The following is a 54,554-nucleotide window of genomic DNA, read 5'->3' as shown; positions in this document are numbered from 1 at the left end:
CGCGGCGGCGGCGGCGAACATGATCTTCATCCAAGGATCTCCATGTTTCGCGGTCGGCCGGGAATGCGGCCCCCCGCGAAACCGTTCCCGGATTTTCCTCGCCCGGTATTCGTCTCGGCCGAGCGAGAAACGGCTTGGCCGCTTTCGCGTCGTGACCGCGGCTGACCTTGCATGGCGGCCACAAAATCTGTTCAGACCGGGTTCAAGAGGCCAGGACGATGCCTTGTCCGATCCGGGATAAATCGCGCATAAGGCCGGAGATGGGTTCAGGACGCGGGCATAGCCGCAGGTGGGCGGCACGGGGATGGTGGGCGTTCGCCGCACGCCTGCTCGCGCTCGCCCTCGCCCTGTCCCTCGTCGCGCCCGCCGCCGGCCTCGCCGCCGACGTCGCGTACCACGATGGCGGCGGCAGGCACGTCACGGAGATCGCGAGCATTGAGGCCGCGCCCGACACCGGCGCGACCGACCCCGGCATGGCCTGCCACCTCCATTGTGGCTGCCACCAGGCGGCACCCGCCGTGGCGGACTTCTCGGAGCCGGTCTTCGGGGTCGCCCGGCTGGCCTATGCGCATTTGAGCCAGACGGTTTCCTCCGTCTCGCCGGACCGCCTGCCGAGGCCCCCCCGCGCCTGAGGTGACGCCGCAGAGGCGCGTCCCGAACCCGGAGCCCGCGCTCCGGGCCACTCCTCACGCCACAGAAGCGGGACTGCCGCGTCCGTCCGAACGGCGCCCGATCCCGGCCGAGCAGGTCTCATGCGCATCCTCATCACCGCGGTCCTCGTGGCCGCCGGCATCGTCGTCGGCGCCGCCGTCCCCGCCATATCCGCGTTCGTCCGCGGCCTCCTGACATCGGCCGGGCTGCCGCCGGCCATCCTCACCTTCGCCGCCGGCCCGCCCCCTGGCGGGAAGGCGCCGAAGGACGAGGCCGACCATGCCGAAGGCGACGGCCACGACCACGGCAAGGCCGCCGCGCCGAAGGCCGAGGGAGCCCACGCTCACGGCGAGCACGAGCATTCCGAGGCGGAGGGCGAGGAAGGCCACGTCAAGATGACGGCCGAGCAGGTCGAGGGGCAGGACATCGGCGTCGCCAAGGCCGAGGGCGGGACGCTCTCGCGACACGTCCTGGTGCCCGGCACCATCACGCCCGATACCGACCGGATCGCCCGCGTCCCCGCCCGCGTCGTCGGCACGGTGTCCGAGATGCGCAAGCGCCTGGGCGACGACGTCAGGAAGGGCGAGGTGGTCGCCCTCCTCGACAGCCGGGAAGTCGCCGACGCCAAGAGCGAGTACCTCACCGCGATGGTCCAGTCCGACCTCCAGAAGATCAACTTCGAGCGCCAGCAGAAACTCTTGGCGTCGGCGGCGGCATCCCAGGCGGCGTTCGACAACGCCAAGGCCGTGTTCCAGGAGAACCAGCTGCGCGTCGACCTCGCCCGCCAGAAGCTCTCGGCGCTGGGCCTGAACGCCGCCGAGGTCGCCGCCGCGCAGAAACGCGACGAGGCGACGCCGAACGCCTCGACGCTGCGCCAGTACGAGCTGCGGGCGCCCATCGCCGGCCGCATCGTGGAGCGCAAGGTCGATGTCGGCACGGCGGTGGGCAAGGAGGGCGACCCTGCCGACGTCTACACCGTCGCCGACCTCTCGACCGTCTGGATCGAGCTCGCGGTCCCCACCTCCGACCTCGCCGAGGTCCGGGAGGGCGCGCGGGTCACCGTGAACCGCGGCGGCCGCAGCGAGCAGGGCAAGGTGGTGTTCGTCAGCCCGCTGCTGAACGCCGACACCCGGTCCGCCCGGGTCGTGGTCTCGCTGCCCAACAAGGACATGGCCTGGAGGCCCGGCACCTACGTCACCGCCGAGGTCGAGACCGCGACGGACCAAGTGCCGGTGCGGGTCGCCAAGTCGGCGCTCCAGACCGTCGAGGGCAAGCGCGTCGTCTTCGTGCGCACGGACGAGGGCTTCGAAAAGCGCGAGGTCGAGCTCGGGCGCTCCGACGACGACGGCTTCGAGGTCGTCTCGGGCCTCAAGCCCGGCGAGACCATCGCGGTGGCCAACACCTTCCTCCTCAAGGCCGAGCTCGGGAAGAGCGAAGCCGACCACGACCATTGAGGAAGCCCGACATGATCAGCCGCATCCTCGACTTCTCCGTGCACCAGCGCTGGCTGGTTCTGCTCCTGTCGCTGCTGGCCGCCGGCTTCGGCGGCTACTCGGTCACCAAGCTGCCGATAGACGCGGTGCCCGACATCACCAACAACCAGGTGCAGATCAACACGACGGCGCCGTCGCTCTCGCCCGTCGACATCGAGAAGCAGGTCACCTACCCGGTCGAGACCGCGCTCGCGGGCATCAAGGGGCTCGAATACACCCGCTCGCTCTCGCGCAACGGCTTCTCGCAGGTCACCGCGGTCTTCGCGGAGAAGCTCGACATCTACTTCGCCCGCCAGCAGGTCGCCGAGCGCCTCGCGCAGGTGAGGCGGGACCTGCCGCCCGGCACCGAGCCCAGCATGGGGCCGATCTCGACCGGGCTGGGCGAGATCTACATGTGGTCGATCCATTACGCGAAGCCCGGCGAGCGCACGGTCTCGAAGGCGGGCAAGCCCGGCTGGCAGCCCGATGGCAGCTACCTGACCCCCGAGGGCCAGCGCCTGAAGACCGAGCTGGAGCAGACCGCCTACCTGCGCACCGTCCAGGACTGGATCATCCGCCCCCTAGTCAAGACCGTGTCCGGCGTGGCCGGGGTCGACGGCATCGGCGGCTTCGAGAAGCAGTACCACGTCCAGCCCGACCCGACGCGGCTCGCGTCCCTCGACCTGTCCTTCTCGGACGTCGCCCGGGCGCTGGAGGCCAACAACGCCAACCAGGGCGCCCGCTACCTGGAGGACAACGGCGAGGGCTACGTCGTGCGCGCCGCCGGCCGCCTGGAGAGCATGGACGAGATCGGCGACGTGGTCGTCGCCACCCGGGGCGGCGTGCCGGTGCGGATCAAGGACATCGCCGAGGTCCGCATCGGGCGCGACCTGCGCACGGGCTCGGGCAGCGAGGACGGCCAGGAGGTCGTCGTCGGCACCGCCCTGATGCTGATCGGCGAGAACAGCCGCACGGTGGCTGCCGCGGTCGACGCGCGCATGGAACAGATCCGCAAGAGCCTGCCGCCCGGCGTCGAGGTCCAGACCGTCCTCGACCGGACCCGGCTCGTCGAGGCGACCGTGAAGACGGTGGTGAAGAACCTGTCCGAGGGCGCGGCTCTCGTCATCGTCATCCTGTTCCTGCTGCTCGGCAACATCCGGGCCGCCATCATCACGGCCCTGGTCATCCCGGTCGCCATGCTGATGACCATGACCGGCATGGTCGAGGCGAAGATCTCGGCCAACTTGATGAGCCTCGGCGCCCTCGATTTCGGGCTGATCGTCGACGGGGCGGTGATCATCACCGAGAACGCCCTGCGCCACCTCGCAGAGAAGCAGCAGGAGCTGGGCAGGGGGCTCGACACCGAGGAGCGCCTCCAGACGGTCCGCGCCTCAGCCGAGGAGATGATCAAGCCGTCGCTCTACGGGCAGGCGATCATCATCTTGGTCTACGTCCCGCTCCTGACCTTCACGGGGGTCGAGGGCAAGATGTTCGAGCCGATGGCGCTGACCGTGATCATCGCGCTCGTGGCGGCCTTCGTGCTGTCGCTGACCTTCGTGCCGGCGCTCATCGCCATCGTCATCACCGGCAAGGTCACGGAGAAGGACAACCTCATCATCCGGGCGCTCAAGGCCGCTTACCGCCCGGTGCTCGGCGCGGCGGTCCGGGCGCCGTTCGTCTTCGTCGGCGCGGCGCTCCTGCTGCTCGTCGGGGCGGGCATCCTGTTCACCCGCCTCGGGACCGAGTTCATCCCGCAGCTCGACGAGAAGAGCATCGCCCTCAACGCCACCCGAATCCCATCGACCTCCCTCACCCAGTCGCAGGCGATGCAGCTCAAGGTCGAGAAGGTGGTCTCGAAATTCCCGCAGGTGGCCTACGTCTTCTCGAAGACCGGCACCGCCGAGGTCGCCTCCGACCCGATGCCGCCGAACTCCTCAGACACCTTCGTCATCCTGAAACCCCAGGAGGAGTGGCCCGAGCCGAGCCTGTCCAAGGCCGAGTTGCAGGAGCAGATCGAGAAGGCGGTCGGGGCGCTCGCCGGCAACGTCTACGAGTTCTCCCAGCCGATCCAGCTGCGCTTCAACGAGCTGCTCGCCGGCACCCGGGGCGACCTCGCCGTGAAGGTGTTCGGCGACGAGTTCGAGCCGATGCTGAAGGCGGCCAACCAGGTCGCGGCGGTCCTGAAGGGCATCGACGGCGCCGAGGACGTCAAGGTCGAGCAGACGGCGGGCCTGCCGTTCCTGGAGATCAAGATCAACAAGGCCGAGGCGGCGCGCTACGGCCTGAGCACCGGGGCGATCCAGGAGGTCATCGGCGCGGCCATCGGGGGACGGGACGCCGGCGTCGTGTTCGAGGGCGACCGTCGCTTCCCCATCGTCGTGCGCCTGACCGACAAGGTCCGCGAGGACCGGGAGGCCCTGGAGAACATCCCGGTGCCGCTGCCGGCGGGCCCGAACGGCCGGGCGAGCTCGGTCCTGCTCAAGCAGGTGGCGAGCTTTTCGGTCACCGAGGGACCGAACCAGATCTCGCGCGAGAACGGCAAGCGGCGGGTCGTGGTCACGGCCAACGTGCGCGGGCGGGACATCGGCTCGCTCGTCGCGGAGGCGCAGGCGAAGGTTGGAAGCCAGGTGCAGCTGCCGCCAGGTTCCTACCTCACCTGGGGCGGGCAGTTCGAGAACCTCGCCTCGGCCAAGCGGCGGCTGATGGTGGTGGTACCGGTCTGCTTCTTCCTGATCTTCCTGTTGCTGTACTCGGCCCTGGGCTCGCCGCGGGACGCGCTGCTGGTGTTCAGCGCGGTGCCGCTTGCCCTCACCGGGGGCATCTTCGCGCTTTGGCTGCGCGGCATGCCGGTCTCGGTACCGGCGGCGGTCGGGTTCATCGCGCTCTCGGGCGTTGCGGTCCTCAACGGCCTCGTCATGCTGACCTTCATCAAGCAGCTCGTGGCGGAGGGCCGGCCGAAGCGCGAGGCCATCCTGGAGGGCGCCATGACCCGGTTGCGGCCGGTGGCGATGACGGCGCTGGTCGCCTCGCTCGGCTTCGTGCCCATGGCCATCGCCACCGAGACCGGCGCCGAGATCCAGCGGCCGCTCGCCACCGTGGTCATCGGTGGCCTGATCAGCGCCACCCTGCTGACCCTGATCGTGCTGCCGGCCCTGTACGCCCGGTTCGGCAAGGTTGTCGTCCCGAAGGTCGCGGAGCGGCCGCGGGAGCCGGGGCCACGACACCTCAAGGCGGCGGAGTAGACGAGATGCGACGCGTCCCAACCTGGTTGGCGGCTCCTTTCGCCTTCCTCGCGCTGACGGGTGCGGCTCCGGGCGCGGACGGAGGCGTCGGCGAGGCTCCGTTCGGCCTCGCGTGGGGGCCCGTCGCCGACGTGCCGCGCCCGCTCAAGGCCGACCGCGAGGCCAACCTGACCGCGCTGTACTACCCGCGTGGCTGGCGGCCGGCCGTCGGGTCGGCAACGGCCGAGGTCGTGCTGGTGGTCTGCCGCGAGGAGGGTCTGCAGGAGGTCGTCTGGGTGGGGCTCCCCCTGGCGGGCGAGGAACTCGCGCGCGTGCGCCGCGCCATCCACGACGAAGGGGTGCGCCGCTACGGCGAGCCGACACCGGGGCCATCGGCCGATTCCGAGCTCTGGCCCGGCGGTCGGGCTCTCCTGGCCAGCCGCGAGGCTCCGGACGGGCGGCACGAGCTCGTCATGGCGGCGTTCGGTCCCGGCTACGCGGCCTGCTCGGCCGCCCACCTCGCCGCGACCGGACACCCCGCCGGCGCGCACGTGGCCGAGCTCATCGGCTCCTCCGGCCCCTGAGGCGGCCGGTCCGGGACGGCAACGAAAGACTGGGAGCGACATGGGACACGGACACGCGCACGGCGGCGGCCACGGGCATTCGCACGGCGGCGGCATACCCGCGGGCTCGGCGGCGGGCAGGAACAAGGGGCGCCTAGCCTGGGCGCTCGCCCTGACGCTGACCTACATGGCCGCGGAGGTCGTCGGCGGCCTGCTCACCGGCAGCCTCGCGCTGCTGGCCGATGCCGCCCACATGGTCACGGATGCCGGCGGCCTCGCGCTGTCGCTGCTCGCCATCCACTACGCGGCCAAGGCGCCGTCGCCGGGCAAGAGCTTCGGCTACATGCGCTTCGAGATCCTGGCGGCCCTCGCCAACGCCGTCGTGCTGCTCGGGGTGACGGCCTACATCCTGTACGAGGCCTACCGGCGCTTCTTCGAGCCGACCGAGATCCTCGGCTGGCCGATGATGCTGGTCGCGTTCGTCGGCCTCGGGGTGAACCTCGCCAGCATGAGGCTCCTCGCGGGCGGATCGTCGGAAAGCCTCAACGTCAAGGGCGCCTACTTCGAGGTCTTCTCCGACATGCTGGGTTCGGTCGGCGTCATCGCTGCGGCCCTCGTGGTGATGGCGACGGGCTGGCGATGGGTCGATCCGCTGGTCGGCGCCGGCATCGGCCTGTTCATCGTGCCGCGCACCTGGCGCCTGTTGAGCGAGGCGCTTCACATCCTGCTGGAGGGAACGCCTCTGGGTGTCGATCTTGCCGCGCTACGAACGGAGATCGAGGCGATGCCTGGCGTGCGGCGCGCCTACGACCTTCATGCCTGGACGCTGACCTCCGGCTTCGACGCGATGAGCGGCCACGTGGTCATGGACGACGTCGCCGCCGGACCCGACCTCATCCGCGCGGTCCGGCGTCTGGTGAAGGAGCGACACGGCATCGAGCACGTCACCGTCCAGGTCGAGGACGAGGCGCTTTCGGCCGAGGCCGCGCGCCTGCCCGTGTGACGGCGAGCATCCGGCATGAGTAAGAAATCGGCGCGGCTGCAGACCGAGTGGGCGCCAAATCCTCGGCGCAAGCGACGGGTCAGGCCATACGTCCGCAAAGCCGCGGATCGAATGATGATAGCGATCTGTATCGGATTGCCTCTGGCCGTATTGTTTCTCCAATACTTCAAGCACCTCAGGAAGTGATGCCTGAGTAATGATGCTTGACTATGCAAGGTGTTTTCAATGAATGATCTACAAACGCACCATTTTGCCGTGACGACAACGGCGATGCTTGCGGTTGTGAGAACATCGACCATCGCCATGATGACCCTTCTCATGCAAAAACTTTCAGCACCTGAACGGGAAGAGGTTTTCGCAGAGATCGCGGCGACAATCGGTGAGTTGCCCCCGGATTATTCCCAGGCAGGCCCCGTGGGGACCAAGTTCTACGAAGAGGTGGTGGCCGAGGCGCCGGCGCTCGCGAAGGCATTCGTCCAAGATTTGCGTAGATCTCTTGGTTGAAATCCGATGAGACCATTTATCAGTTATCGAGTGTTGGTGACGGAGAGCAGAGGTCCCGCGGACCTGACGCGCCTGTCGCCTTTTCTGTGCTCGGTGCCCGGCCCGTCACTGAGGCTTAGGCGTCTCCGTATCGAGTGCCAACTGGGCATGGCGGATCTTCCTGGCGACACCGCGCCTGCGCGGGTTGCTCGCCCTGAATTTCGCCGTCGCGGCGGCCGGCGCCATGGTCATCGTCAATACCGTGGTAATCGTCCAGGCCCTGCTCGGACGCCCCCAGCACGACGTCGCCCTTGCCCTTGGACCCTTCGGCGCGGGCTCGATGGCCGCCGCCCTGGTCCTACCGCGGGTCCTGGACCGCCTGTCCGACAGGGGTGTGATGCTGCCGTCCGCGGCCTTCCTCGGAGTCGTCCTCGTCGGGGTCGCTGCCCTGACCTGGTGCGGGGCCATCGGCTGGCCCGTACTGCTCGGGACCTGGCTCGTCCTTGGGATCGGCTACTCCGCCGCCCAGTTCGCGCTCTCGCACGCGTCGTGGCTCCTCACTTACCCGCTGGCGGGCTGCCTCGGCGCTGCCGTCGGGATGCCCGCGACCCTGGCGGCACTCGGCGCCCTGACCGTCGCGGGCGTCGCGGCGGCGGCCATGCTTTGGCCTGCATCCGACCCGGACGTCGTCGCACATGCCCACGCGGACCTCGACCCGTCCCACCCCCACGTGCGGGGGATCGGTCAGGGCCGGCACGAGCATGCTTTCGTCATCGACGACCTGCATCGGCAATGGCCGTCCAGGGCGAATTAGGAACCACACGGCGAGCGTTGGAACGGCGACGCTCAGGGGGGGGCGTCGGGTGCCGGACATCCCTCATCCGATGGTCTGTCGGGGGCCGTGAGGATTGCGTCGCGGCAGGTCCGCATCGAGGGGAACACGGCATGAGGACGTTGCTCGGATCCTGGCAGCTGTGGGCGCTGCTTTCTGCCGCCTTCGCGGCGTTGACCGCGATCTTCGCCAAGGTCGGCATCGAGAACGTCAATTCCGACTTCGCCACCTTCATCCGCACGGTCGTCATACTCTGCGCCCTCGGCGCCATCCTGGTCGGCACGGGCCAGTGGGTACCGGTCGGGTCGGTCTCGGCCAGGACCTACGTGTTCCTGGTGCTCTCGGGCCTCGCCACCGGCGGCTCATGGATCTGCTACTTCCGCGCCCTCAAGCTCGGCGAGGCCAGCCGCGTGGCCCCGGTCGACAAGCTCAGCGTCGTGCTGGTGGCCGTCTTCGGGGTCGTCTTCCTCGGCGAACGTCTATCTCCACCGAATTGGCTCGGCGTCGCCCTCATCGCCGCCGGGGCCGTGCTCGTCGCCTATCGAGGATGAAGCCGGCGGGAAGGGATGCGTCGCGGCGCAGTCCAGGGCGAGGGCTCGAAACCGGACGGACCGACCGATGCGCGTGCTGTTGATCGAGGACGACCGGATGATCGGCGAAGGGCTGTCGAACGGCCTCTCGGCCGAGGGCTATTCCGTCGATTGGGTCCGCGACGGCGGCGAGGCCGAGACGGCCCTGCTCAACGGCAGCCACGCGCTCGCGCTGCTCGACCTCGGCCTGCCGGGCGGGGACGGACTTCGGGTGCTTCGATCCGCCCGGGCGGCCGGGATCGACACGTCGGTGCTCATCATCACGGCGCGGGACGGCCTCGAAAGCCGCGTCGCAGGCCTCGACCTCGGGGCGGACGATTACCTGGTCAAGCCGTTCGAGATGCGCGAGCTGCTCGCCAGGATGCGGGCCATCCTGCGCCGTCGGGCCGGGCGGGCGAGCGCGCGGCTCGTGGCCGCCGAGACCGAACTCGACACGGAAAGCCACGTCCTGTCCCACGCCGGGACCGTCGCGGTCCTGTCGGCGCGCGAATACGCCCTCATGCACGCCCTGATGGAGCGACCGGGGCGCATCCTCTCTCGTGCGCAGATCGAGGAACGCATCTACGGGTGGGGCGAGGAGGTCGAGAGCAACGCGGTGGACGCCCTGATCCTCACGGTCCGTCGAAAGGTCGGCAAGGGCGTGATCCTGAATGTCCGCGGCGCGGGCTGGATGGTACCCAAGCCATGAGGGCCGCCTCCCTGCGCCGCACGACGCTCGTCTGGATGACCGCCCTGCTCGCCGGAATCGGCTTGGCCGCGATGGTCGCGGCCTATGCCCTCGCGCGGATCGAGGCGGCCGATTTCCTCGACGGGCAGTTGCGGCAAGTCGCCCTCAACGCCGGTCCCGGGCTAACGGACGCGGACGCGCCGCCCGCCGCCGACCAGGACCCGGAGGACCAACTCGCCGTCACCATCTGGAAGGACGGGCAGGTCCTGCGCGACGACCGCGGCGTCGACGTCCGCCACCCCGGCCGCACGGGATATGCGAACGTCGTCATGGGCGGCGAGCTCTGGCGCACATACACGACCGCCAACGGCACAACGACGGTCCGGGTCGCCCAGCGCGACGTCGTGAGGGCGGAGTTCGCACGCAATGCGGCGCTCGGTGCCGTGGCCCCCCTGCTGCTCCTCGTCCCGCTGTCGTGGATCGTCGTCGGCTGGGCGATGAACCGGGCGCTCGGGCGGCTCGACGGCTTGGTGCATGACCTCGCCGGGCGCGGCGCCGCCGCCCAAGGCCCCTTGCCGACGCGCGGCGTGCCGACGGAGGTGGCGCCCCTCGTCGAGGCCATGAACGGGCTCATCCTTCGCCTGCAGGCCGCTCTGGCCGCCCAGAAGCGGTTCGTCGCCGACGCGGCGCACGAACTGCGTACGCCGCTCGCCGCGATGCAGATCCAACTCGACTCCCTCGGCGGGCCTGCCGGTGGCGGGAGCGACGCGCGGCGTACGGCGCTGGCGGACGGCCTCCGGAGGGCGAACCGGCTGGTGGATCAACTGCTCCGTCTCGCCCGGCTCGACGACGGTGCCGAGGCGCGTCCTGCATCCGTCGACCTCGGCCAGCTCCTGCTCGACTGCGTCGCCGACCACGTCGTGCTCGCCGAGCGCAAGGACATCGACCTGGGCGTGCATATCGAGACACCCGCGACGCTTCACGCGTCGGAGGACGAGGTCCGCGTCCTGTTCGCCAACCTCGTCGACAACGCCCTGCGCTACACGCCGTCCGGAGGCCAGGTCGACGTCCGTCTGCTGAACCGGGACGGTGCGTGCGTCGTCACGGTTCGGGACACCGGCTGCGGGCTGCCGCCGGGAAGCGAGGGCCGCCTGTTCGACCGCTTCTTCCGGGCCGCGCCACCGGAAGTCGAAGGCACAGGGCTCGGGCTCGCCATCGCCCGCCGCATCGCGGAGCGCAACGACCTCGGCCTGACGGTCGAAAACCGACGTGACGGGCAGGGGACCCTCGCAACCGTCAGACTGCCGGCCTGAGGCCGAGCCTGCGGCTCCTTTGGACGAAGCTCATTCTGCCCTCATTCTGGCTCGCTATCACCGTGCCCGACCATGACGGACGGGAGACGGGGATGAGCGAGATCCAGCGCCAGGTCTTGAACAAGGTACCGGAGGTCTCCGCGGCCTTCTGGGTCATCAAGATCCTGTCCACGACCGTCGGCGAGACCGGCGCGGACTACCTCGCGGTGAACGTCGGCCTGGGTGCCGCCGTCACCGCCACCGTCACGGCCGGCCTCCTCGCGGCCGTCCTCGCCCTGCAGGTGCGCGAGCGGCGCTACGTGCCCTGGACCTATTGGTCGACCGTCGTCCTCGTCAGCGTGGTCGGCACGCAGGTCACCGACATCCTGACCGACAAGCTCGGCGTGAGCCTCTTCGTCAGCACCGGCGTGTTCGCGACCGCCCTCGCCGCCGTGTTCGCCCTCTGGTACGCGACCGAGCGGACGCTCTCGATCCACGCCATCGTGACCCGACGCCGCGAGGCGTTCTACTGGCTCGCCATCCTCCTGACCTTCGCGCTCGGCACGGCCGCGGGCGACCTGGCCACGGAGGCGCTGGGGCTCGGCTTCAATCTCGGCGTCGTCATCTTCGGCACGATCCTGGCCGCCCTCGCCCTCGCCTGGCGCCTCGGCGCGAACCCGGTGACGACCTTCTGGCTCGCCTACATCGTCACGCGCCCCCTCGGCGCATCGCTGGGCGATCTGCTGTCGCAGGCACGGGAATACGGCGGCCTCGGCTTCGGCACGGCCTCCACCAGCCTCGCCTTCTTCGCCGTCATCGTCGCCCTGGTGACGTCCCTGAGCCTCGTCTCCGGACGCCCTGGCGAGCCGGCCGGACAGCGGCGGGCCTGACCGTCCGCCGCCTCCCGCATCCCCATCCTCCAGTCCTTCCAACGCCGCACGACACGGAGCGAACGACCATGCGAAACATCCTCCTCGCCGCCATCGCCGCGACGGTCATCGGTGCCACGGCCGCCCCCCTGGGCCTGCTGGCGATGCAGGACGCCGCTGTCGGAGCGACGCCCAAGGCGATGGCGGCCTCGAAGCTTGGCGACCTCTCCAAGTTCCGGTCCATCGTCGTCGACGTGAAGGCGATGACCGACCGGGGCGACCTCGCCGCCGCCAAGACGCACATTAAGGACCTGGAATTGTCCTGGGACGCGTCCGAGGCCGGCCTGAAGCCGCGAGCCGCCGCCGACTGGCACGTCGTGGACAAGGCCATCGACCGCGCCCTCGACGCGCTGCGGGCGTCGAACCCCGATCCGGCCGCCTGCCGTCGCGCGGTCGACGACCTGCTCGCCATCATCGACCAGACCCACACCGCCTGAGCCGGCACTCGCTTTCCCACGGCAGCCCGATGCAACCGACCGAGCGACCCGGACACGTCGAACCCGCCAAGGTGCCTGAAGCCACCGCCGGGTTCTGGGCCATCAAGATCGTGGCCACGACCCTGGGCGAGGTCGGCGGCAACGCCGTCACGTTGACGCTCGGCCTCGGCTATCTCGCCGGCACGGCGATCTTCGGGGCCGCCCTGGCGGTGCTGCTCGCCGCACAGGTCCGGGCGGACCGCTTCCAGCCGCTCCTGTACTGGGCCGTGGTCACCGCGACGACGCTCGCAGGCACGACCCTCGCCGACTTCTGCGACCGGTCCCTCGGCATCGGCTACGCGGGCGGGTCCCTGGTGCTGCTCGGATCGGTCGTCGCGACCCTGATCCTGTGGAAGCGCACGCTCGGCACGGTCGCCGTGGAGACGGTGCGGTCCCCGCGGGCCGAAGGTTTCTATTGGGCCACGGTCATGTTCTCCCAGACGCTCGGCACCGCGTTGGGCGACTGGATGGCCGACAGCAGCGGGCTCGGGTACAACGGGAGCGCGCTCCTCATCCTCGTCGCGCTGGCCGTGGTCACGGCCCTCCATCTGCGTACGCGCGTTTCCAGGCCGATGCTGTTCTGGACGGCGTTCGTCCTGACGCGGCCGCTCGGCGCCACCCTCGCCAACTCGCTCGACAAGCCGGTCGCTTCCGGCGGCCTGGGCATCGACGACATCACGATCTCCGGCGTCCTCGCGATCGTCATGGTCGGGCTCGTCCTCCTCATCCCGCAGCGTGCCGGTCGCCGGGCGGCCTGCGCCGACGCGCCGTCAGGTTTCCCCTCGAAGAAGGAGCAGGTCCGATGGACGACCGTTACGAACGCGCCCTGAGCAAGGTACCCGAGGTCACGCTGGGCTTCTGGATCGTCAAGATCCTGGCCACCACGCTCGGGGAGACCGGCGGCGACACCGTCACCATGACCCTCGATTGGGGCTATCTCGCCGGCACCGCCCTGTTCGCCGTGCTGCTGGTCGGGCTCGTGGTCGCCCAGATCATGTCGAAGCGGTTCCACCCGGTCCTGTACTGGTCCACGATCGTCGCCTCGACCACCTTCGGTACGACGATGGCGGACTTCGCCGACCGCTCGCTCGGCATCGGATACACCGGCGGATCGACCCTGCTCCTCGCCTGCCTCGCGGCCGTGCTCGGGCTCTGGTATGCGACCGAGGGCACCGTGTCGGTGGACACGGTTTCGACCCCGCGGGTCGAGGCGTTCTATTGGGGGGCGATCACCTTCTCGCAGACGTTGGGCACCGCGCTCGGCGACTGGCTCGCGGACACCGGCGGCCTCGGCTACGAGGGTGGCGCCCTCGTCTTCGCGGCGGCGCTCGCGGTCGTCATCGCCCTGTACTACCGGACCTCCGTTTCACGGGTCACGCTCTTCTGGGCGGCGTTCATCCTGACCCGCCCGCTCGGGGCCACGGTGGGCGATTTCCTCGACAAGCCGGTCGCCGACGGCGGGCTGAACCTGAGCCGGCCGCTCGCCTCCGCCGTGATCGGGGCCTTCATCGTCGCGCTCATCGTCCTCCTCCCGCAAAGGGCCGGTCGGCATCCGACAGAGGGAGCGCAGGCGTCGCGGTGACCCGGACGTTCCCGTGCGAGCGCCGAACGGCCACCGTGCCTTGCCCGCAGCTTCCGGATCGCCACGTCCAAGCGTATGAGGAGGGGGAACCTCTAGGGCCATAGCATGCCCGCTGCGTTACGCGACGACTTCATCGGGCTGGATGAGTACGAACGCCTTTGCGAAGCGGCGGAGGAAGGGGAGCGGCTGGAGTACATCGACGGGCAGGTAATCCGCATGCTGGTCGGCGGCTCCATCGCCCACGATGCCTTGACCCGGCCCCTCGATGACCTGACGGTACGACCGCGGCGGGAAATGGCTCGAATACCAGACGCTGCCGGACCTCATGCATTTCGTCCTTGTCGCGCAGGACCAGCGCCGGGTTGATTTCTTTCACCGTCAGGGAGACGGATGGCACTACGAAGTCCAACAAGGACCAACGCCGTCCTCCGGCTAGCGGCCATCGGGGTCGAGTTGAGGCTCGACGATCTCTACTCGTCCATCCCGATGCTCGCCCTGGAGGACGGCGACCTTGCTACCCAAGCCACGTTCGCCCCCGCTCAGGTATCGGGCATCGCGGGGATGAAGGGTCTTCCACGCTCGCCGGACATCTACGCCAAGGTTACGGAGATGGACGCCGGCGAGTGTGAGGCGGCCGTAGCTGCCATCGTCGGCTTGGTCGGTACGCCCGCGATGGTGGACTGAGAGTCCGTACTGCCGGAGCGGTTGCAGGACCGGCTGGATGCTGTTCTGAGCGCCAGCACTTACAATGAGGCAGTCCTTTCAGGAGCCGGGCGGCTTAATCATAACCGAAGGGGGGCGGCCCCATGAGGGCTTGGGCCTCCTCCGACGCCCGGTCGACGTTGCGAGGGTGTTTGCCCGCTCTGGCACCCGCCGCGACGACCAACGCCGGATGGAACCCCGTCTTCCTTACCCACTCCGAACCTAAGCGGTCCGTACCCCGACGGCTTCGGCGGCCATGGCGCTCAGCAGGTAACCATCCCCGAAGCGTTGGATCTCGGTCACCAAAGGGCACTGACGAAAGCTCGATGTTGACAGCGGAGAGCATCTCTGAATCAATGCTCTACCGGCCTGAAAACCGGCCGATATGCCGGCGAGGTCAGGCTTCTCAGTAAATCGGTCCACATAACTCGCTTCCCGGGATATGTTTTACTGAGAAATTACACAGCTGGTGATCTACACGTCCAGATTGGCGACACTCAGGGCGTTCTCCTGGATGAACTCGCGCCGCGGCTCCACGACGTCGCCCATCAGCTTCACGAACAGGTCATCGGCGTCGGTGACATCCTTCACCTTGACCTGCAGCAGCGAGCGCACGTCGCGGTCGAGGGTGGTCTCCCAGAGCTGCTGGGCGGTCATCTCGCCGAGGCCCTTGTAGCGCTGGAGCTGGAGGCCCTTGCGGCCGAAGGCCATCACCGCCTCGAACAGGGCGACGGGACCGTGCAGGACCGTCTCGTCGGACTTGCGCATCAGCGTGGCGGGCTCGCCGTAGATCTCCCGGAAAGCATCTGCCCGCTCCGACAGGCGGCGCGCCTCCTGCGAGGTGATCAGGCCGGCGTCGAGCGTCGCCACCTGACGGACGCCGCGGAGCGTCCGGCTGAGGCGATAGCCGCCCTCGAAGGACTCGCCCTGCCAGCCCCGCTCGATCTCATCCGCGATGGCGTCGAGGCGGCGTGCGGTCATGTCGGCCAGGACCTCGGCCTCGCCCGCACGGGACGCCGCCTCGGCGTCGAAAGCTCCAGCCAGCACAGCCTGCTCGACCACGGCGCGGTCATAGCGCGTATGCAGACCCTGCAGGATGCTGCGGAAGGTTCGAGCCTCCTCGACCAGGCTCTTGAGCTGAGCCCCGGCAAATTCCGCACCCGTGGAGAGACGCAGGACTGCCCCGTCGGTGCCCTGATCGATCAGGTAATCCTCAAGGGCGCGCTCATCCTTCAGGTAGATCGCCTTCCGCCCGCGCTCGGCTTTGTAGAGCGGCGGCTGCGCGATGTAGAGGTGGCCGCGCTCGATCAGCTCCGGCATCTGCCGGAAGAAGAAGGTCAGGAGCAGCGTCCGGATGTGCGAGCCGTCCACGTCCGCATCGGTCATGATGATGATGCGGTGATAGCGCAGCTTCTCCGGGTTGAAGCCCTCCCGGTCGGTGGAGGAGCGGCCGATCCCGGCGCCGAGCGCCGTGATCAGGGTGCCGATCTCGGCCGAGGAGAGCATGCGGTCGGCCCGAACGCGCTCCACGTTCAGGATCTTGCCGCGCAGCGGCAGCACCGCCTGGAAGGTCCTGTCGCGGCCCTGCTTGGCCGAGCCGCCGGCGGAATCGCCCTCCACCAGCAGGATCTCGCACTTGGTCGGATCGCGTTCCTGGCAGTCGGCCAGCTTGCCGGGCAGCGAGGCGATGTCGAGCGCACCCTTGCGGGTCACGGTCTCGCGCGCCTTGCGGGCCGCCTCGCGGGCAGATGCCGCCAGCACGACCTTGCCCATCACCGAGCGCGCCTGGCTCGGATTCTCCTCAAGCCAAGTCGAGAGGCCCTCGTTGAGGACGTTCTCCACCGCCGGGCGCACCTCCGACGAGACGAGCTTGTCCTTGGTCTGCGACGAGAATTTCGGGTCCGGTACTTGGACGGAGATCACCGCGGTCAGACCCTCGCGGCAATCCTCGCCGGTGAGCGAGACCTTCTCCTTCTTGGCGATGCCGGTGGATTCGGCGTAGCCGGTGATCTGCCGGGTCAGCGCAGCGCGGAAGCCCGCCATATGGGTGCCGCCGTCGCGCTGCGGGATGTTGTTGGTGAAGGGGAGCACCGTCTCGTTGAACGAGTCGTTCCACCAGAACGCCACCTCGACGCGGATACCGTCGCGCTCGGAGCGTACCACCACCGGGCTGGTCAGGCCGTCGATCGGCTTCCGGGAGCGGTCAAGATAGCGGACGAACGCCTCGATGCCGCCCTCGTAGTACAGCTCCTCCCGCTTCTTCTCGGGGTGCCGCGCGTCGGTGAGCACGATGCGCACGCCGGAATTGAGGAAGGCGAGCTCGCGCAGGCGCTTCTCCAGCGTCGCGTAGTCGAACTCGATCATCGTGAAGGTCTCGGTGGAGGGCAGGAAGGTGACTTCCGTCCCCCGTCGGCCGTTTCCGGGACCGATGATCTCGAGCGGCGCCACGGCATCGCCGTGGCGGAACTCCATCGCGTGCTCCTTGTCGTTGCGCCAGATGCGCAGCTTGAGCCAGGACGACAGGGCATTCACCACCGAGACGCCGACGCCGTGAAGGCCGCCGGAGACCTTGTAGGAGTTCTGGTCGAACTTACCGCCCGCGTGCAGCTGGGTCATGATGACCTCAGCCGCCGAGACACCCTCCTCCTTGTGGATGTCGACCGGTATGCCGCGTCCGTTATCGGACACCGTGCAGGATCCGTCGGCATTGAGGGTGACGGTCACGAGGTCGGCATGGCCCGCGAGGGCCTCGTCGATGGCGTTGTCCACGACCTCGTACACCATGTGGTGGAGGCCTGAGCCGTCGTCTGTGTCACCGATATACATGCCGGGCCGCTTGCGGACGGCGTCGAGGCCCTTCAGCACGCGGATCGATTCCGCGCCGTAATCGGCGTGCTCGGTCTGGGGGGTGTCGGCCATGAAATTCCTCGGACAGGCGGGCTAGTCGCGACGGAGGGACTCGCGCCGTCGGGCGCCTGCGCCTGCGCTCTCGCTTGATCCGCCTGATATAGGGTTTCCGCGTTGAGATTGCACGATTTTGCGGGCTTGAGGTGGGCCCGGATCCTCGCTTTTCTGACGCTCCCGGATTAACGCGGCGTTAGCCCTCGATACCGCCGGCGCTGGCTTCGTCCAAGCGGGCGATCGCGTCCGCCGACAGGGTCAGGCGGGCGGCCCCGAGGAGTTCGTCGAGCTGCGCCACCGTGGTCGCGCTGGCGATCGGGGCCGTGATCCCCGGGCGGGCGATGATCCAGGCGAGAGCCACCTGCGCGGGTCTGGCATCGTGCGCCTGTGCAACCGAGTCGAGCACCTCGAGGAGGGCGAGGCCGCGCGGATTGATGTACTTGGCGACCCGGTTCTCCCGCGCCCTCCCCGCGGCGTTCTGCGCGGATCGGTACTTTCCGGTGAGGAACCCCGCGGCGAGAGAGAAATAGCCGATCACCCCGATCTGCTCGCTCCGGCAGAGCGGCTCAAGCTCGGCCTCGTAGCCCCTCTCGGCGAGGCTGTAATCCGGCTGGAGGCACTCGTAGCGCGGTAGCCCGGCCGCAGCCGCGACCTTGAGCGCCTCGGCGAGCCGCGGCGCCCCGTAATTCGAGGCGCCGATCACCCGGACCTTGCCGGCCGTGATCAGGCGCTCATAGGCCCGCAGGGTCTCCTCCAGCGGCACGTCGGCGTCGTCGAGATGCGACTGGTAGAGGTCGATCCGGTCGGTCTGGAGCCTGCGCAGGGAGGCCTCGCAGGCCCGCTCGATATGCTGCGTCGACAGGCCCTTGCCGGCCTCGCCCATATCCATGCCGACCTTGGTGGCGAGAACGATCCTGTTTCGCGCACCCGGCCGGGCGGCGAGCCACCGTCCGATCACCGTCTCGGATTCGCCGCCGATATGGCCGGGTGCCCAGCGCGAGTAGACGTCGGCGGTGTCGATGAAGTCGAAGCCACTCTCGACGAAGCGGTCCAGGATGGCGAACGAGGTCGCCTCGTCCGCGGTCCAGCCGAAGACGTTACCGCCGAGGCAGAAGGGCGCGACCGTGAGAGCGGAGCGGCCGATGCGGCGCTTGTCCATGGTCTCAGTCCTGCAGGAAGGGGTTCGAGACACGTTCCTCGCCGAGGGTGCCGGTCGGCCCATGGCCCGGGATGAACGCCACGTCGTCGCCGAGCGGCAGAACTTTCTCCTTGATCGCCCGGATCAGCTGCTCGTGGTTGCCGCCGGGCAGGTCGGTGCGGCCGACCGAGCCCTTGAACACCACGTCCCCGACGAGGGCGAAGCGCGCATCCCGGCTGACGAAGACCACGCTGCCGGGCGAGTGGCCCGGGCAGTGGAGGATATCGAAGCCGAGGCCGCCGACCGTCACGGCGTCGCCGTCGTCGAGCCAGCGGTCAGGCGTCACAGGCCTCGCTTCACCCAGGCCATAATTGGCCGCGGTCTCCGGCAGGGAGTCGAGCAGGAACTTGTCGGCGCGGTGCGGTCCCTCGATCGGCACGCCGAGACGCTCGCGCAACTCGTCGGCGCCGGCGGCATGGTCGACATGCCCGTGCGTCAACAGGATCTTCTCCACCTGGACGCCCTGCTCCCGGATCGCCGCCTCGATCCGGTCGAGATCCCCGCCGGGATCGACGACGGCGCCGACCTTGGTGGCGTCGTCCCAGATCAGCGTGCAGTTCTGCTGAAAGGGCGTGACCGGGATGATCCCGGCGCGGGGCGTTCCTGGCATCGCGCGTGTCGTCCTCAGAGCGCCCGGCGGGCGCGCGTTGCCCTCTAGTAGCCTGAACGATGGCCCGGGCACACCCTCGGGCCGTGTTCAGGCCGGACGGCGCTTCAGCAGGGCGTCGAGGCCGCCCACCCGGAACCAGTGATAGCCGTAGCCCTCCAGGAACACGCAGTGCCGTCCGTCGGATTCAACCTCGCTGCGCGAACCGGTGAGCACATCGACGAGAACGTCATTTTCCGGATCCGGGCTGCCGGACTCGATCGCGATCTCGATCGGCTCCGCCGCAAGATTGTGAACGCACAGGACCGCATTGCCCCGCCATTCGTAGCGCAGCGCCAGGACGGAAGGATTCTCGGTCTGAACCGGAACCACGTCGCCCCAGCCGATCTCGGGCGTCTCCTTGCGGTGACGGATCATGCTCTGCATCCAGTTCAGAAGCGAACCCTGATCGTGGCGTTGGTCGGCGACGTTGACATGCGCGTAGCCGTAGGGGCCATGGTCGATCACCGGCAGCACGGTCTTCTCCGCCTTGGAGAAACCGCCGTGGTGCTCGCCGGACCATTGCATCGGCGTGCGGGCGCAGTCCCGCTCCTTCAGGGAGAGTTCGTCGCCCATGCCGATCTCGTCGCCGTAGCGCAGCACCGGCGTCCCGGGCAGGGTGAACATCAGGGAATAGGCAAGCCGGATGCGCCGCGGATCCCCGGACAGCATCGGCGCAAAGCGGCGCCGGATGCCCCGGTCGTAGAGCTGCATCCGCTTCTCGGGCCCGAACTCCGCGAACACGGCCTCCCGCTGCGTCCCGGTGAGTCGCCCGAGGTCGAGTTCGTCGTGGTTCCTCAGGAAGATGCCCCACTGGCACGAGAGCGGGCGCGGCTTGGTCCGCTCGATCGCCTTCACGAGGGGCCGCGCGTCGTGTGCGGCCAGAGCGTAGAAGGTCGCCTGGTTGACCTGGAAGTTGAACATCATGTGCATGCGGTCGGCGTCGTCGCCGAAATAGTCGAGATCCTGCTCCGGCAGGATGTTGGCCTCGGCCAGGATAATGGCATCGCCCTGGCGCCATTGCAGGAATTCGCGCAGGTCGCGCAGCATGTCGAACTGCTCGCGCGGCTTGCCGCCGATATCGGCGCCTTTCTGGGCGATGACGAACGGTACGGCATCCATGCGGAATCCGGATACGCCCAGCTGGATCCAAAAGCCCATGATCTTGAGGATTTCCGCCAGCACCTCGGGGTTGGCGGTGTTGAGGTCCGGCTGAAAGTCGAAAAACCGATGGAAATAGTAAGCTTTCGCCTTCGCGTCGTAGGTCCAGGTGGTCTCCTGCACGCCGGGGAAGACCATGCCTTCCTCGGCTGTGGCCGGCTTTTCCTCCGACCATACGTACCAGTCCCGAAACGGTGAATCCGGGTCGGCGCGGGCCGACTGGAACCAGGGGTGCTTGTCGGAGGTGTGATTGACCACGAGGTCGATCAGGACCCGCAGGCCGCGCTGCTTGGCCGCATGCGTGAAGGCGACGAAATCGCCGAGGGAGCCGTAATCCGGATCAACGCCGTAATAGTCCGAGATGTCGTAGCCGCCGTCCCTCTTGGGCGAGGGCTGGAACGGCATCAGCCAGATCGCCGTGGCGCCGAGCCCCTGGATGTAGTCGAGCCGTCGCTCGAGCCCGGCGAAGTCGCCGATCCCGTCGCCGTTGGCATCCATGAAGGTGCCGACGGACAGGCAGTAGATGACGGCGTTCTTGTACCACAGGTCGGTGATCATCATGCCCCCCGGCGTTGGCGCGCATGACGAACGTCGGGTCGGGCGAAAGCGTTGCCGTTCGGCTTCTCCTTAAAACAGCCGCGTTGTGCACGCCCTGCTAAGGCGCGCGCCCGGAAGGTCCGCGCCCGCCCCATCGCGCCCCCATATCCGGCCCGCATGAACGCCATTCTGATCAAGCTGTTCGCGACAGCCCTCACCCTGAGTCAGGTCACGACTCGGCCGGACGCAGTGCGGACCCGGTTCGACCCTGCCACGGACGGACCGGAGGTGGTGCGTCTGCTGCGCGACGGTTGCGCCCATATGCGCAAGGCGTTCGACATCGAGGACATCAATCTCGACGAGTTGATCACCACCGCCATGGAGGATCCGTCGTCCGTCGCGGGTCCGGCCGCGCCGAAGATCCTGCATGGGCTGGATCTCAACGAGCTGAACACGAGCTACAAGCAGTTCTGCAAGGGCGAGAACCCGCCGAATTCGCCCTTCGACGCCCGCGCGGTGATTGAGTTCTACGACAACGCAACAAAGGATCTGCCGAGCGCCGAGGCCCTGCGCGACAAGGCGCTGCCCGGCATGACCCGCATCCTCGACGGCGCCGGCAAGCCCTTCGCCGAAGCTTCCGAGCCCAGCGGGCGCCGCATCGTCGTGCCGATCTCGGCGGTCCCCCCGCTCGTCCAGAAGGCCTTCATCGCCGCCGAGGATAAGCGCTTCGAGAGCCACCACGGCATCGATGAGCGCGGGGTCATCCGCGCCTTCATCGGCAACCTTGCCTCGCCGGGCCGGCCCGCCGGCGGATCGACCATCACGCAACAGGTGGTGAAGAACCTCTCGGTGGGCGACGACGTCACCTACGAGCGCAAGATCCGCGAGATGATCGTCGCGTCGCGCCTGGAGCAGATCCTCACCAAGCCGCAGATCCTCGGCCTCTACCTCAACGGCATCTATCTCGGCCGCGGCGCCTACGGCATCGAGATGGCGGCGGAGAGCTATTTCGGGAAGCCGGTGGGGCAGCTCACCCTGCCGGAGGCGGCGCTGCTGGCCGGCATGCCCAAGGGGCCGAACTTCTATAGCCCCGACAAGTACCCGGACCGGGCGCGGGAGCGGCGCGCCTACGTGCTCGCCCGCCTCAAGGAGGAGGGCACGATCACCGAAGCGGAGATGAACGTTGCCATCAAGTCCGATCTCGGCCTCAAGCCGATCGAGACGGCCCGGCGCGATTCCGGCTTCTACGTCGTCGACTTCCTGAACCGGGAGGCACGCACCTTCGCGGGTGTCGATTCGCTGACAGCCGGTTCGTTCACCGTGCGTTCGACGATCAACGCCGGCCTGCAGCGGGCGACGGAGCAGGCGCTTCAGGACGGACTCGCGAACTACGAACGCGCCACGGGGCGCCAGACATTCACGGCCCCCGAGCTCAATCTCGCCGACAGCGTCCGCCGCATTCAGGCGGCAGCGCCCGCTCCGGAAGGCTCGGCGCAGGCCGTCCCGGCCGTCACCGGCGCGCGCGCGGATGCGGTCAAGGCGGACGCCAAGACGCTTCGGGCCGAGAAGGCGGCTCATGCACAACCGCAGCGTAAGCCGGCCTGGCTGCTGGCGCTGGAGAGCGCGCGCCCTGTGCTATACGATGTCCGCTGGCCGATGGCCGTGGTGCTGGAGACCGGACGTGGCGGGGTCAGGGTCGGCTTAGCCGACGGCCGCACCGCGGTTCTCGACCCAGGCATCGCCCGTGGGAAGTTGCAACCCTACGACGTGGTGCGGGTGAAGCTCACCGCCGGGAAAGGCGGCCTGCGCGCGCAGATCCGGGTACGGCCAACCGTCCAGGGTGCCGCCCTGGTGCTGGAGAATCAGTCCGGCCGCATCCTGGCGATGGCCGGCGGCTTCTCGTACCCGCTGAGCCAGCTCAACCGCGTCACCCAGACTGTGCGCCAGCCGGGCTCAACCCTCAAGCCGCTGACCTATCTGGCGGCGCTGAATGCCGGGCTCCAGCCCAATACCCTGGTGCTGGATTCGCCCGTGACCCTGCCGCCGATCAGTGGCACTGGCGACTCCTGGTCGCCGAAGAACTACGAGGGCGGCGGCTCGGGGCCGACGACCCTGCGGCGCGGGCTGGAATTCTCGAAGAACCTCGTCACCGCCCGCCTGCTGCAGGGCGGCATCGCCCCGAAGGCGCCCGCGAGCCTCAAGCGGGTCTGCGATATCGCCCTCGAGGCGCAGATCTACGCTGAGTGCGAGCCCTATTACCCGTTCGTGCTCGGCGCCCAGCCGGTGCGGATGCTCGATCTCGCGGGTTTCTACGCGGCGGTGGCCAACGAGGGCGCGCGCCCCGCGCCCTACGCCCTCGAATCCGTGGAGCGGGACGGCAAGCCGCTCTACACCCATGCGGCCCGCGAGCCGGTTCGCATCGGTTCTGCGGACCGGGTGGCCTTCTATCAGCTCAAGACGATGCTCCAGGGCGTGACGCAGCACGGCACCGCGGCGGCGCTGTCGAGATTCTCGACTTACGTCGCCGGCAAGACTGGCACCTCGGAGAACGAGAACGACGCCTGGTTCGCCGGCCTCACCAACGAGATCACCGTGGTGGTCTGGGTCGGTTACGACAACGCCGACGGCAGCCGCCGTACCCTCGGCCGCGGACAGACCGGCGGGCATGTCTCGGTTCCCATCGCCTCCGCGATTTTCCAGGCGGCCTGGGCGAACGGCATCTCAAAGACGCCGCTGCGGGGCCCCTCCTCCGAGGCGCGGCCTTTCATCGCCGACCTGCCAGTCGATCCGCGCAGTGGCCAGCGCATCGCGGGCGGCGGATTCCTCGAGCATTTTCGTACGAGCGGGGACGGACGCATGGCCGACACGCAGTATCGGCTCGTGCCGCGCGAGACGCTCTACGCGATGCGGCCGGATGCCGAAGACGGCGACCTCGCCGGATCAGAGGACGGCGCGAGCGTGGCGGGTGACTATTATGGCAACATGACCGGCGAGCGCTCGCCCGCGGACCCGCTCGACCCGTTCGGCGAGCGACCGCCTTCGCGCAGCCGCCGCGCACAGGGCGATCTGGATCCCTACGGTCAGGACGCCTACAGGGACCCGTACAAACCTTGGCCGGGCCAGACCGCCCGCACGCCCTTCGGGGATGAGGACGTGCGCCGGCCGCGGCGCCGCGATCCGGACTACCTGTTCGGCGAAGATCCCGGTTACTGACCGCCCTCCCCCGAGAGATGAGATTTCCGTTGCGAACGCAGCTTCCTGCCGCCCTCGCCCTTGCCCTCACGGCTGCCGTCCCGGTCTGCGCGCAGACGCCTGCCGCGAACTCGGCCCCGGTGCCGGGACCCGAGCGGATCAAGGAGGTCCCCTCGGTCGCCGCCATCGACCCCGCGACGATCAAGCCCGGGCAGATCCTGTTCACGGACCACCGGGACAAACCGTCGGCGCCGGAGAACGGTCTGATCCCCTATCTCGAATGGCTGAAGGTGCGTCCCGCCGAGGCTGCGGCTCTGGCGCCCTTCCCCGGCTACAAGGAGCCGGACTACACGATCACGGTGAACGGCGTGACTAAGCCGCGGCACGAGACGCTCAAGGTCTACGTGGCCGAGGGGCGGTTCGTGGTGCCGCGACCGCCGGAGGCGATCGACATCGCGTCCTTCGCCAACCTCGCCTTCGTTCAGAAGATGGACCCGGCAATCAAGCATAAGGCCGTGCCGGCCGCCGACGTGACGCCCAACAAGGATCCGGCCGCGGCTTTCGCCAAGCGCCCGGACCGCCCCTGGTGCGAGGGCGCTGGGGCCTGCATCGAGTCCCGCTACGATCTCGAAGGCAAGTTGCCGCTCGGGGTGAAGCTCGCCAACAAACTGGAGGAGGGCTCGGCCAAGAAGATCGCCGAATACGTCTCCTTTCAGAGCGAGCTGCGGGTGCTCGGCCCCGACCAGGGCGCGCCCCTCAATGCGCTCACGAAGGTCGACACCAGCGTCAGCGGCGGGCTGGAGCAGACGATCTTCTGGGTCAACCAGATCCTGCGGTTCGGCAAGTTCCTGGCCGTGTTCCAGCCGATGCCGAACGACCCCACCAAGACGGTGGTCACGGCCTACATGGCTCTGGCGATCAAGGGCGACGTCCTCGATCGCAAGGCCGAATATGCGCGGGTGCCGGTGCTGAAGAACCTGCTTCCCGCACAGGTGCTGATGGGCAATTCCAGCTTCAACACCGGCAACTCGATCAGCGCCGGCCTGCCGGTCTACGCCCGTAACCGGATCACCACCTTCGCGGACGCTCTCGCGAAGCGCTGACCCGTCCCGCTCACATGCCGCGATTGCCGATCGTCGGCAGCGTCGGCTGGGTGAAGGCGCGGTTCACGTCCCGGCGGGTCTGGGTGCCGTTGGTGTTGCTGGAGGCGCGGTAATTGTCGAGGTTGAAGCTCTCGGCGAGGCCGCTGCGGGAGTCGGGACCGTCGGTGCTGCAGGCGCAGAGACCGCCGATCGTCAGCACGGAGAGGGCGAGAAGGGTGAAGCGCATCGCGAATCCTGACGGTAGCCGGATCGACCGGTGGATCGGTTCCACCGGTCGTTGCCAAACCAAGGGACAGTCGCGGCATGGTCCGCGCTGGAACCGATCCGTCAAGCTCGGTCGCAACTCGTAAATCCGTTCCGCAGCCTCCGATGCGCAGCAGCCACGGAAAATCTACCTTTCCGCCGGTTACCGGCGGATTTCGGCCGGCAATCGTGTTGAGCGGCGGGTGGGCCCCCTGGCGAATCCGGGGGGTTTCGGGCGACAACACTCGCCGATGAGCAACGTCTTGCCCTTCCGTCCGCGCCCGACCGTTACGCGCCTCGCCCGCTGCGAGGTTGTCACCGTGGCCGGTGATCTCCTCGCCCTGCTGGACCAGCTCGAGGATGTGAGCGCCCGCGCCGCCGCGATGGGCCGCCCGGCGCTCGAGGTCGAGCGCACGGTTCAGCACCTCCTCGACGCCGTGAGCGCCGTTGAGCGCGCCCTCGACTGCATCGGCGAGGGTGAGCAATCCGCTCCGGCCTGATCACCCCCGGTCGCGCACGCGCGGTCGGTTTCGCACAATTCATCTTCCGCCGGTCCGTCGAATACCGGACCTTCGTGGCAACAACCGAAGTCCATCTGCAGAGCGCCAATATTCCGGAACCCTCCCGCTCGTCTTGCGGTTGAGGGTCGGACGCTCAAGTCGGGCGTCGTTTCCGGAGGACGCAATGAGGCTTCGCACGGGCAGCACGCTGGCTGTGATCGCCGCCGCCGGGCTTCTCGCCGGGACCGCTTTCAGCGCCCAGGCGGCCGAGCTGGGCTTCTTGGAAATGCTGTTCGGGGCTCGCCCCGCCCCCCAGCAGGCACAGCCGGCCCAATCCCCGGGCCTGAGCGACAGGGCTTTCAATGACAGGGCGTTCGGCCGCAGATCGACGCCGCGGCTCGGTGCTGCCCGTCGACGTTTCCAGACGCGCTACGCGGCGCTGCCGGTGAAGATCCACGTCAAGGCGCAGGAGGTCAGCCCGCGCCAGACGCCGATCGACATGAAGGGCGGCGCGACGGCGGCATTGTTGAAGGATGAGACGCTGCGGCCGGGCGATATCGTGGTCCTGAATTCCGGGGCCCGCGTCTTCACCGGCAATCCGGACAAGCGCCACGCCCTGCGGGACTTCGAGCCGGTGCAGAATTCGACCCGTGTCAGCAAGAAGACCCGGAAGGTGCTGGCCGGACTGTTCACACCAGTCGGCGCATCGCCCGCCAACGAGGCGCGCCGGATGATGGAGCGCGCCGCAAAGGCCACGCCGCCCATCGCGACACCGATTCCCGCGCAAAAGACTGCCATGCGGGTGATCAACCCGTGGCAATCCGGACATTGACGGTGCCGGAACCGCTCAGAAGAACCGTTCCTTGATGACGATCGTGTCGCCCGGGCGGACCGAGTAGGTCATCGGCACGATGCCTGAGACCAGTCCCGCGCCGGTGTCGCGGGTGAGCACCGCATAGTCCCGAGCCGCCCTGGGTCCGAAGCCTGCGGCGATCGCCACCGCGGTCTCGACCGTCATGCCATTCACGAAGGGATATTGCCCGGACGTCGTGACCTCGCCGAGGATGTAGAACGGTCGGTAGGTGTCGACCTCGACCGTGACGTGGGGCTCGCGGACGAAACCGGAAGCCAGCTTGGCCTCGATCGCCCTCGCGGCCTGGCCAGTCGTCGCTCCACCGACCTGCACGGTGCCGATCAGCGGCATCGCGATCCGGCCTGCGCCGTCGACCGCGTAGATGTTCGAGAGATTGTCCTGCCCGAAAACGATCACGCGCAGCTTGTCGCCGGCTGCGAGCGTGTAGCGTGCGGCGATCGAGCCCGTGCCAGTGGCGTCGAGCTGGTCGGTGCGGAAGCTCGGACGCAGGCATCCGCCGAGCGCCAGAGTCGAGCCGAGTGCGAGAAACAGAGCGCGCCGGTTCATCACCATCGCCGTCGTGAATGCGGATGCGGCACGGTCTAGGCCGTTAAGGTTAATGAAACTTGATCACCGCTCCGAACGGCCTCGCGCTCATCGATAAAGCGATACCTTAACTCTTGAGCAACCTTAACGCTCGCTAATGGCCGCCGGACGGCATCCGTGGCCGCCCGGTTCGCCTTCGCGCTCAGAGCGTCTTCATGTCCCGTATTCGTCTGCGCTCGACCCAAGCCGCGTCCGGGCCGGATCGCCGCGCTCCGGAAGGCCTCGGCCTCGCGCAGCTGCCGCAGATCCTGCGTCGCTCGATCGGCTGGATCGTCGGGCCGACCCTGGTGGTGGCGCTGGGGGCGAGCGTTTTCGTCAACGTGGTGAGCCCGCGCTACACCGGTGAGGCGAAGCTGCTGCTGGAGAGCCGCGATCCTGCCTTTGCCCGGACCGCGCAGGAGCGCGCCGACCAGCTCGCGCCGATCGACGAGCAGGCGGTGGCGAGCCAGGTGCAGGTCGTGATGTCCCGCGACCTTGCCCGGGAGGCGATTCGCCGGCTCAAGCTCGTGGGCAATGCGGAGTTCGACCCGGGAGCGGGCAGCATCGGGCCGGCGCAGCGCGTGCTGATGATGCTCGGTATCGGCGCCAATCCCCTCGACCGCCCGGCCGAGGATCGGGTGCTCGACGCCTATTTCGACCACCTGCTGGTCTATCCGGCAGGCAAGTCGCGCATTCTGACGATCGAGTTCCGCTCGAAGGATGCCAAGCTCGCTGCCGAGGGCGCCAACACCATCGCGCAGCTCTACATCTCGTCCCTCGAAGCCGATAAGGTGGATACTGCGCGCTACGCCTCCTCCTGGCTCGGCGGCAATATCGACGGGCTGCGCAAGCGCGTCGCCGAGGCGGAGGCGAAGGTCGAGGCCTTCCGCGCCAAGAACGGGCTCGTGGGAAGCGCGGGAGCGAGCGGACGGCCGCTGACGGCTCAGCAGCTCGGCGAGCTGTCGAGCCAGCTTTCCGCGGCGCGGATCCTCAAGGCCGACCTGGACGGCAAGGTGAAGGCCATCAAGGACTTGATCAAGGACGGCCGTGCCTTCGAGATCCCCGATGTGGCGAACAACGAGGTGATCCGGCGGATCGTCGAGAACCGCATCGCCGTGCGGGCGCAGCTCGCCCTCGAATCGCGCACGCTGCTGCCGGCCCACCCCCGGATCAAGGAACTGCACGCCCAGCTCGAGGATCTCGACACCCAGATCAAGCTCTCCGCCGAGCGTGTCGTCCGCACGATGGAGAACGACTCCAAGATTGCCAGCGCCCGGGTCGAGAGCCTCCAGACCGCGGTGGAAGGCCAGCAGGACGTGGTCGTTCGCGGCAATTCCAGCGAGATCCAGCTTCGCGCCCTGGAGCGTGAGGCCAAGGCGCAGCGCGAGCAGCTCGAATCCTACCTGTCCCGCTACCGCGAGGCGGCAGCGCGGGACGGCGAGAGCGCCACGCCGGCCGATGCCCGCATCGTCTCGCGGGCCGTGACACCGGAGGTCCCGTCCTTCCCCAAGAAGCTGCCGATCATCGGTTTTGCGGCCCTGCTGACGCTCATGCTGTCGGCCGGCGGCGTCATCGCCGGCGCGCTGCTCGCCGAGTCCGGTCGCAATGCGGCCGACCGGGAGGATCCCGAGTCGGCGGACCGCCGGCGTCGGGAGCCGTCCCTGGACCGGCCGTCCTTCGCCTTCCCGGAGGCGATGCCGGCAGCACGCTGGTCCGAAGCCTCGGAGGTCGCTGGACCCGTCACGGCGGCCTCGGTGCCGCCGAAGGCGCCCGCCGCCGTGGAGGCCTTCGACCTCTCGCCGCTGATCGCGCGCTTCGCAGCCGGGCCGCGGCCGGAAGACGCGCGTTCCGGCCGGCGGATCTTGATCATGGAGACCGAGGAAGCCCGCAGCACCCCTGCCCTCCCCGAGGCCTTGTCCCGCGCGCTCGGCCGCGACGGAAGCCTCCTCGCCGTTGACCTGAATGGCCCGGCCGACGGAACCGAGGGGCCCGGCTTCACCGATCTGGTCGCCGGCGAGGCCGCCTTCCTCGACGTCATCCAGGCAAGGCGCGACAGCGGTCTGCATCGGATCGAGGCCGGGCAGCGCACCGCGACGGTCTTGTTCGAGGAGCAGGACGCCCTGGCGCTGACCTTCGATGCCATGGCGGAGGCCTACGACTGGGTCTTCTGCCGGCTCTTGGCCGCTCCGGGCGCCGTCGATCTGCTCGAATTGGTCGCCGGCTTCATGGACACGGTCGTCATCGCCTCGAACGCGTCGGCCGAGGATCCGGCGCTGGCCGACCTCTATGCCATCGCCGAGGATGCCGGTGCCGGGCAGATTCTCGTCGCCCAGGATCGCGCCGGCGCGCGGGTTTCGGCGGAGGATGAGGCGCGCGCCGAGCTTCGCCTGAACGCCGCCTGATCCATAGGACATTTCCGCCGCGCTCAGTGCGCCTCGGCGATCAGGGACGCGTGGACGGCGGCGCCGGCCTTCAGGACCGGCGCAGCTTCCTGAGCCGCTGCAGGACGGCGTAGAGGCGCGGGTCGCGCTTGATCCGCCGCTTGGTGCGCGTCAGTCCCTGCCGGACAAAGCCGTAGATCCGGCCCCACGGGCTGACCGGTATGATCGTTGTCACGAGACTGATCGTCTGATCACATATGCTGGCCTTATAGCGCGCCTCGCCAACTCCGAGGTCGAGGCCTTGACGTCCGCGCGCCGCTTGGTCGCGCACGAGATGCTGGAGCAGCAGATCGCCCGGGCTGAACCGGGCGATCTCCGGATCGGCATCGAACGCTGTCATCATGCCGCTGAAGCGGTGTGCGTTCACGGCGCCGCCGAAGGTCGCGATCACGCGGCCGCTCTCGGCGAGGCACAGGGCATGCAGCTCGATGGCGGGGTGAGCGCCGGACGAGGCCACTGCCAGGAAGTCGCGGATCCCGGCGTCCGCGTAAGGATCGGCGACGCCCATCTCGGCGAAGCGCGCCGACTTGTGGACGCAGAACGCCGCGAGATAACGGCCTGCCTCCTCCGGAGTGCTGGCGCAGCGATATGCGATCGCACCCTTGGCCTCGACGAGACGCTTCTCCTTTGACCGCAGCTTCTTCCGGGCATCGGCGCTGAAAACCCGCCGCACCGTTGCGTCCGGGTCGGAGTCCAGCATCAGCCCGTAGGCGTCGCTGGCCTCGGGCTCGCCGGTCGCGGCGAGCGGATTGGCGGCCTCCTCCCAGACCCGGGGCTGATGCTGCAGCGCGTAGGCATCGATGCCGGCCGTCCGCCCGGCGCGGACCAGGGCGGCGCGGATCTCGCCATGGGGAAGAGAAGCGGCATCGCGCGTCGCGAAAAGCGGCATCTGGTAATTGGCATGCGTGTCTCCGACCGTCCGCGCCACGCACAGGCCGAATTCCCGACGCAGGATCAGAGGCAGAAGGATGCGGGGCCGGCCGTCGGCATCCCGCAGGATGACGATCCGCGCACTGTCGGCCCGATCGGTGGAGCGCAGATAGGCGCTCGTCCAGTCGAACCGCTGGTAAGGCGTCTGAAGGCTGGCCGGATCGGCTTCGAGCCGACGCCACAGTGCCTCGGCCGCTGCAAGATCGGCGATGATCTCCGCAGTCAGCGCGCCGCCCGCCCCGGTGTCGAACACCGCCCTTTCCGCCACTTGGACGCCGACCGCCATGGTCTCGTTCTCCCGCTGGATCGCCGACGATCCTCCATTGAGCGCTCAGCCTGCGGTGCCGCACTCAACAACCCGTGACCTCAACACTTATCAAGGCACATCATGCTCGGAATTTCCCGGCGAAAAGCCGCTTTGGCTAATATCGCCTTGAGACACGACCTGTCTTGCAGGGGTACTTTCCTGTTTGTTTACCGCGCGCGGCGAAAGCTTCGCCGGAACGGGCCGCCTGGCCCGGACGGTTCTGGGTCATGCTGTCGTCGCGCGCCAAGCATCGGGTTTTCGCCTCCGGCTTCCGCGCAATCCAGGCCCTCGGGGCGGATCGGTGGCTGACGCCGGCGGCACGCGGCCTCGGTGTGATCCTGACCCTTCATCACGTCAGTCCCGACCCGGTGCCGTTCTTCGCACCGAACCGGCTGCTTGGGATCACGCCCGAGTTCCTCGATCTGACCCTGCGCGAACTCGACGCCCGCGGCTTCGAGGTGATCGGCCTTGATGCGGTGCCGGAGCGTCTCGCCGAGCCGGATTACGGGCCGCCTTTCGCCGTCCTGACCTTCGACGACGGCTATCGCGACAACGTCGTGCACGCGCGCCCGATCCTTGCCCGATACGGCGCCCCCTGGACTCTGTTCGTCACCAGTGCCTTCGCAGACCAGACCGGTCGCCTGTGGTGGATCGAGTTGGAGCGGGCGATCGCGCGGCTGGACCGGGTGCGGATCGATATCGGCGCGCGCAGCTTCGACTTGCCGACCCGCAGCCCCCAGGAGAAAGCGGTCGCCTTCGACGCCCTCTACCGAGACCTGCGCCGCGGCCGGGAAGCCGACCTTCTCGACCGCATTGCCGCCCTCTGCCGGCAGGCCGGGTTTGCTCCGGGCCAGGTCGCTGCCGAGCTATGCCTGTCCTGGGATGAGCTGCGCGACCTCGCCCGGGACCCGGCCGTGACGATCGGCGCGCACACGATCAGCCATCCGATGCTGGCCAAGCACGACGCCACGACCGCCGCACGCGAGATCGCCGGGGGCCGCGCCCGGATCGAGGCCGAACTCGGGCGGTCCGTGCGGCACCTCTCCTACCCGGTCGGCGATCCGACCTCGGCAGGGCCACGGGAATTCGCGCTCGCGCGGCAGATGGACTTCGCCACTGCGGTGACCACCCGGCCCGGCCATCTCTTCGCGGCGCATGCCGGCCATCTGCACGCCCTGCCCCGGGTGTCGGTGAACGGATGTCACCAGTCGCGGGCGGCGCTGGCGAGTCTGCTCTCGGGTGTGCCGTTCCTGGCCTGGAACCGGGGACGGCGCCTCAACGTCGCCTGAGCTCGAACCGTCTCACCGGCGACGCCGGTGCCGGTAGCCGGTGGAGAAGGAAGCGTATTGCCGACCGCGATGCGACCGGTAGCGACGGCCGCGGCTCGTACCGGCTTCGGGTGTCTCGTCCAATTGCGGGATCGGCTCGGCCATCGCGGCCGCGGGGGTCGGCGCGGTGTCGGCGGAAGCGTACCCGCCCGCCACGTTCTTCGCCGCAGGACCGAACATCGCAAGACACTGATTGTAGGCGAGGTCGTTCTTCAGCCGCTCGCATTCGCCGATCGAGCGCGGCGTCCCTTGCGCCAGGGCCGGGAGGGGCGCGAGCAGCACGGCAAGTGCCGCCAGAGGCTTAAGCATGGAGGGATGGTTCACGACCGGTGAATCTCGAAAATGGGCCGGCAGGCTTGTGGCGCCCGAGTGCGGCGAAATCGAGGGGTCGCCTCACCGATCCGGCCGCTCCATCCAGCGGATCAGCGGCATCAGCGGGAAGATCCAGGCGATCCCCAGGATCGAGTAGAGAACGGCCTGGACCGCTGCCGGCGTCTCCGCGATGCGGCTATCGGCAAGCGTCATCGCGAGCGGCCCGTAGACACAGACGAAGGCGAGGATCGTGAAGGTGCCGATCAGAGTCCGGGTGCGGCGGCGCATTGCGTGTCCGATACCTCGCCAAGCGCGCGACGGCGCCGACGGCTGACGGCTATCGCCCGGCGGCGCGGTTGGCAACGCGCCACCTGCCGCGGGCTGCGGCGCCACCGACGTTGCCGGCAACGCGCGCATCCCCTAACCCCGGCCCGGCGGCCGGGGCGTCCCGGCATGCGCGATAGGGATGCGTATGGTCATGAGAGGCGCGACGGACCGGCGATCTGGAGCGGTGCGGGCCTGGCTCTACGTGGTCGCGGCCCTGGTGGTCGCCATGGTGGCGGTAGGCGGCGCCACCCGGCTGACCGGCTCCGGCCTGTCGATCACCGAGTGGCGCCCGGTGACGGGGGCCATCCCGCCGCTCTCCGAGGCGGACTGGGTGGCCGAGTTCGCCAGGTACAAGGACACGCCGCAATACAACATCCTCAACCAGGGGATGGGGCTGTCCTCGTTCAAGGTGCTGTACGCCTGGGAGTGGGGTCACCGCCTGCTCGGCCGGTTGATCGGCCTCGTCTTTTTCCTGCCGCTGATCGTGTTCTGGTGGCAGGGCCGGATCAGCCGGCGACTCGGGTTGGGCCTGCTGGGCCTCGGCGTGCTCGGCGGTCTCCAGGGAGCGATCGGCTGGATCATGGTTGCCTCGGGCCTTCAGCCCGGCATGACCGCCGTGGCTCCGCTCAAGCTCGCCCTGCACCTCACCACGGCGAGCCTGATCCTGGCCGGACTGGTCTGGCTTGCGGCAGGCGAGCGCGGTGGCGTTCTGGCTCCGGCACCGACCCGGATCCGCGCAACCGCCGTCGCCCTGCCGATCCTGATTCTGGTGCAGATCTTCCTCGGCGGTCTCGTCGCCGGATCGCATGCCGGGCTCGTTTACAACACCTGGCCCACCATGGATGGCAATCTGGTCCCGCCGATGGGCAGCCTCTTCGCCATCAACCCGTGGATCGAGAATTTCGTCGACAATCACGCCCTGGTGCAGCTCGATCACCGCATGACCGCCTATCTGATCGTGATCGTCGCGCTCCTGCACGCGATCGACGCGCGACGGGCGGGAACCTCTGGCGCCACCGGCCGCGCGGTCGGCGTCGCCGTCCTGGCGCTCGCCCAGGCGGGACTCGGGATCGCCACGCTGCTGCTCGCCGTGCCGCTGTGGGCAGCCTTGGCCCACCAAGTCCTGGCCATGGCTGTCCTGACGATGGCCACCGTCCACGCGCGACTGAGTTGCGGAATCGGCATCGTTCGCCCCGCCGCGGCGGAGCCAGCGCTCGGCTTCGAAGGTCTTGCCGGCCGAGGTGTCTAAGCTTTTCTGCGGTGCGGCGGCGCCGCCGCACCGCAGGATACCTTTACTCCGTTGGCAGGAACATTGGGATAACCCCGCATCAGCACTTTGCATATGGAACGACCAAGACTTCTCAAGCTTTAAGCTGCACGCGTTGCAGGAGGCTTGAAGATGTCTCTCGCGGAGGATGGTCGACCGCTCTCTCTGACGTGGCACTACACGCCGCGGGAGATCGTCGCGGACGGCGTAATCCACGGCCTGGGGGTCGTGTTGAGCCTTGCTGGCGCAGTGGCACTGGTAACGACTGCGGTGACCGCGCATCTTGGTTTCGGCGAGCGGGCAGCTGTCGTCGTCTACGCGACCGCCCTGGTGCTGATGCTGGGTGTATCGGCCCTTTACAATCTCTATCCGGTGAGCCCGCGCAAATGGCTCCTCCGGCGCGCGGACCACGCGCTGATCTATCTCATGATCGCCGGAACCTATACGCCGCTGGTCGCCCTCGTCGGTTCCGGGATGCGCGCCTACGTCCTGCTGGCAGTGATCTGGGCGGTCGCGCTGGTCGGGATCACCGTGAAGCTGCTGCTGCCGGGCCGCTTCGACCGTCTGTCGATCGTCCTGTACCTCATGCTCGGCTGGAGCGGACTGTTCGCCTACGAGTCCGTGATCGCGACGCTTCAGCCGACCGCGCTGTGGCTGCTCGGGATCGGAGGCGCCCTCTACTCGATCGGAGTGGTGTTCCACATCTGGCGGACGCTGCCCTTCCAGAACGCCATCTGGCACGGCTTCGTACTGGCCGCGGCCGCCTGTCACTACGGAACCATCTGGGCCAGCTTGCAAGGGGTGCCTTTGACTTGACTTGAGCGGGAGCGTGTAGAACTCCGCTTACCTTCTCGTCGAAAAGCACGCGGCGGCTCTGCCCACTTTAAGGTCCTCGCCACGGTCAGTGCACCACAATCCCGGGACTGATATTCCCGGGAGCGATACCGTGGTCGCCAAGTCGAACGACGCTCGAAGTGTTCAGCATTACCGGATTCTTCACGTCTTCCGCGCGCCCGTCGGTGGCCTCTTCCGGCACGTCATGGATCTCGCCCGCCTCCAAGCGGCGTCCGGACATGCTGTCGGCATCGTCTGCGACTCCACCACGGGCGGCGAACGCGGCGAGCGGGCTCTGGCCGAACTCGCGAGCAGCCTGGAACTCGGCCTCCTGCGCATCCCCATGCGGCGCAATCCGCATCTGTCGGACTGGTCCTGCCTGCAAGCGGTGGGACATCGGGCTGCAGAGGTCGGTGCGGAGGTCCTCCACGGGCATGGTGCCAAGGGGGGGGCCTACGCGCGGCTCGCGGCTGCCGGTCCGGCGATCCGGGCCTACACGCCGCATGGCGGCAGCTACAATTACCGGCCAGGCAGCTCCCTCCATCGCCTCTACATGGGGGCCGAGGCGGTGCTGGCGCGACGGACGGACGCGTTCCTGTTCGAGAGCGAGTACGTCGCCGGCCGGCACCGCACCTTCGTGGGCGGGCCCGAACGTGTGAGCCGGATTGTCCACAACGGCATCGCGGACGCGGAATTCGCACCGGTGACGCGCAGCCACGACGCGTTCGACCTCCTCTATGTCGGCGAGCTCCGGGAAGCGAAGGGGTTACCCTTTCTGCTCGAGGCTTTGGTGCAGCTCCGCGCCGAGGGCCGGGCGCTGCGCCTGCTCATGGTCGGGTCCGGTCCGGATGCGGAGATCCTGCGCGAGACTGTCGAGCGCCTCGGGCTGACGGGCGCGGTGGCCTTCGAGCCGCCGCAGGCGATCCGTTCCGTGCTGGCCCGGGGCCGCATTCTGGTCGTTCCATCACTGGCAGAATCCCTGCCCTACGTCGTGCTCGAGGCCGCGGCCGCGGCGCAACCGCTGGTTGCCACGCGCGTCGGGGGTATCCCCGAGATCTTCGGTGAGGTTGCCGGCAACCTCGTTCCATCACGGGATGCCTTGGCCCTGGCATCGAGCATCCGCCGGGTGCTGGATGAGGCGCCGGACGCGCTGGCCGCGCGAACCCGCCTCCTCAGCGACTCGATCCGGCAGCGCTTCTCCTTGGAGCGCATGGGCATCGAGGTGATCTCGGGTTACGCCGCGGCCTTCCAGGCTCGCGCGCAGAACCGCAGCGTCGGGAGGCGCGAGATCGCCCGGCCTCGGCCCGCCTAATCCCGTCTACGGCGACGTGATGCCCGCTTGCTCGCCGCTGCGGCGAAAGCCGACGCGGCGGGCTCCCTCTTAAATCTTCCAACAGCGCCCTGTGCGAAGTTGCGGCCGAGAGAGCCGCCGACTGGAGCGGGAGGAGCCCTTCGATGAGCGCGTTCGATATTCGCGATCTCCTTGCGGCGTCCGGGCCCCTTGAGGCGCAGGCGACCGCGGCAGGCGGCGCGGTGCCGCTCGCGGAGACGACGACGACGGGGCCGGCGGCCATTTCCCCCGTCGTGGTAGCCGGGCTGGTCCGCGCCCTGGAATGCATCCTGATCCTCGGCCTGGGCTCGCTCCTGCACGTCCTGATGCTGCGCGGCCGGGTGCCCTTCGGGCTGACCTACGCCAGCGTGATCGGGATGATTGCCGTGACCACGATCATGCTGGTCCAGGCGGCTGGGGGATACCGGATCGGCGCCTTCCGGGCCCTTGCCAAGACATCGATCCGGCTGATCGCGGCGTGGTCGACGACCTTCCTCATGGTGGCCACCGTCCTCGTGCTCGCCAAGGTCGCGGACCATTACTCGCGCCTGTGGCTCGGCACCTTCTTCGCCATCGGCCTCATCGCCCTTTTGGTCGGGCGCTGCGTGCTGTTTCGGGTGATCGACGTGCAGACTCGGGCCGGGCGCTTCGACAGGCGCACCGCCATCGTCGGCGGCGGCAAGCCGGCCGAGGACCTGATCGCCGCCCTGGAGACGCAGAGCGAGAGCGGGATCCGCATCGTCGGGGTCTTCGACGACCGCAACGCCGACCGGTCCTCCGATGTCGTGGCCGGCCATCCGAAGCTCGGTAACGTCGACGACCTCGTCGCCTATGCGCGACACGCGCGACTCGACCTGATCGTGTTTACGATCCCGATCACCGCGGAGGCGCGCATCCTCCAGATGCTGGCCAAGCTCTGGGTGCTGCCGATCGATATCCGCCTCTCGGCGCACGCGGCCAAGCTACGTCTGCGCCCACGCAGCTACTCGTACCTCGGCTCAGTGCCGGTGCTCGATGTCTTCGACAAGCCGATTGCAGACTGGGACGTCGTGGTGAAGGCCGTCTTCGACCGCTGTGTCGGTCTGATGATGCTGCTCGCACTGTCGCCGATCATGCTGGCGGCTGCCCTCGCGGTCCGCTTGACCTCGCGGGGACCGGTGCTGTTCCGGCAGAAGCGCCACGGCTTCAACAACGAGCTGATCGAGGTCTACAAGTTCCGATCGATGTATGTTGACCAATGCGATGCCGGAGCCGCGAAGATGGTCACCCGCGGCGATCCGCGGGTGACGCCGGTGGGCCGGTTCCTCCGCAAGACATCGCTGGATGAGCTGCCGCAGCTCTTCAACGTGCTGAAGGGCGACCTCTCCCTCGTCGGCCCGCGGCCGCACGCGCTCCAGGCAAAGGCCGCCAACACCCTCTACGATCAGGTGGTCGACGGCTATTTCGCGCGCCATAAGGTCAAGCCCGGCATCACCGGATGGGCGCAGGTGAACGGCTGGCGCGGCGAGACCGACACGTCGGAGAAGCTGCAGCGGCGCGTGGAGCACGACCTGTACTATATTGAGAACTGGTCGGTCCTGCTGGATCTTCAGATTCTGCTCACCACGCCGTTCGCGCTGCTCAAGACAGAGAACGCGTATTGAGCGTTTCGCCGGCGCCAGACAGGGCGCCGGCTGCGCCGTAACTACGGAAGGGCGCCGGCCTTTTCCTTGGCCTTCATGATCGTATCGCGGCAGCCCTGGGCGTCGCCCGCCTTGTCCTGCTGACGCGCCTGCGCCACGAGCTTCTTGGCCTCCTCGATGCCCGAGGCGGTCGGCTTCACGGCGGCATCCGACTTCGTCAGGCTCGGTGGCTTGTCGAGCGCCTTCGGCGAGTTCGAGGACGTGGCGCCGCCTGGCGGCGTCGTTCCGGTCACGGATGCGGCCCCAGCGCTATCGAGCCGCCGCTGCAGCGTGTCGACCTCGTCGGAGCACGGGGTCGCCAGAGCAGGCGTGGCTGCGGCGAGGGCCATGGCTGCGAGGGCGAATCGGATCATCATCGAGGTGTTTCTCCACGGTGTCTCGGTGCTGTCGGCTCGCGCGGCCCGGTTAAGGCGGGCGGCTGAGAGCCGGAGCGACTACCCTGGAGACGCCGGGCGAGCAGGCGCGTTCCTGAGACAGGAGGCCGCACGGGACGGACCGAATGCGCGACGGGCGCCTCCCATGGCCCGACGACCGCGGGAAGCGCCCACTCCGCGAGACGCGATGGCTCAGTACTTCCGGATGATCGGCTCCGGCGCCATCGCCACCGGCTCGGGGCCGAAGCGGTAGGTCAGGCCGGCGTAGATCGAGAGCGGCTGCGCCAGCGTCGTGGTCCGCGGGTCGTTGATCGACAGGTTGCCGGCGATCGCGCCCGGCTCCGCGAAGGTGCCGAAGGTGGCATAGCGGTTGTTGGTCAGGTTGGTGATCAGGCCGAAGATCTCCAGGTTCTTGGTCACCTGGTACTTCGTCGTCAGGTTCATCACGTAGTAGGCCGGCAGCTTGCGGTTCAGGTTCGACTCGTCGCCACGGAAGTAGGAGGACGAGAAAGCCGCCACGTTCAGCCCTAAGCGCCAGTTCGGCGTGATGTTGTACTCGAACCCGGCCTTGATCTGGTGGTCGGGAACGAGCGGGATCTTGTTGCCCTTGCGGACCTGGATCGCACCGTCGTCGGCGAAGGGGTTGTTGGGCGAGGACAGCGTCTGGTTGAACTGGTAGGTGGCGTCGATCAGAGCGTAGTTGGCGTAGACGAGCAGTTCGGGGGTGACGACGTACTCGGCGCTGACCTCGAAGCCCTGCCGCCGGGTCGAGGGCACGTTGACGTAGTAGGCGCGCGCTGCGTTGCCGGCGACGGCAACCTGGATGATGTCGTTGGTCAGGTCGGTGCGGAAGACGCCGGCCTTGTAGGTGAGGGCGCCGCCCTGGAGGAAGCTCGGGATCACGCCCCGGAAGCCGACCTCGTAGGTCTGGCCGGTGACCTGCTTGAGCGGCGGATCGGCCACCAGCGAGTTCGGCAGCAGGCACGGTCGATCGGGGTTGGCGCAGGCGAGCTCGAGCGGCGTCGGCGCGCGGTTCGACTCGGAGTAGCTGCCGTAGAGGTTGAGCGCCGGATCGAACTGGTAGGTGAGGCCCGCCAGCGGGTTGACCTTCGTGAATTCGTGAGTGCCCGTCACGTCCGGCGAGAAGCCCGTCTGGTCGACCGACCGGATGTGCGCGTAGTTGAGGCGGAAGCCGGCGGTCAGCGACAGACGCTCGGTGACATCGAGCGTGTCGATCCCATAGAGGCCGAGATAGAGGTTCGAGCCCTGGACGGAACTCGGAGCGATGCCGAGCGCTCCGAGGGTGCGGATGTAGGGTGTGCCGAGGCCCGGGACGTTTCCGTAGTACGGGTTGTTCGGGTCAGTGGTGATCGACAGGTCCGGATTAATTGCACCGAGCGTGCTCGACGACTTGAACGAGTAGTCGGCCGCATCGACGCTGCCGCCTATGACCAACGTGTTGGGCAGGCCGAAGACGCGGTCGCGATTGGCCGCCTGGAGCGAGCCGCCGTAGCCCGTCGCCTCGGTCTGCGTCGTGTCGATCGTCCCGTAGGGGACCCCGGCGCGGAACGGGATGCGCTGGTTCTGCTGGCCCAGGATCAGGAACTGGTTGCGGAAGGCGTTCTGCGTCTGGCCGGGCGATGGGCTGAACCCGTCATCCTCGAAGCAGAGGAAGCCGCGGAAGCTGGAGCGCGAGCTGCAGTTCTCGAAGTTGCCGTCGTTGCCATCGACGTACCGATTGCTGAAGCGGCGGAAATAGGCGTTACCGGCCAGGTCCCAGGTCGGCGAGATGTCGACGCGGCCGGTGAGCTGGATCGTGCCGACCTCGGTCGTCTGCGTCTGCGGGTTGGTGAAGATCGCCCGCGGATCGACATGCGTGAAGTCGACCGGCGCGGCGGCGGCCGCCCCGTAGAAGCTGCGGGCGGCGAGACCGATCAGGTGGAACTCCGAATCCTGCGAGCGGTAGCCGAGATCGCCGTAGAGGCGGCCGATCGTGCTCGGGTTCTCGTAGCGCCAGCCGCGGTCGTTGAGGCCATCGCCGGTGAAGTAGAGGCTCCAATTGTCGGAGACCTTGCCGTACTCGACATAGCCGGCGGTGCGGGCATCCGAGCCGCCCCAGGCGCTGACCTCGGTGCCCTGCCAGGTGAAGCCGTTCTTCATCTGGAAATTGATCGCGCCACCGATGGCATTGAGGCCGAAGGCCGGGTTGCCGGTGACCACGTCGATCCGCTGTACAGCCTGCGGCGGGATCAGGTCGAAATTGACGACGTCGCCGAAGGCTTCGTTGATGCGGATGCCGTTCTGGTAGACGGCAAGACCCTGCGGTACGCCCTGCGACGGCGAGGCGGTAAAGCCGCGGTAACTGAGATCGACGCGGTTCGAATTGCCCTGCGTGTCGCTGAGGTTCACGCCGGGGGTCGCGCGGGCGAAGGTGGCGATGATGTTGTCGGTGCCGCGATCGACGTCGATCTGCCGCGGCGTGATTGTCTCGACCGTGCTGGGGATCTTGTTGAGCGGCTGCTCGGACCCGCGCAGACGGACACCCTCGGCCGGTGCCGGAAGCGTCGGCGCGGCCTGAGCCGCCCGGTCGAAGTCGAGCGCCGAGCTGGAATTGCCGCCGCCTGCGCCGACCGGCGATGTGGAGACGACGCTGATCTCTCCGAGCGTCACCGCCTGCTGCGCCTGCGCGAGGCTGGGAACGGCCGACATCGCCAGAACCGATGCAGACGCGAGCAAGCTGCTGCGGTGCGCCCGACGTAACATCCCAATTCCCTCGCCATGAGACCCGTGCCCGTTACTGCCGGGCTTACCGGCTCTCATGGCGGGCGGCGGGGTGGCGCACAATCGGTTCAGGCCCACGTCTGCCGGATTTCAGCCGCATTTTCGGCATTCCCGAGCGGATGCCGGAACGACGTGATGAAACAGCCACAGTTTTGGTCGAAATTTCAGTGACTTAGGGAGGTTCCGGCAACGCGCTCGGGATATTCTGGCAAGCCCGACGCATGCTATACAAGGGGCCGGTCAGAGCCGGGCCTGAATCATCCGCGCGATCTCGCCCAGCCTCTGCTCCAACAGCTGCGGAACCTCGCAGACATAGGTCAGCGACTGGCTCCGCTCCTGAAAGATGCGACGGTCCCAGGCGAATTTCGTCTCAAGGTCCGACTGGTCCTTCGGCAGCTCGGTGGCGTCCGAGGCGCTGGGCGCATCCTTGGTCTGGCTGATCTTGTCGGCCTCGTCGCGGATCCGCTCCGCCATCCGACGCTGGCCCTGCGCGTAGCGGGCGATGCCGCCGACCACCTTGTCGCGCTCGCCATTGATCACCTCGAACACACCCGCATAGACCCGGGTCAGAGCCTTGTCCTTCGCGTCCTTGTCGGCGCCGAACTTCCCGACGAACTCGTCGAGAAGCGGACCGACCTGCGACAGGTCCGTGCGCCGGGAGGCGATCTTCTGGGCTAGGACGGCGGCGGCGTTGTCGCTGCCCCAATCGCCGGCCGCGGCGATGTTGGGTCCGGTCCAGAACTGGCCGGGGCTCAGGGTCGCCACCTTGCGCTGGACACAGGGCCAGTCCGGATCGGGACGGGGTTGAGCCAGAGCCGAGCCCGCCAAGAGCGACAGGCCGAGCACGGAGCCGAGGACGCGGGAGAGAACGGGATTCATCGAACGGGCTCCATCAGGTGTTCTCGCCGGCTGGGCCGCCGCGTCGGGCCATGATGCCGCGACCCGGATCGTAGGCGACCACCGCCATGCCGAAGAAGGCGAGCGTCACGCCCACGACGACCGCGCAGGCGACAGGCTCGAACTGGACGTAGAGTGCGTAGCGGACGAGCTGCACCGCATGGCTGAACGGGTTCAGCTCGCAGATCCAGTACAGCGTCTCGGAGGATTCCCGGATCCGCCACAGCGGGTAGAGCGCTGAGGAGGCGAAGAACATCGGGAAGATCACGAAGTTCATCACGCTGGCGAAATTCTCAAGCTGACGTACCAGCGAGGACAGGAACAGGCCTATCGCCCCAAGCATCAGCCCCGAGGCCAGGAAGGCCGGCAGCGCCGTGAGGTAGCCGAGCGGTGGGATGTCGGTCTCCCAGAAATACGCGACTGCCAGGAACGCGTAGGCCTGCACGATCGACACCGCCACGCCTGCGATCAGCTTGGCCAGCAGCAGCAGCCAGCGGGGATAGGGCGAGGTCAGCAGCACCTTCATGGAACCGACCTCGCGGTCGTAGACCATCGAGAGCGAGGATTGCATGCCGTTGAACAGCTGGATCATCACGGCCAGCCCCGGAACGACATAGACCTCGTAGAGCACGTAGGTCTGGTACGGCGGCTCGATGGACACCCCGAGCGTGTTGCGGAAGCCCGCCGCGAAGATGAACAGCCAGACCAGCGGCCGGACCAGGGCCGAGAAGAACCGCTCCTTCTGATTGAAGAAGCGCAGCAATTCGCGACGGACGATGCCACCCAGGCAAATCAGGTAGCCGACGGCGTCGAGGCGGCCGATCCGGGCGTGCGTGCTACGCGCGGGTGTCACGGTGGTGGGAGTCGAGAGATGCGTCGGCCCGCTCATGCGTGCAGCCTCCCAGTCAGCGCTGCGTCCCTCGCGTCCGCTCTCATGCCGCCGCCCTCCCCGGCTCGGCCACGAGACGGCGGAACGCGTCGGCCAGGGCCTCGCCCGGTGCGCCGATATCGCCAGCCCGACCGCGAGCGACGATCCGGCCCCGGTGCAGGACAACGGCATCGTCGTCGGCGGAGATCTCCTCGAAGATGTGGGTCGCCCAGAGGACCGAAAGCCCCTCCTCGCGCACCAGAGCGCGCACGATGGCCACGATATCGGCGCGGGATTCGAGGTCGAGGCCGACGGTCGGCTCGTCGAGGAGCAGCAGGTCCGGGCGATGGATCAGCGAACGGGCGATCTCGATTCGACGGGATTGGCCGCCCGAGAGGGTGCGGACCTTGTCGTGGCGCCGGTCTGCGAGCCCGACGCGGTCGAGAAGTTCGCCGACACGCGTTTTCCCGACGCCGCGGGCGATGCCGTGCAGGCTCGCGTGGTACAGGAGGTTCTGCTCGACCGTGAGATCAGTGTCGAGGGTCCGTGCCTGGAACACCACCCCGAGCCGGGCCAGCGCGCGGGACGGCTCGCGGTCGAGCGCATGGCCGAAGATCGAGACCCGCCCGGTCTGGTTGTTGTAGAGTCGGGTGATCACCGAGAACAGCGTTGTCTTGCCGGCGCCGTTGGGTCCGAGCAGCGCCGTGAAGCGACCGCGCCCCACGGTCAGCGAGACGTCGTCGAGAGCCGCGCGCGTTCCGAAACGGTGGCCGACATGCTCTACCTGAAGGGCCGCTGGATCATCGCGGCTCATCGGCCGAGCACCTTGCGGGCGTCTGAGACCGCATCGAGGCATTCGTCGAACTCGCCCTCCTTCTGCTCCCGCTCGGCCACGCGCAGGGCCTTCTTTAGCTTCGGCAGGGCCGATTCCGGCGGGTTCAGCGCGAGGGAGTCGCGGATCATCATGATGCCCTCGGCACAGGAAGACGCATCGTCGGCGGCGAGCGCCGGACTGGCGAACAGGAGGAATGCAGCGAGGCAGGGGGCGCGCATCACTTCACCGTCAGCGTGCCGGTCATGCCCTTCGCTTCGAGACCGCGGGCTTCCCACTTGTAGGTCCCCGGCTTGATGGCCACGAACTCGATGGCAATTTCGCCCGGATCGTCGAATTCCAAGTGGTCGGGTGCGCCCCCGCCATGGATCTCCTTGTGCTCGATCACGATCTGGTTGAGCCAGATGTAGCGAAAGAACTCCGGCGCATAGAATTTGTATTCCTGGCGTCCCTTCGCGACGATGCGCAGCCGGTAGGCCTTGCCGGCTTCCAGGGTGATGTCCTTGTTTTCCACCGTGAAATCATTGCCCTGATCGTCGCCCAGGACGAGGTCGGGCAGGTTCTCGCGCTTCTTTGTGAGATCAAGAGCGGTCGCGGGCCCCACCGCGAGCAGTCCCGCCAAGGCGAGCGCCGCCGTCCGAAACGTCTGCATCATGTCGTTGTTCACCCCTGTGCCGCCGGTCGGGCGGTCATGGTTGGCTTCGAGCGCGAAGCTGCCCCGCATCAGTTCGGCGAGATCGCGACGCCCCACGGCAGCAGACCGACCGGGATGCTCTTGATCACCTTTTCGGCGGCCACGTCGATCACAGAAACGTCGTTGGACGTGCCGTTCGTCGTGAACAGCAACTTCTGGTCCGGGGTGAAGGCGAGCTGCCAGACGCGCTGGCCCACCGGCAGGTATTTCTCGACCTCGTAGGTCTTGGCATCGATCACCGCGACCCGGTTCGCCGGGCCGAGGGCTACGAAAGCCTTGCTGCCGTCCTTGGTGATGCGGATCCCGACAGGCTGGATCGCTTCGTCGTTCACGCTCGGGATCTTGAAGGTGATCTTCTTGATCACCCGGCGTTGGCCCACGTCAATCACGCTGACCGTGCCGCCGACCTCCGCGGAGACCCACAGGAACTTACCGTCGGCGGTGAACTCGGCGAAGCGCGGCCGCGCATCCACCAGCACGTTGTCGATGACCTGAAAGGTCTTCGTATCGATGAAATGGGCCATGTTGGTCGTTTCGGAGGTATTGACCAGGACCTTGCCGTCCGGCGACAGGCCCATCCCCTCCGGCTCGACGCCAACCGGCACCTCGGCGAGTACCTTGTTCTTCTCGATATCGATGATGGTGACTTGGCTGTCGTCCTCGTTGGCCACGTAGAGCGGGTTGCCGGAGGCATCGAGGATGAACTGCTCCGGGTCCGGGCCGGAGCGCAGGGAACGCACCACCTTACCGGAACTCGTGTCGAGCACGTCGATGCGGTCGTCGTCGCTGGCGCAGACGAACAGCTCCTTGCCGTCCTTCGATAGGGTCACCCCGCGCGGCCGTCGCCCGACCTTCCAGGTGCCGGTCACGGCCATCGTGTTGGTGTCGATGACGCTGACGGAGTTGCCCTTCTCGTTGGTGACGTAGGCGGTGAAGGCGGCGGCAGGCCCGCATAGGGCGAACCACGCTCCGAGGACGACCACACTTAATCCTGCCTCGACGCGGCGGCTCATCCGACTTCCTTCCCTTGCGGCTTCACGGCGTCCTCGAAGGACGTTCTCGCCGGCCGATTGTAGTGCGTTTTCCGCGCGTTGCGAGGGCGCGAACCGCTCACCAACGCCGCAGGCGCCGTGGGGCACTCACTGGAATTTGCAGGTGGTCTCGGGGAGATCGACCCCGAGCGTGTCCAGGGGCGTGCGCTGATGCAGGAAGCCCTGCTCCGGCGCCACCGAGACCATCGCCTTCGGCTGAACCACGATGATCGCTTGACGCAGCTGGTGGTCCCAAGGCCGGAAGCTCAGCGGCACGCCCTTGTAGGCGGGCAGCGTGAAGTCCGGGGCCACGAGGTACGGCGCGATGACGGACGGGTCGTTGGTCTTCTTGGCGGTCACGGCCTCGCCGACCGTCCGAACCGCCGCCCAGACCTGATAGTCCAGCGGGCGCATCAGGCGCGAGGCGAGCCGCCGGAACCGATTCTGCGCCTGCGCGGCGCCCCAGGTCTCGAGAACCGGCGACCACGTGGTCGGCGTCAGCGCCTGCGTGCCGCCGACAGGCCGCGGATCGACGGTCCGGTAGGAAACGTAGTCGCCCCAGTCGCCCTCCTCGTCGGCCACGATGGCCATGTCGTAGTCGAGGCCCCTCGTGAAGACCATCGCCTCCGCGCGCGTGGGCGTGTCCCCCCGCGCCTTGGCGAGCGGGCCGAACGTCCAGGGCTTCTCAGCCGTGATCTTCAGTGCGAATTTCCGCGCCGAGTTGCGCACCGCATCGGCATAGGCCTTGTCGGCGTCCGTCGGTCCGACGATCAGGAAGATCTTCCGCCAGCGCATGACCGTGAGATACTGCGCCAGGGCGTCGGTGAGCATCGCCCGCGAGGGCAGGATGTGGAACACGTTGGCCCGGCAGTCGACGCCGCGCAGCCGATCGTCCGGCGCGCCGGCATTGAGCACCACGGCGCCCGAACCCTTCACCGCATCCGCCACCGCGAGCACCGCGTCCGCGGGCAGCGCGAGTACGAGGTAGCGGATTCCCTTCCCCACGAGCTCCTTGGCTGCCGCGACCGGATCCGGTTTGTCATCGGTCAGGGCGATCTCGTCGAGCGCATAGGTCTGTTTGGTGAAGCGGCCGGTGGTGTTGTTGTCGGCGATGCCCATTTTCGCGCCGGCCAGGCCCTCGTCCTCCGGCGCCGCTTCGGCATCGTACGAGGAGGGCGCGGGCTGAGGCCGGTAGATCAGGCCGATATGCGTCTCGAGTGGCTGCGGCGCGGATTGCTGCGCAAGGGCAGCCGAAGGCATCAGAAGCGAGAGCACACAGGCGAAGGCTGCGCGCAGGCGGAACGGGCGCGCCTTGTGCTCAGAGGCCGGATCGAGTGCAGGGTCGTGCATGCGGGCGGCCTCTATCAGCTTCTGCTTCGACCGCTCAACCGCGGCTGGTCGTTTCGACCATCACGTTCCCGTCGTGGGATAGCTCGCCCGCGAAGTACATTGCCAAATTGTCCCTTCGCCCGACCTATGGCGCTACTGATGCCGTCCGCACAGGCGGCTGAACCGTCGAGAGGAAACCCCGCCGATGCGCTACCTGACCCTATGCGCGGCGACCGCATGCGGTCTCGCCGCCCTCGAACCCGCCGGCACACGCCAAGCGGTCGCGGCCGAGAAGGCGGCGGTTTTCCCGGTCGAACTGTTCGATCCCGGTGCGTCCTACGGAGCCAGGGTCCGGCCGGTGGATGCCAAGAAGCTCACGCTCGTCACCGACGAGCTGCGGAACGCCCTGCACGCGCAGGCCGGGCTGGAGATCGTCGACACGGCGCCGAAAGCCGACACCGTGGCCAAGGAAGGACCGCTCTACAAGTGCAACGGTTGCGCGGCGGACATCGCCAAGAGCCTGGGTGCGGACCTCGTCGTGACGGGTTATGTGGAGAAGGGGTCCGGTCAGATCTTCAACCTGAACGTCGCCATCGCCGAAGCCGGAACCGGCAAGGTCGTGCGCGGCGGGCAGGTGACGATCCGGGCCGACACCGACGATACCTGGGCGCATGCCATGCGCTGGGTGGTGAAGAACCGCCTGCTCGCCGAGCCGTTGCCCGGGAAGTCTTGAGGTTTTTCGTTTAGTCCCGAGTGATCCGTGCCCGCGTTCCCCGTTCAACCCGGCTCCCCGCCCCGGCTCCTCGTCAGCGTCCGCGATTCGGCCGAGGCCGAGGCCGCGAAGCTCGCGGGCGCCGACCTGATCGACGCGAAGGATCCGGAGCGTGGTGCTCTCGGTGCACTCGACACGCGGCTTGTGCGCGAGATCATGGCCCGGGTGTCCGGCGGGGCCGCGACGAGCGCGGTCGCCGATCCGAAACCCGCCGCCGTGGCGGCCATGGCAGCCACCGGCGTCGATTGGGTCAAGACTGGACTCCCGCCCGCGCTTCGCAGTGATCGTGCCGCCCTCGCGGACCTGACCGCGGCGGCGCCGGGCCGTTTGATCGCCGTCCTGTTCGCCGAGGACGGGCCTGCCGCCGAACTCGTGCCGACCCTCGCTGAGGCCGGTTTCGCAGGTGCGATGATCGACACGGTCGGCAAGCAGGGCGTACGCCTTCCCGACCTCGCGGAACCTTCGGATCTTGCAGCCTTCACCGCCGCCTGCCGGGTGCACGGCCGGATGAGCGGCCTCGCGGGCTCGCTCCGGGTCATCGATATCGCCGGCCTGAGCGTTCACCGGCCGGATTATCTCGGCTTCCGGGGCGGCCTCTGCCGGGATTTCGACCGTCGCAACGGCATCGATCCCTTGCGGGTGACCGAAGCGTTGCGCGCGCTGCGACCGAGCCGCCGGGACGCCGCGTGACCGCCGTCATCAAGATCGGCGGCAGCCTCGAAGCGGATCCGCACCGCCGCCGCGCTCTGCTGGTGGCCATCGCCGACGGCGCGCATGGACGCTGCGTGGTCGTGCCGGGCGGTGGCGGCTTCGCCGACGCGGTGCGCGCCGCGCAGGACCGGGACGGATTCGGCGATGCCGAGGCCCACCGTCGCGCCCTCGACGCGATGGGCCGCGCGGCCGGAATCTTCCGCGGGATCGAGCCGCGGCTGGTGCACAGCCTGGAACCCTGGGTTGAGAGCCCGGGCGCCCGGGCACGTGTTTGGAACCCATCCATCCTGCGGGCCGGCCATCCGGAGATCCCCGAGACTTGGGACGTCACATCGGACAGCCTCGCGCTCTGGCTTGCCGCGCAATTGCGGGCGGAACGCTGCGTCCTGGTGAAATCCCGCGATGCCGGTGCGGGTCATGACCCCGACGCGCTGGCACGACTGGGCGTGGTGGATGCTGCCTTTCCGGCGTTCGCGGCGCGGTTTCGCGGCCAAATCGAGATATGGGGGCCGACCGCAAAGAACGGGGTCGAGACGAGGGCTACAGCGTGAGCGCGCCGGAGCACATCGTCTTCGTCACCGGCCGCTTGGCTCGGGCACGTCTGGAGAAGGTCGCGGCCGGCCTGCCGGATACATTCCGGTGGAGCATCGCGGATGCCGGCGTGAAGGTCGCCGCGCTGATGACCGAGGAGATCATCCGGCGCCGCGTGGAACTTCCCGAGGGGGCGACGCGAGTCGTCCTGCCCGGCCGCTGCCGGGCCAATCCCGCCACGCTTGCCGAGCATTTCGGCGTGCCGGTGGAGCGCGGTCCCGACGAGGTGGTGGATCTCCCGGCGTGGCTCGGCCTCACGGCCCGGAAAGTCGACCTCTCTCACCACGACCTGCGGATCTTCTCGGAGATCGTCGACGCCTCGAAGATGAGCGTCGCGGAGATCTTGGCCAAAGGTCTCGACCTCGCCCGCCGAGGCGCCGATGTCATCGACCTCGGCGGCCTTCCGGACACGCCGTTTCCGCATCTCGAAGAATCCGTGAGGGCTCTGAAGGGAGCGGGCCTGAAGGTCAGCGTCGACTCGTTCTCCCGCGAGGAGCTCGCGCGGGGCGCCGGGGCCGGGGCCGACTACCTGCTCAGCCTGAACGAGGAGACCCTCGATCTCGCCTTCGAGACCGACGCGGTTCCAGTTCTCGTTCCCGTGCGCCCGGACGACCTGCCCTCGCTGGATCGGGCGATCGAGCGCATGCTCAAGGCCGGACGGCCGTTCCTGGCGGATCCGATCCTGGAGCCGATCCACCACGGCTTCGTCGACTCCATCACGCGCTATCGGGAGATGCGGGCGCGCTGGCCGGACATCGACATGATGATGGGCACCGGGAATCTGACCGAGTTGACCGAGGCCGATTCCCTCGGTGTCACCGCCCTTCTCGTCGGGATGTGCTCGGAGCTGTCGATCCGGAACGTGCTGATCGTGCAGGTCTCCAACCACACGCGCCGGACCGTCGAGGAGCACGATGCGGCCCGGCGCGTGATGTATGCGGCCAAGGCGGATTCCGCGCTGCCCAAGGGATACGGTCGGGCGCTCCTGGCGCTTCACGACAAGCGTCCCTTCGTGCAGACCTCCGAAGAGGTCGCGCAGGCCGCCGCGGAGGTGCGCGACCCGAACTACCGGATCACCGTCGCGGAAGACGGGATCCACGTCTACAACCGCGACATCCACAGGGTCGGCACCGACGCGATGGCCTTCTTCCCGGATCTCGACGTGGCGAGCGACGGTGCCCACGCTTTCTATCTCGGGGCGGAACTCGCCAAGGCCGAGACAGCTTGGCGGCTCGGTAAGCGCTACGTTCAGGACGAGCCCCTCGACTGGGGCTGCGCGGCCGACGCCGATGTGGAGGATTCGACATCTTTCAAGAAGGCCGGCCATACCCGGCATTCCGGACCGGACGCGCCGCCCCCCGGCACACGGGATGCACGCTCAGTGAAGCCGGACGACGATGCACGACCGCCGGACACCGTCTCGGATTCCGAAGGGCGCGCCGAAGCAGATCCCGAGCGTCCGCAGGATACGCCGACGAAGCTGGTCTGCGGGCGTCTCGTACCGGCGGACAGGTCGTGAGCCGATGCCGCTGATTCTGGAAACCATCGTCACGACCCTCTCGCCCGCGGGCGAATTGCATCTCGTACCCTTCGGGCTGATCGGCGAGGATGACGGCTACGTGCTGGCGCCGTTCCGGCCGTCGCCGACTATCACCAACCTGGAGGCTAGTCCCTGCTTCGCCACCTCCAGCCCGAGGGACATCCGCGTCATCGCCGGCGCGGTGACCGGCCGGCGCGACTGGCCCACCGTGGCATGCACATCCATCCCCGGCCGGCGCCTCGCCGATAGCTTCGGGCACGCGGAGTTCGAGGTGGCCGCCGTGGAAGACCACGAGAGCCGGCCGCGCTTCCGCGGCCGCATGGTCTACAGCGCCGCGCACGCGCCGTTCATCGGCTACAACCGCGCGCAGGCCGCCGTCTTGGAGGCCGCAATTCTCTCGACCCGGCTCCACATGCTGGAACCGGAGAAGGTGTTGACGGAGATGGCCTATCTGGCCATCGCCATCACCAAGACCGCGGGACCCCGCGAGCGCGAGGCCTGGGGCTGGATCGAGGACAAGGTCGCGGCGGCACTGGGCCCTGAGGCGCGCGTTCTCGGTCGCGACGACCGCTGATGGCGGGAGGAGAAGGACAAGATGAAGAAAATCACCCTGGCCTTGGCGGCCACCGCGGCCCTGGTGGCCGCGACGGCGCAGGCTCACGGCCCGACCCGGCGCAAGATTACCGAGTCCATCGAGATCAACGCCCCGGCTGACAAGGTCTGGGCCGTCATCGGCGATGTGAAGAACGCCAACTGGATGCAGAACGTGGCCAAGACCGACGTCAGCGGCGAGCCACCGGCCAAGTTCAAGCGCGTTCTGACGCTCAAGAACGGCGACCAGATCCAGGAAACCAGCAACAAGTACAAGCCCGAGGAGAAGACGTTCTCCTACTACATAGACAAGGTCGACGTGAAGGATCTCCCGGCCAACGACTACTCGGCCACGATCACTGTCGAGCCCGAGGGTGACGCGAAATCCAAGGTCGAGTGGAAGGCCGCCTTCTACCGCGGCTACATGAACAACGATCCGCCGCCCGAGCTCAACGACGAAGCCTCCGAGAAGGGCGTCGGCGATTGGATCAAGGCGAGCCTCGCCAACCTGAAGTCCAAGGTCGAGAAGGGTTCATGAGCCTGAGTCGGGGCCGCGCGGCCTTTGCCGCCGGCCTCGCGCTTCTGGCGACGGCCTCCCGCGCCGAACCGGCGCACGAGGCCGTCATCACGGCGCAGCTCGGCGGCGCGGTCGAGATCGTCGACCTCGCTGCCGGCAAGGTCGTCCGCAGCGTTCCGGTCGACGGCGCCCCGGCCGGGATAGCCCTGTCGCCGGACCGCACGCGCGCCTACGTCACGCGCCCGGAGGGACATGGCCTCGCCGTCATCGACCTCGACGCGGCGCGTCTCCTGTCAGAAGTACCGCTGCCCGGCGGTCCGCTCGGCATCGCCGCTGACCCGCGCGGCGGCACGGTCTACGTGGCCGACTGGTACGGGCACCGCCTGTTCGTCCTCACCGAGCGAAATGGCGCCCTGGTCGCGGATGGCGAGATCGCTGTCGGCGCCTCACCCTCCGGCATCGCAGTCAGCCCGGACGGAGCCACGCTGTACGTGGCCAATCGCGAGGCCGACACGGTCTCGGTGGTCGATGCCGCCACGCGGCGCGAGACGAAGGTCATCCCAGTCGGCCAGCACCCGTTCGGCATCACCCTCGATGCCGCCGCGGGGCGGGCCTACACGGCCAATGTGACCGGCGACGATGTTTCGGTGATCGATCTCGCCGCCGGGCGCGAGATCGGCCGCGTGCCGACCGGTCGGCGCCCCTACGTGATCGCCCTCGCGCAGGGGCGGGGCTTCGTCACCGACCAGTATGCCGGCAGCGTCACGGCTTTCGACCTCGCGACGCTCAAGCCGGTCGCCGACATCGACGTCGGCGATCATCCCGAAGGGATCGCGGCCGGCGGGGACGGGCGGCTCTACGTCGCCAACTGGGGCGACAACACGCTCAGCGTTCTCGATGCACGCTCGCTGAAGGTCGTGGCGACCATTCCCACCGGGAACGGCCCCCGCTCCTTCGGCGCCTTTCTGCGCTGAGTCTCAGAACGGCCGGCGGTGGGGTGCCCGGCGATACGCGACCCTGGCGACCAAGAGCGCGCCGCCGAGCTGCAGGAAGCCGGTCTCGCCGAGATCGGGCGGCGCGAAATGCGCCTGAATCAGGAGGCGCGTGATCGCATTGAGCGCGAGCAGCGTCAGGCAGAAGGCCGCCGCGGCGAGCAGGCTGGCGACGAACTCGGGCATAGCTGACCTCCCGTCCGAAACAGGAGGAGCTTAGCAAGCTATGCGCCAAGGCCAAGTTGCCCGAATGGGCAACTCAGCGCTTGCGGCTCGTCGCGGCCGGCGTGCCGGCCTGGGCCGCGGGCGCCGGCCGCGGCGTCTCGACGGCGAGACGCTTGACTGGCCAGCCGTCGCTCCAGCGCTCCATGTCGGCAAGCCTGGGATTGTTCTTGAGTGCGGTCGCGTCCGAACCGGCGAAGGCGGCCGCGGCCGCGAGATCGAAGGTCTTCCAAAAACCGAGATAATCGATCGCGTCCACACGGGCGACATTCACCTGCGAGACCAGAGTCTGCTGCTCGCCCGTGAGAGCCATGTCGGCGGACCAGCGGAAGGCCGGCTGCTTCGGCGCGTCCTTCGCGGCGTCTTTGGGTTCGGGGCCCGGCTTGATGGCGCCGCCGTCGAAGGCCGTATCCACGCCAGCCGGTGCGGCCAGTGTCGCCGTCAGGGCTGGGAAGCCATGGTCATCCGAGAGGATCCGGACGAAGAGCTTGCGCTCGATCGGCACCGCGCCAGCGTCCCGCAGCAGACGCTTCGCGGCAATGTCGGCGGCTCGCGTGTCCTTGTCGCCGACCATGGTCACGATGATCGTGGACGGGTCGATGGCCGAAAGGTCGGTGAGCGTGATGCCGCGGGATTTCGGTCCGCTGGCGATACCGCCGGGCGTCGCCGCGAAGATCAGTTTGGGCACGGGCAGTCCGTGGGTCTTCGCATCCGCGGCCAGATCCATGGCCAGAGGCGCGCCGGCGAGGTGGCCGATCATCGCGACGCGATTGAGGTCGGGCTTGGCTTCGCCATCGCCGGCGAGATCCGAGAGTGCCGCCTTCACGAGGGTCTCGGCGATGCCGGGGGCGTCGGCCGGCCGCGTCCGGTTCACCTCCTGGAAGCGCGGGAACAGCACGAGCCAACCCTGTCGCGCCAGGTGATCGATCCACCCGCCGTAGCTCTGGGGATTCACCACGCCCCAGCCATGCAGAAAGATCGCTACCGGCCGTCCGGCTTCGGGGGCGGCACCGGAGGCATAGAAGGCGAAGGTCGAGGCCGTCCCGCGTCCGAGCAGGCGCTTCGTGACCGTCACCTTGCGGTCTCCGACGCTACCGGGACCTTCCGCAGGTTGGGGCGGTGGCGCGGCTGCCTCCGCGGAGACGAGTCCGGCAAGGGTCAAGATCACGGAAGCGGCGAGCGATCCGCGAAGGACTTTGAGACGCATGAAGGGCTCGACTGTGAGACGCGATGCGTCGGCAGGTCAGAGAGCGCTGAATAGCAGATTCTATAGCCTTGGCGACCCACTGCCGCAGTCTAGGCGCGGCCCATCCCGGCTCGGCTCGGCTCAGGCAGAGAAGCCCTGCTGGGGATGCCGGCGGTCGAGCCTGTGCACCAACTCCGTCAGGTGCCCGGGCAGTTCGTCATCGCCCTCACCGTAGAAGCTGCGCAATCCTTCGCGCACTGTGTCGAGCACGGTTGCCTCGGCCGAATCCCGTGAGCAGGGGCGGCGCAGGGAATCGGCATGATTGGCAGCGACGATTTTCATGACGGTGTTGCAGATCGACTGTATTGCACTGCACAAGTTCGGGCGGCACGCGCGCCCGGGAGTGGCGTACAACACCGCGATCGCGTCAGGTTTCCAAACCGGGGGTTATAATTTTCCCGCCCGGTCCGATAACGGACGGACCGG

At 68.2% G+C, this 54,554-nt stretch carries 56 protein-coding genes (2 of these 56 only partly in view); 32 read left to right on the top strand and 24 right to left on the bottom strand.

Annotation, left to right across the window (positions count from 1 at the left end):
- A protein-coding gene (locus tag ACYCO6_RS06530) for a hypothetical protein (RefSeq protein ID WP_007563940.1) crosses the window boundary here: on the bottom strand, positions 1 to 30 show its start. Its footprint begins 207 nt before the window's first position; the window shows 30 of its 237 coding nt (coding positions 1-30); its start codon is at positions 28 to 30; its stop codon lies beyond the left edge, outside the window.
- Positions 31 to 260: 230 nt separating this feature from the next.
- Between ACYCO6_RS06530 and ACYCO6_RS06525 the strand changes: the two genes are divergently transcribed.
- The 14 genes from ACYCO6_RS06525 (at position 261) to ACYCO6_RS06460 (ending at position 13,761) form a co-directional block, all read left to right on the top strand.
- The gene (locus ACYCO6_RS06525) at positions 261 to 632 is read left to right on the top strand and encodes a hypothetical protein (RefSeq protein ID WP_039902985.1); all 372 of its coding nucleotides are present in this window, start codon (positions 261 to 263) and stop codon (positions 630 to 632) included.
- 120 nt (positions 633 to 752) lie between these two features.
- Entirely contained in the window at positions 753 to 2,105 is a 1,353-nt protein-coding gene (locus tag ACYCO6_RS06520; protein WP_007563937.1) for an efflux RND transporter periplasmic adaptor subunit, read from the top strand.
- 11 nt (positions 2,106 to 2,116) lie between these two features.
- Entirely contained in the window at positions 2,117 to 5,365 is a 3,249-nt protein-coding gene (locus ACYCO6_RS06515; RefSeq protein WP_007563935.1) for an efflux RND transporter permease subunit, read from the top strand.
- A 5-nt stretch (positions 5,366 to 5,370) separates the two neighbouring features.
- Positions 5,371 to 5,928, top strand: a complete 558-nt coding sequence (locus tag ACYCO6_RS06510; protein WP_007563933.1) for a hypothetical protein — start codon at positions 5,371 to 5,373, stop codon at positions 5,926 to 5,928.
- Positions 5,929 to 5,968: 40 nt separating this feature from the next.
- Positions 5,969 to 6,910: a cation diffusion facilitator family transporter gene (locus ACYCO6_RS06505; protein ID WP_007563931.1), complete on the top strand. Its 942-nt coding sequence runs from the start codon at positions 5,969 to 5,971 to the stop codon at positions 6,908 to 6,910.
- Positions 6,911 to 7,135: 225 nt separating this feature from the next.
- Positions 7,136 to 7,414, top strand: coding sequence for a hypothetical protein (locus ACYCO6_RS06500; RefSeq protein WP_007563929.1), 279 nt, complete (start codon positions 7,136 to 7,138; stop codon positions 7,412 to 7,414).
- 184 nt (positions 7,415 to 7,598) lie between these two features.
- Entirely contained in the window at positions 7,599 to 8,207 is a 609-nt protein-coding gene (locus ACYCO6_RS06495) for an MFS transporter (protein ID WP_007563927.1), read from the top strand.
- 131 nt (positions 8,208 to 8,338) lie between these two features.
- Complete coding sequence (locus tag ACYCO6_RS06490; RefSeq protein ID WP_007563925.1) at positions 8,339 to 8,776, top strand: EamA family transporter; 438 nt, start codon at positions 8,339 to 8,341, stop codon at positions 8,774 to 8,776.
- 67 nt (positions 8,777 to 8,843) lie between these two features.
- Positions 8,844 to 9,503, top strand: a complete 660-nt coding sequence (locus tag ACYCO6_RS06485) for a response regulator transcription factor (protein WP_007563923.1) — start codon at positions 8,844 to 8,846, stop codon at positions 9,501 to 9,503.
- On the top strand, positions 9,500 to 10,795 hold the full coding sequence (locus ACYCO6_RS06480; protein ID WP_007563921.1) for a sensor histidine kinase: 1,296 nt from the start codon (positions 9,500 to 9,502) through the stop codon (positions 10,793 to 10,795). The genes ACYCO6_RS06485 and ACYCO6_RS06480 overlap by 4 nt, the downstream gene beginning before the upstream one ends.
- Before the next feature lie 92 nt (positions 10,796 to 10,887).
- Entirely contained in the window at positions 10,888 to 11,664 is a 777-nt protein-coding gene (locus ACYCO6_RS06475; protein WP_007563919.1) for a COG4705 family protein, read from the top strand.
- Between the two features lie 68 nt (positions 11,665 to 11,732).
- Complete coding sequence (locus tag ACYCO6_RS06470) at positions 11,733 to 12,140, top strand: hypothetical protein (protein ID WP_007563917.1); 408 nt, start codon at positions 11,733 to 11,735, stop codon at positions 12,138 to 12,140.
- Positions 12,141 to 12,169: 29 nt separating this feature from the next.
- A complete protein-coding gene (locus ACYCO6_RS06465) occupies positions 12,170 to 13,009 on the top strand; it encodes a COG4705 family protein (protein WP_007563915.1) in 840 nt (279 codons plus the stop codon).
- On the top strand, positions 12,982 to 13,761 hold the full coding sequence (locus tag ACYCO6_RS06460) for a COG4705 family protein (protein ID WP_007563913.1): 780 nt from the start codon (positions 12,982 to 12,984) through the stop codon (positions 13,759 to 13,761). Before ACYCO6_RS06465 ends, ACYCO6_RS06460 begins: the two co-directional genes overlap by 28 nt.
- Before the next feature lie 117 nt (positions 13,762 to 13,878).
- On the opposite strand, the gene ACYCO6_RS06455 is transcribed toward ACYCO6_RS06460, so the two are convergent.
- Complete coding sequence (locus ACYCO6_RS06455; RefSeq protein WP_007563911.1) at positions 13,879 to 14,088, bottom strand: hypothetical protein; 210 nt, start codon at positions 14,086 to 14,088, stop codon at positions 13,879 to 13,881.
- 63 nt (positions 14,089 to 14,151) lie between these two features.
- Between ACYCO6_RS06455 and ACYCO6_RS06450 the strand changes: the two genes are divergently transcribed.
- Positions 14,152 to 14,445, top strand: a complete 294-nt coding sequence (locus ACYCO6_RS06450) for a hypothetical protein (RefSeq protein ID WP_007563909.1) — start codon at positions 14,152 to 14,154, stop codon at positions 14,443 to 14,445.
- Positions 14,446 to 14,937: 492 nt separating this feature from the next.
- Here the strand turns inward: ACYCO6_RS06450 and gyrB are convergent, their stop codons facing one another.
- The 4 genes from gyrB to ACYCO6_RS06430 all read right to left on the bottom strand — a co-directional run bounded on the left by gyrB (position 14,938) and on the right by ACYCO6_RS06430 (position 20,927).
- Positions 14,938 to 17,382 (bottom strand): DNA topoisomerase (ATP-hydrolyzing) subunit B, encoded by a 2,445-nt coding sequence (gyrB, locus tag ACYCO6_RS06445; protein WP_459770459.1) that lies wholly within the window; start codon positions 17,380 to 17,382, stop codon positions 14,938 to 14,940.
- A 178-nt stretch (positions 17,383 to 17,560) separates the two neighbouring features.
- Complete coding sequence (locus ACYCO6_RS06440) at positions 17,561 to 18,523, bottom strand: aldo/keto reductase (protein WP_459770457.1); 963 nt, start codon at positions 18,521 to 18,523, stop codon at positions 17,561 to 17,563.
- A gap of 4 nt (positions 18,524 to 18,527) precedes the next feature.
- Complete coding sequence (locus ACYCO6_RS06435; RefSeq protein WP_459770455.1) at positions 18,528 to 19,172, bottom strand: MBL fold metallo-hydrolase; 645 nt, start codon at positions 19,170 to 19,172, stop codon at positions 18,528 to 18,530.
- An 87-nt stretch (positions 19,173 to 19,259) separates the two neighbouring features.
- Entirely contained in the window at positions 19,260 to 20,927 is a 1,668-nt protein-coding gene (locus ACYCO6_RS06430; protein ID WP_459773454.1) for an alpha-amylase family protein, read from the bottom strand.
- A 156-nt stretch (positions 20,928 to 21,083) separates the two neighbouring features.
- Between ACYCO6_RS06430 and ACYCO6_RS06425 the strand changes: the two genes are divergently transcribed.
- Together ACYCO6_RS06425 and ACYCO6_RS06420 are read left to right on the top strand one after the other, a co-directional pair.
- Positions 21,084 to 24,119, top strand: a complete 3,036-nt coding sequence (locus ACYCO6_RS06425) for a penicillin-binding protein 1A (protein WP_459770454.1) — start codon at positions 21,084 to 21,086, stop codon at positions 24,117 to 24,119.
- A gap of 29 nt (positions 24,120 to 24,148) precedes the next feature.
- Positions 24,149 to 25,201, top strand: a complete 1,053-nt coding sequence (locus ACYCO6_RS06420) for a hypothetical protein (RefSeq protein WP_459770451.1) — start codon at positions 24,149 to 24,151, stop codon at positions 25,199 to 25,201.
- Between the two features lie 10 nt (positions 25,202 to 25,211).
- Here the strand turns inward: ACYCO6_RS06420 and ACYCO6_RS06415 are convergent, their stop codons facing one another.
- Entirely contained in the window at positions 25,212 to 25,427 is a 216-nt protein-coding gene (locus tag ACYCO6_RS06415) for a hypothetical protein (RefSeq protein WP_459770450.1), read from the bottom strand.
- A 268-nt stretch (positions 25,428 to 25,695) separates the two neighbouring features.
- Here ACYCO6_RS06415 and ACYCO6_RS06410 point away from each other — a divergent pair, with 268 nt between their 5' ends.
- Both ACYCO6_RS06410 and ACYCO6_RS06405 read left to right on the top strand, forming a co-directional pair.
- Positions 25,696 to 25,944, top strand: coding sequence for a hypothetical protein (locus ACYCO6_RS06410; protein ID WP_459770448.1), 249 nt, complete (start codon positions 25,696 to 25,698; stop codon positions 25,942 to 25,944).
- A 214-nt stretch (positions 25,945 to 26,158) separates the two neighbouring features.
- Positions 26,159 to 26,776 (top strand): hypothetical protein, encoded by a 618-nt coding sequence (locus tag ACYCO6_RS06405; protein ID WP_459770446.1) that lies wholly within the window; start codon positions 26,159 to 26,161, stop codon positions 26,774 to 26,776.
- A gap of 15 nt (positions 26,777 to 26,791) precedes the next feature.
- Here ACYCO6_RS06405 and ACYCO6_RS06400 read toward each other — a convergent pair whose 3' ends face one another.
- Positions 26,792 to 27,370, bottom strand: a complete 579-nt coding sequence (locus ACYCO6_RS06400) for a polysaccharide biosynthesis/export family protein (protein WP_459770444.1) — start codon at positions 27,368 to 27,370, stop codon at positions 26,792 to 26,794.
- 188 nt (positions 27,371 to 27,558) lie between these two features.
- Here ACYCO6_RS06400 and ACYCO6_RS06395 point away from each other — a divergent pair, with 188 nt between their 5' ends.
- Positions 27,559 to 29,784: a GumC family protein gene (locus ACYCO6_RS06395; protein WP_459770442.1), complete on the top strand. Its 2,226-nt coding sequence runs from the start codon at positions 27,559 to 27,561 to the stop codon at positions 29,782 to 29,784.
- A 70-nt stretch (positions 29,785 to 29,854) separates the two neighbouring features.
- On the opposite strand, the gene ACYCO6_RS06390 is transcribed toward ACYCO6_RS06395, so the two are convergent.
- Entirely contained in the window at positions 29,855 to 31,039 is a 1,185-nt protein-coding gene (locus tag ACYCO6_RS06390) for a GNAT family N-acetyltransferase (RefSeq protein WP_459770440.1), read from the bottom strand.
- A gap of 248 nt (positions 31,040 to 31,287) precedes the next feature.
- On the opposite strand from ACYCO6_RS06390, the gene ACYCO6_RS06385 reads away from it, so the two are divergent.
- Entirely contained in the window at positions 31,288 to 32,349 is a 1,062-nt protein-coding gene (locus ACYCO6_RS06385) for a polysaccharide deacetylase family protein (RefSeq protein ID WP_459770438.1), read from the top strand.
- A 12-nt stretch (positions 32,350 to 32,361) separates the two neighbouring features.
- On the opposite strand, the gene ACYCO6_RS06380 is transcribed toward ACYCO6_RS06385, so the two are convergent.
- Entirely contained in the window at positions 32,362 to 32,697 is a 336-nt protein-coding gene (locus tag ACYCO6_RS06380; protein ID WP_459770435.1) for a hypothetical protein, read from the bottom strand.
- An 84-nt stretch (positions 32,698 to 32,781) separates the two neighbouring features.
- The gene (locus ACYCO6_RS06375) at positions 32,782 to 32,988 is read right to left on the bottom strand and encodes a DUF2842 domain-containing protein (protein ID WP_459770434.1); all 207 of its coding nucleotides are present in this window, start codon (positions 32,986 to 32,988) and stop codon (positions 32,782 to 32,784) included.
- A 184-nt stretch (positions 32,989 to 33,172) separates the two neighbouring features.
- Here ACYCO6_RS06375 and ACYCO6_RS06370 point away from each other — a divergent pair, with 184 nt between their 5' ends.
- From ACYCO6_RS06370 to ACYCO6_RS06355, 4 genes are all read left to right on the top strand, one after another.
- Positions 33,173 to 34,276, top strand: coding sequence for a COX15/CtaA family protein (locus tag ACYCO6_RS06370; RefSeq protein WP_459773452.1), 1,104 nt, complete (start codon positions 33,173 to 33,175; stop codon positions 34,274 to 34,276).
- Positions 34,277 to 34,426: 150 nt separating this feature from the next.
- Positions 34,427 to 35,110: a PAQR family membrane homeostasis protein TrhA gene (gene trhA / locus ACYCO6_RS06365; protein WP_459770432.1), complete on the top strand. Its 684-nt coding sequence runs from the start codon at positions 34,427 to 34,429 to the stop codon at positions 35,108 to 35,110.
- Between the two features lie 130 nt (positions 35,111 to 35,240).
- The gene (locus tag ACYCO6_RS06360; RefSeq protein ID WP_459770429.1) at positions 35,241 to 36,440 is read left to right on the top strand and encodes a glycosyltransferase family 4 protein; all 1,200 of its coding nucleotides are present in this window, start codon (positions 35,241 to 35,243) and stop codon (positions 36,438 to 36,440) included.
- Positions 36,441 to 36,583: 143 nt separating this feature from the next.
- Complete coding sequence (locus ACYCO6_RS06355; protein WP_459770426.1) at positions 36,584 to 38,101, top strand: undecaprenyl-phosphate glucose phosphotransferase; 1,518 nt, start codon at positions 36,584 to 36,586, stop codon at positions 38,099 to 38,101.
- A 41-nt stretch (positions 38,102 to 38,142) separates the two neighbouring features.
- Here ACYCO6_RS06355 and ACYCO6_RS06350 read toward each other — a convergent pair whose 3' ends face one another.
- The 9 genes from ACYCO6_RS06350 to ACYCO6_RS06310 all read right to left on the bottom strand — a co-directional run bounded on the left by ACYCO6_RS06350 (position 38,143) and on the right by ACYCO6_RS06310 (position 46,967).
- The gene (locus ACYCO6_RS06350; RefSeq protein ID WP_459770424.1) at positions 38,143 to 38,496 is read right to left on the bottom strand and encodes a hypothetical protein; all 354 of its coding nucleotides are present in this window, start codon (positions 38,494 to 38,496) and stop codon (positions 38,143 to 38,145) included.
- Between the two features lie 210 nt (positions 38,497 to 38,706).
- Positions 38,707 to 41,277 (bottom strand): TonB-dependent receptor, encoded by a 2,571-nt coding sequence (locus tag ACYCO6_RS06345; RefSeq protein WP_459770422.1) that lies wholly within the window; start codon positions 41,275 to 41,277, stop codon positions 38,707 to 38,709.
- Between the two features lie 258 nt (positions 41,278 to 41,535).
- Positions 41,536 to 42,174, bottom strand: a complete 639-nt coding sequence (locus tag ACYCO6_RS06340; protein ID WP_459770420.1) for a hypothetical protein — start codon at positions 42,172 to 42,174, stop codon at positions 41,536 to 41,538.
- Between the two features lie 13 nt (positions 42,175 to 42,187).
- The gene (locus ACYCO6_RS06335) at positions 42,188 to 43,081 is read right to left on the bottom strand and encodes an ABC transporter permease (protein ID WP_459770418.1); all 894 of its coding nucleotides are present in this window, start codon (positions 43,079 to 43,081) and stop codon (positions 42,188 to 42,190) included.
- 43 nt (positions 43,082 to 43,124) lie between these two features.
- On the bottom strand, positions 43,125 to 43,874 hold the full coding sequence (locus ACYCO6_RS06330; RefSeq protein WP_459770417.1) for an ABC transporter ATP-binding protein: 750 nt from the start codon (positions 43,872 to 43,874) through the stop codon (positions 43,125 to 43,127).
- Complete coding sequence (locus ACYCO6_RS06325) at positions 43,871 to 44,113, bottom strand: hypothetical protein (protein ID WP_459770416.1); 243 nt, start codon at positions 44,111 to 44,113, stop codon at positions 43,871 to 43,873. Before ACYCO6_RS06325 ends, ACYCO6_RS06330 begins: the two co-directional genes overlap by 4 nt.
- Positions 44,113 to 44,547, bottom strand: coding sequence for a cupredoxin domain-containing protein (locus ACYCO6_RS06320; RefSeq protein WP_459773450.1), 435 nt, complete (start codon positions 44,545 to 44,547; stop codon positions 44,113 to 44,115). The genes ACYCO6_RS06325 and ACYCO6_RS06320 overlap by 1 nt, the downstream gene beginning before the upstream one ends.
- Before the next feature lie 68 nt (positions 44,548 to 44,615).
- Positions 44,616 to 45,599: a YVTN family beta-propeller repeat protein gene (locus tag ACYCO6_RS06315; protein WP_459770414.1), complete on the bottom strand. Its 984-nt coding sequence runs from the start codon at positions 45,597 to 45,599 to the stop codon at positions 44,616 to 44,618.
- Positions 45,600 to 45,725: 126 nt separating this feature from the next.
- Complete coding sequence (locus ACYCO6_RS06310; protein ID WP_459770412.1) at positions 45,726 to 46,967, bottom strand: ABC transporter substrate-binding protein; 1,242 nt, start codon at positions 46,965 to 46,967, stop codon at positions 45,726 to 45,728.
- A 184-nt stretch (positions 46,968 to 47,151) separates the two neighbouring features.
- Between ACYCO6_RS06310 and ACYCO6_RS06305 the strand changes: the two genes are divergently transcribed.
- Genes ACYCO6_RS06305 through ACYCO6_RS06275 form a run of 7 tightly spaced genes read left to right on the top strand, consistent with a single transcriptional unit; the run spans position 47,152 to position 52,642 of the window.
- Complete coding sequence (locus ACYCO6_RS06305) at positions 47,152 to 47,679, top strand: DUF3280 domain-containing protein (RefSeq protein WP_459770408.1); 528 nt, start codon at positions 47,152 to 47,154, stop codon at positions 47,677 to 47,679.
- A 27-nt stretch (positions 47,680 to 47,706) separates the two neighbouring features.
- A complete protein-coding gene (locus tag ACYCO6_RS06300; protein ID WP_459770404.1) occupies positions 47,707 to 48,408 on the top strand; it encodes a (5-formylfuran-3-yl)methyl phosphate synthase in 702 nt (233 codons plus the stop codon).
- A complete protein-coding gene (locus ACYCO6_RS06295) occupies positions 48,405 to 48,980 on the top strand; it encodes an amino acid kinase family protein (RefSeq protein ID WP_459770402.1) in 576 nt (191 codons plus the stop codon). The genes ACYCO6_RS06300 and ACYCO6_RS06295 overlap by 4 nt, the downstream gene beginning before the upstream one ends.
- Positions 48,977 to 50,539: a DUF6513 domain-containing protein gene (locus tag ACYCO6_RS06290; RefSeq protein WP_459770400.1), complete on the top strand. Its 1,563-nt coding sequence runs from the start codon at positions 48,977 to 48,979 to the stop codon at positions 50,537 to 50,539. The genes ACYCO6_RS06295 and ACYCO6_RS06290 overlap by 4 nt, the downstream gene beginning before the upstream one ends.
- Before the next feature lie 4 nt (positions 50,540 to 50,543).
- Positions 50,544 to 51,134, top strand: coding sequence for a DUF447 domain-containing protein (locus tag ACYCO6_RS06285; protein ID WP_459770398.1), 591 nt, complete (start codon positions 50,544 to 50,546; stop codon positions 51,132 to 51,134).
- Between the two features lie 21 nt (positions 51,135 to 51,155).
- Positions 51,156 to 51,689: an SRPBCC family protein gene (locus ACYCO6_RS06280; RefSeq protein ID WP_459770396.1), complete on the top strand. Its 534-nt coding sequence runs from the start codon at positions 51,156 to 51,158 to the stop codon at positions 51,687 to 51,689.
- Positions 51,686 to 52,642 (top strand): YncE family protein, encoded by a 957-nt coding sequence (locus ACYCO6_RS06275; RefSeq protein WP_459770394.1) that lies wholly within the window; start codon positions 51,686 to 51,688, stop codon positions 52,640 to 52,642. Before ACYCO6_RS06280 ends, ACYCO6_RS06275 begins: the two co-directional genes overlap by 4 nt.
- 3 nt (positions 52,643 to 52,645) lie before the next feature.
- Here the strand turns inward: ACYCO6_RS06275 and ACYCO6_RS06270 are convergent, their stop codons facing one another.
- The 4 genes from ACYCO6_RS06270 to ACYCO6_RS06255 all read right to left on the bottom strand — a co-directional run.
- Entirely contained in the window at positions 52,646 to 52,846 is a 201-nt protein-coding gene (locus tag ACYCO6_RS06270) for a hypothetical protein (RefSeq protein ID WP_459770393.1), read from the bottom strand.
- 73 nt (positions 52,847 to 52,919) lie between these two features.
- Positions 52,920 to 54,089: an alpha/beta hydrolase gene (locus ACYCO6_RS06265; protein ID WP_459770392.1), complete on the bottom strand. Its 1,170-nt coding sequence runs from the start codon at positions 54,087 to 54,089 to the stop codon at positions 52,920 to 52,922.
- A 120-nt stretch (positions 54,090 to 54,209) separates the two neighbouring features.
- Positions 54,210 to 54,410: a hypothetical protein gene (locus ACYCO6_RS06260; protein WP_459770389.1), complete on the bottom strand. Its 201-nt coding sequence runs from the start codon at positions 54,408 to 54,410 to the stop codon at positions 54,210 to 54,212.
- Between the two features lie 85 nt (positions 54,411 to 54,495).
- Positions 54,496 to 54,554, bottom strand: the end of a protein-coding gene (locus ACYCO6_RS06255) for a response regulator (protein ID WP_459770387.1). It continues 397 nt past the right edge of the window; the window shows 59 of its 456 coding nt (coding positions 398-456); its start codon lies off the right edge, out of view — the gene reads right to left on this strand; it ends in the stop codon at positions 54,496 to 54,498.

The organism is Methylobacterium sp. CM6257, from assembly GCF_054611515.1.
The sequence above is the reverse complement of the archived record's forward strand: the minus strand, read 5'-3'. Positions and strand labels throughout refer to the sequence as shown.

Excerpts from the sequence above, each read along its gene's own strand:
- ACYCO6_RS06515 (WP_007563935.1), top strand. The coding sequence starts at position 2,117 with ATGATCAGCCGCATCCTCGACTTCTCCGTGCACCAGCGCTGGCTGGTT.
- ACYCO6_RS06285 (WP_459770398.1), top strand. The coding sequence starts at position 50,544 with ATGCCGCTGATTCTGGAAACCATCGTCACGACCCTCTCGCCCGCGGGC.
- ACYCO6_RS06480 (WP_007563921.1), top strand. The coding sequence starts at position 9,500 with ATGAGGGCCGCCTCCCTGCGCCGCACGACGCTCGTCTGGATGACCGCC.
- ACYCO6_RS06450 (WP_007563909.1), top strand. The coding sequence starts at position 14,152 with ATGGCACTACGAAGTCCAACAAGGACCAACGCCGTCCTCCGGCTAGCG.
- ACYCO6_RS06425 (WP_459770454.1), top strand. The coding sequence starts at position 21,084 with ATGAACGCCATTCTGATCAAGCTGTTCGCGACAGCCCTCACCCTGAGT.
- trhA (WP_459770432.1), top strand. The coding sequence starts at position 34,427 with ATGTCTCTCGCGGAGGATGGTCGACCGCTCTCTCTGACGTGGCACTAC.
- ACYCO6_RS06490 (WP_007563925.1), top strand. The coding sequence starts at position 8,339 with ATGAGGACGTTGCTCGGATCCTGGCAGCTGTGGGCGCTGCTTTCTGCC.
- ACYCO6_RS06270 (WP_459770393.1), bottom strand. The coding sequence starts at position 52,846 with ATGCCCGAGTTCGTCGCCAGCCTGCTCGCCGCGGCGGCCTTCTGCCTG.
- ACYCO6_RS06525 (WP_039902985.1), top strand. The coding sequence starts at position 261 with ATGGGTTCAGGACGCGGGCATAGCCGCAGGTGGGCGGCACGGGGATGG.
- ACYCO6_RS06260 (WP_459770389.1), bottom strand. The coding sequence starts at position 54,410 with ATGAAAATCGTCGCTGCCAATCATGCCGATTCCCTGCGCCGCCCCTGC.
- ACYCO6_RS06380 (WP_459770435.1), bottom strand. The coding sequence starts at position 32,697 with ATGCTTAAGCCTCTGGCGGCACTTGCCGTGCTGCTCGCGCCCCTCCCG.
- ACYCO6_RS06355 (WP_459770426.1), top strand. The coding sequence starts at position 36,584 with ATGAGCGCGTTCGATATTCGCGATCTCCTTGCGGCGTCCGGGCCCCTT.
- ACYCO6_RS06280 (WP_459770396.1), top strand. The coding sequence starts at position 51,156 with ATGAAGAAAATCACCCTGGCCTTGGCGGCCACCGCGGCCCTGGTGGCC.
- ACYCO6_RS06460 (WP_007563913.1), top strand. The coding sequence starts at position 12,982 with ATGGACGACCGTTACGAACGCGCCCTGAGCAAGGTACCCGAGGTCACG.
- ACYCO6_RS06415 (WP_459770450.1), bottom strand. The coding sequence starts at position 25,427 with ATGCGCTTCACCCTTCTCGCCCTCTCCGTGCTGACGATCGGCGGTCTC.
- ACYCO6_RS06350 (WP_459770424.1), bottom strand. The coding sequence starts at position 38,496 with ATGATGATCCGATTCGCCCTCGCAGCCATGGCCCTCGCCGCAGCCACG.
- ACYCO6_RS06430 (WP_459773454.1), bottom strand. The coding sequence starts at position 20,927 with ATGATCACCGACCTGTGGTACAAGAACGCCGTCATCTACTGCCTGTCC.
- ACYCO6_RS06500 (WP_007563929.1), top strand. The coding sequence starts at position 7,136 with ATGAATGATCTACAAACGCACCATTTTGCCGTGACGACAACGGCGATG.
- ACYCO6_RS06470 (WP_007563917.1), top strand. The coding sequence starts at position 11,733 with ATGCGAAACATCCTCCTCGCCGCCATCGCCGCGACGGTCATCGGTGCC.
- gyrB (WP_459770459.1), bottom strand. The coding sequence starts at position 17,382 with ATGGCCGACACCCCCCAGACCGAGCACGCCGATTACGGCGCGGAATCG.
- ACYCO6_RS06335 (WP_459770418.1), bottom strand. The coding sequence starts at position 43,081 with ATGAGCGGGCCGACGCATCTCTCGACTCCCACCACCGTGACACCCGCG.
- ACYCO6_RS06275 (WP_459770394.1), top strand. The coding sequence starts at position 51,686 with ATGAGCCTGAGTCGGGGCCGCGCGGCCTTTGCCGCCGGCCTCGCGCTT.
- ACYCO6_RS06520 (WP_007563937.1), top strand. The coding sequence starts at position 753 with ATGCGCATCCTCATCACCGCGGTCCTCGTGGCCGCCGGCATCGTCGTC.
- ACYCO6_RS06385 (WP_459770438.1), top strand. The coding sequence starts at position 31,288 with ATGCTGTCGTCGCGCGCCAAGCATCGGGTTTTCGCCTCCGGCTTCCGC.
- ACYCO6_RS06325 (WP_459770416.1), bottom strand. The coding sequence starts at position 44,113 with ATGCGCGCCCCCTGCCTCGCTGCATTCCTCCTGTTCGCCAGTCCGGCG.
- ACYCO6_RS06395 (WP_459770442.1), top strand. The coding sequence starts at position 27,559 with ATGTCCCGTATTCGTCTGCGCTCGACCCAAGCCGCGTCCGGGCCGGAT.
- ACYCO6_RS06465 (WP_007563915.1), top strand. The coding sequence starts at position 12,170 with ATGCAACCGACCGAGCGACCCGGACACGTCGAACCCGCCAAGGTGCCT.
- ACYCO6_RS06370 (WP_459773452.1), top strand. The coding sequence starts at position 33,173 with ATGGTCATGAGAGGCGCGACGGACCGGCGATCTGGAGCGGTGCGGGCC.
- ACYCO6_RS06320 (WP_459773450.1), bottom strand. The coding sequence starts at position 44,547 with ATGATGCAGACGTTTCGGACGGCGGCGCTCGCCTTGGCGGGACTGCTC.
- ACYCO6_RS06340 (WP_459770420.1), bottom strand. The coding sequence starts at position 42,174 with ATGAATCCCGTTCTCTCCCGCGTCCTCGGCTCCGTGCTCGGCCTGTCG.
- ACYCO6_RS06315 (WP_459770414.1), bottom strand. The coding sequence starts at position 45,599 with ATGAGCCGCCGCGTCGAGGCAGGATTAAGTGTGGTCGTCCTCGGAGCG.
- ACYCO6_RS06410 (WP_459770448.1), top strand. The coding sequence starts at position 25,696 with ATGAGCAACGTCTTGCCCTTCCGTCCGCGCCCGACCGTTACGCGCCTC.
- ACYCO6_RS06455 (WP_007563911.1), bottom strand. The coding sequence starts at position 14,088 with ATGAGGTCCGGCAGCGTCTGGTATTCGAGCCATTTCCCGCCGCGGTCG.
- ACYCO6_RS06440 (WP_459770457.1), bottom strand. The coding sequence starts at position 18,523 with ATGGACAAGCGCCGCATCGGCCGCTCCGCTCTCACGGTCGCGCCCTTC.
- ACYCO6_RS06505 (WP_007563931.1), top strand. The coding sequence starts at position 5,969 with ATGGGACACGGACACGCGCACGGCGGCGGCCACGGGCATTCGCACGGC.
- ACYCO6_RS06310 (WP_459770412.1), bottom strand. The coding sequence starts at position 46,967 with ATGCACGACCCTGCACTCGATCCGGCCTCTGAGCACAAGGCGCGCCCG.
- ACYCO6_RS06485 (WP_007563923.1), top strand. The coding sequence starts at position 8,844 with ATGCGCGTGCTGTTGATCGAGGACGACCGGATGATCGGCGAAGGGCTG.
- ACYCO6_RS06330 (WP_459770417.1), bottom strand. The coding sequence starts at position 43,874 with ATGAGCCGCGATGATCCAGCGGCCCTTCAGGTAGAGCATGTCGGCCAC.
- ACYCO6_RS06265 (WP_459770392.1), bottom strand. The coding sequence starts at position 54,089 with ATGCGTCTCAAAGTCCTTCGCGGATCGCTCGCCGCTTCCGTGATCTTG.
- ACYCO6_RS06345 (WP_459770422.1), bottom strand. The coding sequence starts at position 41,277 with ATGTTACGTCGGGCGCACCGCAGCAGCTTGCTCGCGTCTGCATCGGTT.
- ACYCO6_RS06510 (WP_007563933.1), top strand. The coding sequence starts at position 5,371 with ATGCGACGCGTCCCAACCTGGTTGGCGGCTCCTTTCGCCTTCCTCGCG.
- ACYCO6_RS06305 (WP_459770408.1), top strand. The coding sequence starts at position 47,152 with ATGCGCTACCTGACCCTATGCGCGGCGACCGCATGCGGTCTCGCCGCC.
- ACYCO6_RS06475 (WP_007563919.1), top strand. The coding sequence starts at position 10,888 with ATGAGCGAGATCCAGCGCCAGGTCTTGAACAAGGTACCGGAGGTCTCC.
- ACYCO6_RS06375 (WP_459770434.1), bottom strand. The coding sequence starts at position 32,988 with ATGCGCCGCCGCACCCGGACTCTGATCGGCACCTTCACGATCCTCGCC.
- ACYCO6_RS06435 (WP_459770455.1), bottom strand. The coding sequence starts at position 19,172 with ATGCCAGGAACGCCCCGCGCCGGGATCATCCCGGTCACGCCCTTTCAG.
- ACYCO6_RS06390 (WP_459770440.1), bottom strand. The coding sequence starts at position 31,039 with ATGGCGGTCGGCGTCCAAGTGGCGGAAAGGGCGGTGTTCGACACCGGG.
- ACYCO6_RS06400 (WP_459770444.1), bottom strand. The coding sequence starts at position 27,370 with ATGGTGATGAACCGGCGCGCTCTGTTTCTCGCACTCGGCTCGACTCTG.